Consider the following 55,773-nt stretch of genomic DNA (forward strand, 5'->3'; position numbering starts at 1 on the left):
AAAAACAGCAGACAATGATGCTACTTTCTCAGATGGACTAACCAGCTAAAGCTTGATACTTAACCACAAAAGAAATAGAAGAAAACAAAAGACAGCCAAAGGCTGTTTAATCCTGCCCACCACCCTATATATAGCAAGGATATTTTGTTATTTCTATTTATGAGTTAATTGGGAAAATGAAATGTCATTATAGCTAAAAATAATCTTGATTATTTTCTTTGTGTTCTTTGTTACTTTGTGGTAAAAATTAATCAGCCTTCGGCTGTAGAACATTTTGGTATGATTAAAGTATTTACTTTAATCAAACTCATAATAGTGCTTTTCAAAAGTTTTTCCGCTGTGTTCTCCGTCTTTCAAAACTTTGTAAACCATCCAGATCACAGCTATAGGAGATATACTAAAAATAGCTGCTACCAAAGGATAAGGGAAATTAAAACCTATTGCTACTATGTAAAAAAATAGCAGAAACGTAACAAGACTTAAGGGAAATATTAGTTTATCCATATTATATAAACCGATATTTATATGTAATTGTTTAGCTTCTAGCCTCTTCCATTTTAAAAAGCATTAATCTTCCAATGGTGCTTGCCCGTGTTTTGGCTTCTTTGGCGGTAGCACCTTCAAAAAGCTCATCTACAGTATCAAACCATAATTCCAACCATCGGTCAAAATGCTCTTTTTGCAATGGCTCTTTCTCATTTAGCGCAAAATGCTTATCCATTGGATTGCGCTTATATTCGGTAGTTCCCAATAAAACTGACGACCAGAAATCATACATTATAGGCATATGAGCAGGGACATCCAGTTTGGCAACATCAGTAAAAATGTAACCTATAGTCTCATCTTTTAACACTTTTTCATAAAAGCTATCGACTAATAATTGAATGTCTTCTTTTTGGGTAATGTCTTTTTTGGGCATAAATTTCTTTTTGTGATTAGACGGATAAAATTGATTGATCGTTTTTGATATTTTAATCTTTAATTGAAATGATAAAGAACCAAGTAAAAGGCTAATAAAGCTTAATGTAGTATGTAAAGAATAAAACTTATGAAATTAATTCAAAGAGAAAACATTCAGCTCTTACTAGACTAAAAAATCCGTGCGTCCCCGCATATTCTTGCGGGGCAGGCTATCCTCGCGAAGGCGGGGATCTATTGATTTTAATCTTGATTAAAATACCTATCCAAAGCCCGAGTTATCTCTTATTGATAGAAACTCCAGATTTATCTCTTCTCTGACAATATTATTGAAACTTCGTTTCAATAAGACAAGATCCCTGCCTGCGCAGGGATGACGCACAGAAGAAAGTTTGAATGTAAACAAGCCAAGTAGATGCTTTATTCTAACATTAAATTTAAACAAAATCAAATACTCTGACTAAACTGTGGCTTATCGGATTTTTGCTTCAGCTTTGGATCGAAGAGGCTGCAAATATTTCTTACAAACAACATTCCCTTTTCTGTTACTTTCAAAGCATAATCACTCATTTCCAGTAAACCATCTTCCTGCATTTCAGCTAGCTTATCTTGGGCTTCTTCCCATAATTGCATGGCTAAAGTACTTCTTTTAAAATCAACCGATCCATTGCAGATGATCTGATTTATTAATTTAGCTGAAATCTGCTCCTCTTCTGTTAGATAATGTCCGATTATTAAGGGTAATTCATTATTCAGAACTGCAGTTTGATATTTTTCCACCACTTTTTCATTTTGGACAAATGCGGTTCCAGTAGCGCTAATTGCTGAGCAGCCTAAACCTATCATCAATTGGTTTTGATCGGTGGTATAGCCCATGAAATTTCGGTTCAAATAGCCTTTTTCTTTGGCAATAGTCAACTCATCTTGAAGCAATGCGTAATGATCCATCCCAATATTTTCGTAACCCATTTCATTCAAAATCTGCTTTGCACGAAGATACATGGCTAATTTTTCTTCAGGCTTTGGTAAATTATCATCTCCATAACCTCTTTGTGCCTTACTTTTCCAAGGCACATGCGCATAGCTATAGAGCGCAATTCTTTCAGGTTTAAACTCCCTCACTTTTTCAATATTCTCTTCAATATTTTCTAAAGTCTGAAAAGGCAATCCATAAATCAAATCGTAGTTTACAGATTCATATCCCAATTCTCTAGCCCACTCTGTGGATTTTCTAACATTTTCAATCGGCTGAATACGGTGAATGGCTTTTTGTACTTTAATATTAAAATCCTGCACTCCATAAGACACCCTATCAAACCCCAATTCCGTTAAAATTTTTAATTGCTCGTAAGTAGTATTATTAGGATGTCCCTCAAAACTAAAAGCTTTTTGAGGGTGGATTTCGGAAGTTTCTAAAATGGTGAATAAAAGTTTATGGAGATTCTCAGATGAGAAAAAAGTAGGAGTTCCTCCACCTAGGTGGATATTTCTAATGATAGGCTTTTCACGTAAAGCATTCGCATAAATATTCCATTCTGATAAAACAGATTCTATATATTGTTCTTCTACACCATGATTTTTGGTAATCCTTTTATTGCAACCGCAGTAAGTACATAAGCTTTCGCAAAATGGTAAATGAATATAAAGACTGATGCTTTTATCCTTTTGAGAAAAATAAACATTCCGAACTTCATTTAACCATTCAGCTTGATCAGGATTTTGTAATTTCCAATGTGGAACAGTTGGATAACTAGTATATCTTGGAATAGCTTTATTGTATTTGATACTTAAATCTGTCATAAACCTCAATTTAATTTCGACTCAAATTTATGTTTATAAAAAACTGAATTCACTGACTTAAGTCATGTTGAAAGTTGAGTTTTACCCATACCCAATATTTTAAATAATTGTACTTTTCAAATACTCCAACCATTAGTATGAATAATACAAAACATACAATAAATTGACTATAAGGTTTTTGTATCATTTGTTTCAACATGTAATAATTTATAAAAACATGACTTTTTATATTATTCGATTTTAGCTTACTTAAATTAAAATAAATTAATATGGAACAAGAAGCAATAAAAACTCAGACGTTATTAGATGAAACATATGCCGAAGTCACTTATTTTCCCGATAAGGAAATGGCAAGGGTTAAATGGAAAGGAAATGTAAATGTTGATCAATACAGAAATGCTTTTGAGATAGTTTACAAGCATGCTTTGGATGGAAATTTAGTTAAAAGATTTTATTCTGACACCAGAGAACAAGGAGTGGTAGGACCTGAAAACCGCAAGTGGTTTGAAAAGGAAATGCTCCCAAAAGCAATTGAGGCTGGTATGGAAAGAGCAGGAACGATTTCCGATGCCAATATATTTAAACGGTACTATCTTAATATGATTCTAAAAAGTATCAATAAATTCAATCTACCTTTCAAGCTTTGCGGTTCAGAAGAAGAGGTTGTTGAATTTCTTATGCAGGAGTAATTTTTAATTGTATAGATAAATTAAACAAAACTACTTCCAGATTGCGGATTCTTAATCTCTTCTTTATATTTTTGCAGCAAAAGAAATTAGATTACAATGGGAAGAGCATTTGAATACCGTAGAGCAGCAAAAGAAAAAAGATGGGATAAAATGTCCCGCTTATTTCCTAGATTAGGCAAGACCATCACCATGGCCGCCAAAGAAGGTGGGCCTGACCCTGAAATGAATGCCTCCTTAAGGACTGCCATTCAGAATGCTAAGGCTCAGAATATGCCGAAGGATAATATTGAGGCTGCCATAAAAAGAGCATCTAGTTCTGAGGCTGAAAATTATGTAGAAGTTACATTTGAAGGAAAAGGGCCGCATGGTGTATTGATTTTTATTGAGTGCGCTACTGATAATAATAATCGTACGGTTGCCAATATTAAATCTTATTTTAATAAAGATAAAGTGGGAGCAAACTTAGTACCTAATGGTTCTTTAGAGTTTATGTTTTCAAGAACAGCAGTTTTTGAATTTGAAAAATCAGAAGACATGGATATAGAGGAGCTGGAACTAGAATTGATTGATGCAGGAATGGAAGAAATCGAAGAAAATGATGGTAAACTATATGTTTATGGGGATTACAAAGAATTTGGAAACTTATCCAAAAAGTTGGAAGAACTTAATATAGATGTGAAAAATGCCTCTTTGAAAAGATTCGCTAATGATTCAGTAGAATTTTCAGAAGAGCAATTGGCTGATATAGAAAAACTGATCGATAAAATTGAAGAGGATGATGATGTACAGGCAGTTTACACCAATATCGCCTAAATCAAAATACCTTCAAAAAAAAAGAGCAAATGAATTACTTCATTTGCTCTTTTTTTGAGTAAAATAAATTTATTTCAATGGCATTATTAATCTGTCTAATTTATAAATAATAATGTCCTTAGTTTCTTCCTTCTTCTCTTGTACAACCGCATTCTCTATTTTCAATTCTTTTTTATTAGTTAGAGATACAGATTGTTTATTAATGGTATTTAATTTTTCTTTCCTTTTCAATTCATCAAGATTTAATCGCTCAGGGATTACATGATAGCTTAATAGTTGAACTAACCCCTCTTTGTTCTCTTCATCCATAAAATTCTCCCAAACATCACTTGGCAACATTTTTATAGCTCTATTAGTGGGAATCATTAAAGTCATTTTATCCAATTTAGCGATTGCTTCAGATAGTTCCGCTTGTTCAATGGCTTGATAAAAAATTGAAAACTCTGGATTGTCCTTTATGGTTTTAATAATTCTATCAACTTCTTCAGGATTTATCTTTTTTGAGTTGGACTTTTCAATTGGGATAGCAAAAGATTTTGTTCCAATAATTGAAGCTACTATTATCCCAATAAATAAAATTAAATCTCTTCTTTTCATTTCTCTTTATTTATAATTACCGTCTTTATAATTTTAATTAGAATACTAACACGCAATTATAAATTATGTTTAACTTATTTTGAATAATAATTAAACAAAATAGATTTACTCAAATTCAGATCTTTTTTCAGGGTTGTATTTTACGAAAAGATTGATGTATGCGGAACGGGACAATCGAAAAGTAAGTGGTATCATTAGCAGCGACAGAGAAACGGATAGGGTGATAATCAACCAAAGTTCTGCAAAGCCCAATACATTTAAAGCTACAAATACTGTGATTATTAATGCAACCTGCATGGCATAACTGATATACATTGCGCCATCGAAAAAAGAAGGCTCGGACATATAGCGTAATCCGCAGTTAGAACAATGCTTGGGCATTTTCTGGAAGTTTTTGATGTCATAAGTTTTGGACTCGAACAAATCACCTTCATGACACCTAGGGCATTTATAATTGAATATGCTATATAGTTTATTTCCTTTTTTCATGCTGCTTAATCTCTTTTTAGGTTATTGAATTTAGAGGTGGTTTATTATGCCTGATACTTATATCTTCTCCAGAGAAGAAAAGGTTATATGTTTTTTTTTTTCAAAAACAACATCTATAATTTGACTCTACAAATGACCGATAATCGTAAATGAATGTTTGTAACCTAAGTATCATTTAGGTATTCAGCCATCTCCAAAATTTGCCTAAAAGCGTTTTGGGTTTAGGCTTTTTAATTCTATCAACTTCCTCAACCTCTTTTTTCTTCTTTTTGGGTTTATTCTTCTGCTCTATTTGTTTTGGTTTCAATACTTTCTCCTTATAAAATTGTTCCCGCTTTTTCTTCTTTTCCTTTTCAATCCGCTCACGTTTTCTAGCCTCCTTTTGTTCCTGTCTTTTTCTTATTTGAGCAGGACTTAACTCAGACTTCTTATTTCTTCTGCCTGTTCTCTGATGTCTAGGCTTACCATAGGTCTTTTTTGGTTTTTCTTTAGCTTCTTCTTTTGGCTCAGGTTCAGCTTTAGGTTTAGGCTCAGGTAAATCAATTTTACCAACAACATTTAAGCCCTTCAATTCCATTTTGGGAGCCTTTATAACCAATTCACTATCAGCATCATCTTCCTGTTGTTCTAATAATTCACCAACCGTCTTAAAAGATTTTTTCTTTTCTTCTTTTATTTCAGAAGGCGACTCCTCTTCTACCTCAACTTTTTCAAGCTTTGCTTCATCTTCCTGCTCAGCTTGTTGCTCATCCAACAAATCCTGATTTTCTTTTTCATGAGCCTCATCTCCCTCTTTATCAGGTATTATCTCTTCCGAATTTGATTCAGTTATTGATTCCTGCACAATTTCCTCATTCTCTTCAATTTCAAAATGCTTATAAAGTAATTTTAATGCGTCTTCTCCTAATTTTGTATTGGAATCTTTTTCAATTGTAATACCTCTTATTTCAAGGAAATCAACAATATCTTCTGTGGTGATGGAAAGTTTTCTCGCTACTTGGGCAAGTCTCATGGTTATTAATGGTTATAAACTAGTGATTTGCAAATATATCATAATAAGGAAGATATATGAATATTTTATCACTGGTGTCAAAAAATGGAGGCATAACACCCCCATTTTATAATTTATATATTTAATTATCTATTCTCCTTGACCTAATGAAAAACCTAATGCGCCATCAAAAGTATATAAGTTTTCAGTTTTGATGATGTCATAGCCATTTTCATTAAGCTTATTCATCAAGGCTAATACTTCTTTATATTCAATGGTTTTATAATCCGGCTTCCCTTCAATTACTTCTGCATTTTTAGAAATAAACCTACATCTCCAATGATCTGTGCAAAAAGTAGAATCCATTCCGCCTGGATATACTTTTACGCCTCTATTAGTAACCATTTTGAGCTTTAAGAAATCTTTGGAATTTTGTATTAATGCATCACCGAATTTATTGGCGTCTCTATCTCTCTCATCTATAAAAATATCAACACCAACTAATTTCTTTTCCTTTGGAGCATGCGTTTTTTCTTGGATATTAATCCTGAAATCTTCTCCCTCTTTTACCTCAATTTTCTTGAAATGAGATGGAACTTGTCCTAATCTTTCAATTACGGCATCGGCAAATTCCATAGTGCCTACTTTTTGCTTACTATGGCCTTCTTTGTAGATTTCTCCTGTATGAATGCCATCTTCTAAGGTTGTCAGCCATGCGTTATGGATTAAGGCTGCTTTTTCAACTTCTCCAAAGTATTGTAACATTTGAATAGCTCCGTGCAATAGACCGGATGGGTTGGCAATTTTCTTGCCCGCAATATCAGGTGCAGAACCATGGATTGCTTCAAACATAGCATAGTCTTTACCAATATTGGATGATCCGGCTAATCCAACTGAGCCAGAAATTTCAGCTGTGACATCAGATACGATATCCCCATATAAGTTTAGCGTTACAATCACATCATAATCCTCTGGGCGGTTAGCTATCCTTGCTGTTGCGATATCAATAATTTGGCTTTCAGCTTGAATGTCAGGATATTCTTTCGCTACCTCTTTGAATACACTGTGGAATAAACCATCGGTTACTTTCATGATATTATCTTTCACCAAGCAAGTAACTTTTTTACGGTTATATTTTTTTGCATATTCAAATGCATATCGACAAATTTTTTCCGAGCCGGGTCTCGAAATTAATTTGAGACACTGCGCCACCTCATCAGTTTGCTGATGCTCAATACCAGCATATAAATCTTCCTCATTTTCACGCACTACAACCAAATCCATTACCGGATGTTTGCTTTCCACAATAGGGTGGTAAGAAACCGCAGGACGTACATTAGAAAATAATCCAAGTGATTTCCTAATTGTAACGTTCAAACTTTTATATCCAGAACCTTGAGGAGTTGTGATAGGAGCCTTTAAAATCACTTTCTTTTTATGGATAGCTTCCCAAGCACTTTCCGGAATTCCTGAAGTATTTCCGGACAAATAAGCCTGCTCTCCAATTTCGATATGGTCTGCATCTAGACTTACGTTTGCCGCTTCCAAAATTTTTAAAGTAGCGTCCATTATTTCAGGACCAATTCCATCTCCTTTTGCAACTACTACCGGAAGAGGTTTAGTAGTTTTCTTTAAATAATCTGCATTAACAGAGTCTTTCATGTGTCTTTATTTTATTTTAAAATTGTCACACAGAATAGTCAAAGTTTAATAAGCCTCTCACCAACCATAATTATTTCATTTGATTTAATTCAGTTAGTTCACTTCGATTTATGACTATTTCATGACTGGATTTTTATGTTCTATAAACTATTATTTCCGAATGAAGGGTAATTTCATTAATGAGGATATACACGTTATAATTGTACTAATGTTGATATAACCCCTAAAATCATTGCAAAAATAGTGCAGAAGGCGTTGGAATCAAAGCGCTTGTAAGTTTTAAACAGAAGTGATAGGAATCAGGCTGTTAATTCAGGCTCAGGCTTGTCTTTTGGGAGGCACACGCCAGGCGGTAAATCCAATACCGGATCATCATCATTTTCATTGGAACCTCCTCCGCCACCCCCGTCTTCATCATCGGAATTATTGCCGTTTTTTAATACCCATCTTATGAAGTAGGAAACCAAAAAAGCACAACTTGCCACCAAAATGATGTAGTCGGGATTTTCGATGATATATTGAATGAAAGTTTCCAGCATTTATTCTAATACAAATTTTTAGCTAAAAGCATTCAAAAGTTAATCAATTTATCATCAAAATGTTAAATGATTAGGCGGGAAATTTAAAAAGTACCGTTAAAAGTCTTAGTTATTGTATTACGATGAGGGCGATTTTAAACAGGGAATTATAAGGTCGCACCTAACGGAGCTTAAGTTAAACTTTATTTATTTGAGTTACCAAAATTCGAACCCTACAGGGTCATCTTGGTAGTTTTACCAATTGATTTGCTCTATATAAAAGGCTAAAATACTCAATTAATTGGCATGCTCTTAAAAAGAAAAAGATAATGAACTTAATTCAAATCAATTTATAATAATGCAATTAAAGAAGATTAAAGATTTTTGTATTCTCACTATTTTGATAGATCGTAGATTTAATACGTCCCAGAGGGACGGTCATATGGTAACTTCAATCATTATACTAATACCAAGCTCCGTAGGAGCGACCTTATATTGAATTAGTGTTAACAAATTTCGCAATTCTAATATTACACTTATACATTATAATTCCATCAAAACCCCATCTTCTCATACCAAGCATATACTTTCTTCAGTCCTTCCGGAAATCGAACCTGAGGTTTATAGCCTAAAAGATTTTCAATTTTAGAAATATCAGCTTTGGAGTGTTTCACATCCCCAGGTCTTTCAGGACCATAGTTTGGCTTCAAGTCTTTGCCACTTAAATCCTGCAATAAACCAATCATATCATTCAAACTCATCTGGTCGCCACAGGCTACATTGTAAATTTGGTTTAATGCTTTCTTATTTTCAGTAAAAAGCGCTAAGTCATTGGCATGGATGGCATTTTCCACAAATGTGAAATCCCTACTGGTTTCTCCATCTCCATTTATGGTTGGCTCATTACCATGAATAAATGCTTTGCAGAATATTGGAATCACGGCCGCATAAGGATTATCAGGATTTTGTCTTGGACCGAAAATATTAAAATATCGAAGCCCCACATAATTCAGTCCGTAAGTCTTTTGGAAAACTTCCGCATATAATTCCACCGCATATTTCGTGACTGCATAAGGACTCAAAGGATTGCCAATGTTGTTTTCTTGTTTTGGTAAACTAGGACTGTCTCCATAAGTGCTGGACGAACAAGCCAAAACCACTCTATCAATTTTATTCTGAACCGCTGCATACAAAATGTTTACTGTTCCGTCAATATTGACTTTAGTGCTTTGCATTGGGTTTTCTATGGAGCGCGGAACTGAACCTAAAGCTGCCTGATGGCTAATGAGATCAAAACCTTTGGTGAGTTCCAGCATTTTTTCATAGTCACAAATATCTTCTTCGAAAAACTCGAATTTGGGATGGTCTTCAAATTCTTTTATATTGCTATAGTACCCATTTGAGAGATTGTCAATCAACCTAACCTTCTCTACCCTATCATCATTCAAATACTTTTCTACCAAATTGGAGCCTATGAAACCCGCTCCTCCCGTAATAATGATTTTCTTTTGCGACATTATGAATTCTTATTTGTGGGCAAAGATAGGAACTCTATTCCTTTTAGGAATGAGAAAATTATTTAAACTTCAAAATCCGTAATTAAACTATGAGGTGTACTAAAATTTAAACAGAGTACTCAAGATTACTCCTCCACAAACTCTTGCCAGTGTTTGAAATCATCTTCCTTCATGACCTTGGCCATTTTCACCTGTCCGCCTTTATGCTTATTGGCATCGTTCCATTCAAGAAATTTATCGGCAGATATTAGACTTACTTTCACATCTTTCAAGGCTTTATCTCTGGCTACTTTGTAATTCTTATTACTGTTTTTGAGATGATCATCCAAATGGTTTTTGATATCCTCATTTTTGATATTACTCTTAATTTCCTCTAAACCGAGATACCAATGGTGGATATATTCCCCATTTTCTTTGACTGCAGAAACAGTAAATTCTTTAATGTTCAATGGAAAATTTTCATTCAAGCTTTCAATAGCATCATCCATTTTATTAACTGAAAGTTGAGAGCCTACCACATTGAGAAAGAATTTGGTTCGACCCGTTATTTTTATTTCAGATCTTTTAATATCCGTGAATTTGATAGTATCCCCGATCATATATCTCCATGCACCGCTAACAGTGGATATCAATAAAATGTATTCCTTTTCCTCCTCTACTTGTGCAATATCTAAAGCCTTTATTTCAGGATTGATCTTACCCGATTCCAAAACACTGTCTTCCTTAAAAGGCACAAATTCGAAATAGACGCCATTGTCACACAGCAATTGCATGGCATCCGTATCAGGTCTGGTTTGAGTGGCTAAATACCCTTCAGAGGCTAAATAAGTATCAATGTATTGGACAGGCTTGCTAAATAATTTTTCAAAACTCTTTTTATATGGATCTAAAGCCACTCCTCCTGAAGTGTAAACCGCCAAGTTAGGCCAAATATCATGTATGGAATCTGCTTTGTGATATTCCATCACTCTTTCCAACATTAATTCAATCCAAGAAGGAATACCTGAAATAGAGCCTATATCCCATTTTTTGGCTTCTTTTGCTATAGCCTCCACTCTTTCGTCCCAATCATCAATGCTACTTATTTTTTCCCCCGGCTTATAAAAATTTCGAAACCAATTTGGAATATTGTAAGCACTAATTCCGCTGATTTCCCCTTCCAAATGGCCATTTACATTTTTGAGATTAGTACTGGAGCCTAACATTAAAATTTGCTTGGTGAAAAAGCTTTCTGGCAAATCCTTAAAATTAGAAAGGCTTAAAACTTGTTGAATTCCAGCATTCCTGATGCTTTCCAGCATAACATCAGTTACTGGTATGTATTTGCTGTGCCCTGTTGTACCGGAGCTTACTGCAAAATTATTAACTTTATCTGGCCAGCAGATATCAGCTTTACCTTCCCAAGATTTCTTCCACCAAAATTCCATATCATCATAGTCATGATACGGTACTTCTTTTGAAAAACTGTCTGATATGTTATTTGATTTTAATAACTCTTCAAAACCATAATATTTACCAAAAGCAGTGTCTTTAGATTTTTGGAGTAATTCCTTAAGGGTTTCTTTTTGAGCTTCCACAGGGGAATTGTGCTTTTTAAACTTACTCCCAACTTCTATTGCCGCCTTAATAATATTACTGATGATTTCCATGAAAAAATATTAGGTAAAAAATGTCTTGAAGAATTATTTACTTCTCAATTTAACCGAAATACTTCTCCAAGGTTACGGCTACCCCATCTTCTTTCCCTGGCAGTGTAACTTCATCTGCCACATTTTTCACTTCCTCTTTAGCATTACCAACTGCTACCCCACAACCGACTGCTTTTAGCATCTCGATATCATTATAATTATCACCAAAAGCAATTACATCTTTCATTTCAATATTTAATTCAGCCTGAAGCAATTGATTTAAAGCACTGGCTTTTGAAATTTCCAATGGTGCTATTTCAAGATAGGTGTCTTTAGAGCGATATAAATGCAATGGAGCTTTCATAGATTTCAACTCATTGATTAAAGCATCAATCAGACTTGGTTCACCCATACACATAATTTTATGCGCTCCATTTTCTTCTGATTTCCAACTTCTCATCAAATCCAATCCAGATAGAATTGAAGCTTGCACTTTAGTGTTATGAATTTCTCTTTCCGTCCATTGATCCTTGGATGGCGCGTACCAATCATCTTCCAAATAAAAGCCTGCATGTAAATTTTTGTTGTGGCTCCATCTAGCAATGAATTCACATAATTCGAAAGGGATTTTTACTGAATCCAATATCTTAACCTCTTGCTTTTGGGAGATTATAAAACCTCCATTATAGCATATTAAGGGCTGATTAACGATATCCAAGGTTTCCTGTAAATGCCGCATGGCTGCAGGCATTCTACTAGATGCTAAAATAATGGCCACATCATTTTTAATATTTTTGATAATATCAACAGTTCTTTTCGATAATTCCCTTTCAGGATTCAAAAGAGTTCCGTCTATATCGGTACAGATTGCCTTGAACATATTCGCTTGAGCTTAAAATTTTCAAAATGCAAAACTAATGCTTTTCAGATAGTTCAAAACAATAGAAAAGATTATTTATCATGCCAATGCCCGTGTTCAGATGACCAAACTTTACCGGGAGGAGCTTCTCCGGGAGGCTGAGCCACAGGACCACTTTGAGTGTTCCTGTTATTTTGAACAGGACTTTGCTGCGAATTATAATAAACGGAAAATCCCGCTATGGCTATGATCACAACAAAAATGGCTATGTACATTAAGTTTTTGTTGTTGTTAATGCCTGAAGTCTCTTTGCCCATATGGCAATTCTTATACTTCTTTCCGCTGCCGCAATGGCAAGGGTCGTTTCTTCCTAATTCCTTCTTCATTTGAAATAGTATTTAATTGGAAATTAATTTACGAAAAATTTAGATATGATGCGATATTATTATTTTTATGGCAAACAAAATTCTACCTCCAATTAATTACCTGTATCTCATTTTCCTCCCTGTTTTTCATATTTTCTGGAAGGTGTTCTACTATTTCTTTTTGCAGGGCCTCAATTATCCTTCTTTTCAAGAAATCCCTTTTCATCACTAAGCTTACTTCTCGGAAAGGAGTGGGTTTCTTAAATATTCGAAGCTTTTTTTGGTCTTCCTCTGATAAATCAAAAGTAGCTAATTCTGGCAGTAAAGTTACGCCTCCTTGTTTATCCACCATTCTTTTTAAAGCCTCCAAAGAACCACTTTGATAATTCAGGATATTATCAAAATTTCGATTCTGACAAATATTCAATACTTGTTCACGAAAACAATGTCCTTCATTAAGTAACCACAATTCATTATTTTCTAAATCATTGCCCGATATTGCTTTATCTGCAGGCTCTAAATCAGTTTTATGGGCATAACCCAAAAATTTTTCATAATAAATAGGGATTTCCCTAAATGAATGATCATTCAATGGGCCAACCAAGATCCCTACATCTATTTCCTCAGATTTAATCTTAGCCAATGTATCTTCCGTTAGTAATTCCTGCACTTGAATATGAATAGCGGGATATTTATTCATAAAGCTTTTAGCAAATAATGGCAAAAGATAAGGAGCAATAGTAGGAATCACTCCGATTTTCAAAGTACCGGAAACCTCCAACTTTTGATCCTCAATTATTTCCTCCATCTTTTTGGCTTCGTTAACTACTTTACGAGCTTGTTCTAAAATCAAGGTACCAAGTTCAGTCGGCACAACAGGTTGTCGGCTTCGGTCAAAAATTTTAACCCCTAAGTTATCTTCTAATTTGTTTATTTGCATACTTAAAGTAGGCTGGGTAATAAAGCTTTGCTCAGCCGCTTTCCCAAAATGACGGTAAGTATCCAATGCGATGATATATTCAAGTTGAGAGATTGTTGCCTTCATGTGTAATTTATTTTCTTTTATTAGCCATAACTTGTCCCCTATTAATCAGGATAGCATCTTTTAATAAAAATTCCGGCAGGCAGGCATCTACAACAAATTTAAAATCCGAATCTGAATTCTTAATGTTGATTTCATTGTGCTAAGGAATTTTCATTTAAATTATTTATACCTGCAATTTAAATAATTGCTCTAAAATAATAGCTCTATTATTTAGAATTAATCCAATTATGATTAAATTTGCCTTCGAAATTTAAAAAATACAAACAAAATGAAAAATATATTTATTGCACTTTTAGCCATTAGTACCCTTTGGGCATGTTCTAAAAGCTCAAATAAAGAAGGGGAATCAAAAGAAAGTAAAGAAGTAAATGTTTATACTCACAGACATTACGAAGCTGACCAACAACTTTTTAAAGATTTCGAGAAAAAGACGGGTATCAAGGTAAATGTAGTAAGTGCAAATGCTGACGAATTAATTCAAAAAATGACTTTGGAAGGAGAAAATTCCCCAGCAGATGTGTTGATTACAGTTGATGCCGGAAGACTACACAGAGCAAAAGAAGCCGGATTATTACAGGCGGTTAATTCCGAAACATTAAATAACACTATCCCATCAAACTTAAGAGATGTTGACAACCAGTGGTTTGGACTAACAGTAAGAGGCAGGGTTATTATTTACAATCCTGAGAAAATCCAGCCTGAAAAAATTGCAACCTATGAGTCACTAGCCAATCCAGACATCAATGGAAGGTTGTTGATTCGTTCTTCTTCTAATATTTACAATCAATCATTAATGGCTTCTATCATTGAGCATAATGGAGAAGAAGCAGCTTCAACTTGGGCGAGCTCAATAGTGAAAAATATGGCTAGAGATCCAAAAGGTGGGGACAGAGACCAAATTAAAGCTGTTTACGCAGGAGAAGGTGATGTAGCAGTTTCCAATACATATTATTATGGAAAAATGTTGAATTCTTCTAGCGAAGAAGAAGTAAAAGTAGCCAAAGCAGTGAAGTTATTATTCCCTAACCAAGAGGGACGAGGAACCCACATTAACGTAAGTGGAGCTGGAGTTGCAAAATATGCTCCCAACAAAGAAAATGCCGTAAAATTCATTGAATTCTTGGCATCAGAAGAAGCCCAAAAAGTATTTGCAGGTGTGAATTATGAATATCCTGTAAACGAAAAGGTAGAATGGGCGCCTACTTTAAAAGAATGGGGAGAATTCAAGCAAGATGATTTAAACCTTTCTGTTTTAGGAGAAAATAATGATTTAGCAGTTAAAATATTTGACAGAGCGGGTTGGAAGTAATTGGTGAGTAAGCTAAAGTCCATTATAAAATTTAAAAGGTATGCCAATGGTTGGTCCTTTGCATTAATTGCACTGGTGCTGATTATTGGCTTACCTATTTATACCCTTTTTTTTAAGCTTTTCGATGAAACAACTGATAGTGTTTGGGGGCACCTAGTAAACACTGTTCTAACTGACTATATTCTGAATTCAATAGGCTTGGTGATAGTCGTGAGCATTCTTACACTACTTACAGGAATTTCATCAGCTTGGATAGTTAGCACATGCAATATTCCATTTCGCAGGCAGTTCGAATGGATGTTGATACTCCCTTTGGCCATTCCAACCTACATAGCAGCTTATACTTATGCTGGTATTTTTGATTATACAGGCCCCATCCAGATATTTTTAAGGGATATCGGCTTTTCTGACTTGGTTTATATTGACATTATGAATTTCTGGGGAGTGGCAGTAGTAATGTCATTGGTACTGTCCCCCTATGTTTATGTGGTGGCACGGTCCACTTTTATGAGCCAATCAGCCACTTTGTTGGAAGCCTCAAGGATTTTAGGCAGTTCCGCATGGAGAACATTTTTCAAAATTGCATTACCTATCAGTCGCCCCGCTATTATTGGTGGCTTATCCTTGGTGATGATGGAGGTTTTGAATGATTATGGAGCTGTAAAATATTATGGTATCAGCACCTTTACTACTGGAATATTCCGGGCATGGTTTTCATTTGGAGATCCAAATTCGGCCATCAACTTATCTGGTATTCTCATGGGATTTATATTCATAATGATCATGACCGAAAGATTGCAAAGGGGAAAAGTAAAATTTGATGAAGGTGCCAGAATAGGCCGACAACTCAAAAGATATCAATTGAAAGGTTGGAAAAAGTTTTTCGCCTGGATGGTCTGTTTCATTCCATTGTTTCTAGGATTTATTGCTCCTGTTTTTCAATTAATTCTGTGGTCATTTCAAACCATAAAGAAAATTATTGATTTCGATTTTCTGATTTTGATGGCAAATAGCTTTGGTCTTGCGTTGTTGGCAGCTGTTTTATGTGTGGGATTTTCAGTTATCATTTTATTTGCGGTTAAAGTCAATAAGAACAAATTTTTTAGTTTGCTGGCAAAGTTTGCAGCATTAGGCTACTCCATTCCCGGTGCAGTTATTGCCATCGGCATTATGATTCCATTGCTAGGGTTGGATAAATTCTTGATTTCTACTTGGCAAGATAGTTTCAATATGAAAATCGGATTGATATTCAGTGGAACTATTTTTGCCCTAACTTTTGCTTATATAGTCCGATTTTTAACTGTTTCTTTAAACCCAATTGAGGCAGCTTTTAAGAAGACCGGAGATAGCATAGATGAAGCTTCTTACTCTTTAGGTGCAGGCTCTATTAAAACATTAATGAAGGTGAATTTGCCCTTAATTAAAAGCGCACTAATTTCAGGAGGAATTTTAGTGTTTGTAGATATTTTGAAAGAACTTCCACTTACTTTAATTTTACGACCGTTTAATTTTCATACATTGGCGACCAAAGCCTATGAATTGGCAAGCGATGAATTGATTGCAGAATCGGCAACACCTTCGCTCATTATTATCGTTATTGGCACCATACCGATTATTATTTTAAATAGGCTCATGAAAAACACTAAAGCTGATGGAAGTACTATCAATTAAAAATTTACATAAAAGATTTGGTAAGAAGCTTCAGTATGCGGTCAATAATGCAAACCTAAGCGTGAACAAAGGTGAACTTTTAGCTTTAGTTGGAGAAAGTGGAAGCGGAAAAACCACTTTATTAAGATTAATTGCCGGCTTCGAAGAGGCAGATGCTGGACAGATACTAATTAATGGTGATAAGGTAGTGGATGATAATTTTAGCATGAAACCTGAGAAAAGAAAAATCGGAATGGTTTTTCAGGATTATGCTCTATTTCCCCATTTAACAGTAGCCGAAAACATAAAATTTGGCCTATCTAAAAGCCAGTTCCCCAATTTGAATGAAAGGGTAAGAGAAGTGACTGATATGGTGGGCTTAAGTAGCTATGCCAAACGTTATCCACATCATTTATCAGGCGGACAACAGCAAAGGGTTGCCTTAGCCAGAGCATTAGCACCCAATCCAGGTTTGATTTTATTGGATGAACCTTTTAGTAATTTGGATGCTGTATTAAAAGATCAAGTTCGTGAAGAAGTTAGGAGCATAATCAAAAAAGCAGGGGCAACCGCTTTGTTCGTAACCCACGATATGCGGGATGCACTTTCCTCTGCCGATAGAATAGCTATATTAAAAGACGGTAAAATCCAGCAGGTGGGTACTCCTAGGGAATTATATGAAACACCCAAAAACCTATATGTAGCCAGTTTCTTTGGAAAAATTAATGCAATGAATGCTACTGCCGAAAATGGTACTTATAAACTAAAAGCTGGTGAAATTAACGGTGCTAAAACCGATAAAACAGGTCAAGTTTTAATTGCTATCAGACCTGAAAACATTGAAATCTTAACAGAGCCACAAGAAAACGCTTTCCCGGCAAAAGTTGAACTTGCACAGTATTTTGGAGATCATCAGCAAGTTCATGCGGATATAGGAGCCGAAACCCATGTAGTAATCCATGCTCATGAAAAAATTCTATTTGATAAAGGGGATAACATTTATTTAAGGTTCAACCCTAATAAAATCCACGTTTTGGATACCTGCTGGTATCCGGGATTGGTAAGTTAATCATGAAATAACATCTCTTTCATTACTCCTGTTTTAAAATCTAATGCAAGCCATTATTATTTTGGCTGAATATTTGTGATATTTATAGGGTATTAAACATAAGCACATATGAAATTTATATTCTGTTTATTCATTTCAATTACACTTTTATCATCATGTGACTTCTTAAATGATGCGATAGAAGAGCAAGAAAACACCATCAACATTGCAGAAGGATTAAAAGAAGCCTTGAGAGTGGGCACTGATACTGCCACTTCCAAATTAGCAGTAGTTGATGGCTATTTAAGGGACGAAGCAGTAAAAATCTTTCTACCTGATGAATTAGAAGCACAAATTAATGCCTTAAAAGCAGTAGAAATTGATGTCTTTGGACTAGGTACTATAACTGGGGATCAAATTTACAATACAGGTATTCCTTTCTTGGGCATCAACAGTTTGGCAGAAAAAGAGGAAGAATTGATAGTAGGAATTAATCGTGCTGCTGAAGAAGCCGCTAAAGAGGCAGGTCCAGTATTTTTTGATGCCATTCGTGGCATTACCATTACAGATGCAGAAAATATTTTATATGGATCAGACACTGCGGCAACTGCTTATTTAATTGACAATACTTACCAATCACTATTTGACACATTTGAGCCAAAAGTAAATACTGCTGTTAATTCTGTAACCATCGGAGAAAGAACAGTGGAAGAGCTATATAGTAATTTTGTTAGCGAGTATAATGAAATTTTAAACACCTCTATTCCCATAAGTTTATTAGAATCTCAAACCCTAGGTTCCATTTCTGGAATCAACACCATAGATGAAGCAGATATTTCAGCTTATGCCACTGAAAGAGGTTTGGATGGCTTGTTCTTAAAAGTACAAGATGAAGAAGCCAATATTAGAAACAATGTGAACGCAAGGGTGACCACTATTTTGGAAGAGGTTTTTGGACTCTTAGATTAATATAATAATGCATGCAAGTGATTAGATCACAGGCATGCATTTTTATTAGGCAGTTGCAAATTGATTGCAGCCAAAATTTGCACCCGTTATAAATTCAATGTTTTTAGCGTTTTTATCTATTGCTTTTCCTTCGTTTAAAACTGGAATGATGAAATCAGGATCCATTTTTGATTCCAAATGGCTTAATTTATTGCATTCTCCGTAATTATCTCTCTGCGCAACAACTGGTGCCTGAGGCTCCCAATGATTACAATTTGAACAAGTATTTTCCATGATTTTATGTTTTGTTTCAACTACTAAATGAATTTCAAGACACAATTGTTCATTCAAATATCTTAATTACGATAGTTTATAATTAAACTAAATAAAACTATAACAGCAACTAAGGCATACAACATAAACTATCAATATTGAAAATATTCTATTCCTCAAGTCATTTTTCTTAATCTGGTTGCCACATTTAAAAAGATAAATCCAACCAAAGCAACTGCAGCGCCCGTAAAAAATACTTTCTCAAAATTTACGACCGAATTTTCATACACCCAACCTGAAATAAAAGCTCCCATTCCAATTCCTATTTCCAGAAATATATAGAGTGTGGCCAACGCCTTTCCTCGTTTATGGTCTTCCGCCAAGTCAATGGCCCAAGCAAAAACTGTAGGGGAGTTCATCCCTACCCCTATTCCAAATATAATTCCTGCACCGATTAAGGATAACAAAGAATTAGAAAAAGCAATTAAAATCATGGCAACAGAAAGTACAAAAGAAGAAACTTTAAGTACCTTAACCCTGCCAATTTTATCCGAGATCTTCCCTGCAAATATTCTAACGCCTAGGGAAGCTAAAACAAATACCGCAAAGAATAAACCTTTATTGCTGATACCCAAATGAGTACTATAATCCGGCATAATAGTAAGGACCAAACCAAAAGAAAAAACTGAAAGCGCCATAAATACAGCCGGAACCAAAACTCTTTTTTCTATAATTTCAGAACGATTGAGCTTAAGTAAATTAAAATTGAATTTGACCCGATCTGCAAGCGTTTCGTTCATCCCTGACAATATTATAACACTCAATATTGCAGTAATAGCAGAAGCATAAAAGACATAGTCAATCGGAAAAGCACTGCCGATATAGCCTCCTATCGCATTACCAGAGGCAGTTCCCACACTAATAGCCACCCCAATTATTCCCATGGCCTCTCCTCTCCTATTGATGGGTACAATATCTGCTACATAGGCCGCATTGCCAGTGGGCGTAAAACCTGTTGAAAATCCATGTAACAAGCGAAGTGCAAAAAAGGCGAAGATTCCTGTTACAAAAGGATAAGTTAATCCTGCAACAAAACAAACTGTTGCGCCAAAAATCATAACGGGCAACCGACCAATTTTATCAGCAAGTTTACCACTAAAAGGCCTGGACAGCCCCGCTGTTATGGTAAATAAAGAAATGATCAGCCCTTTATATTCTCCTCCTCCTAAAGAGGTAAGAAAATCAGGCAGCATGGGAATGATCATATTAAAACTGGCAAAAAATAAAAAAGCACTAAAACCTAGTGCTATAAAAGGGCCATTGATCAGTCGTGCATGCTTCATGATGCGAATTAAAGGAAAATGAGATAATTATTCATCTTAAATCCAGACAATTAATATCCAAATAAATGTTGCAAAGGTTTATTCTATCTCAGCTGATGCTAACTTCCCCGCTAATACTAGTTTCTTCCTATTTAAGAATATGAAATATCAAGTATTCCTTTCCTCTACAATAATCTATTGCGTTTTTATATTTCCAATCGTGAGGCTCCCTTACAATACTAACTTACACAGCAGATTATGTATATACTCCCGATATTATATTCTGCAACTTATTAGATATACACAATCCGATCAACTTTATTATGAAAGATGAGTCCCATGTCTTTTAGCTAAAAATAGTGAAATTTATATTATTCCTTCCAGAAAGGTATTTTAAAATACACTTCACCATTCCGCCTCACGAATAGAGTATGCTCTCCTTTATCTAGATCATGGATGGAAATAATATTCACTAACCCTAAAAAGTTTGATTCCGGCAAATTTGAAAATCTCCAGTTTTTAGACTCAACTTTTCCTGAATCGATCTCTAATTGAAAATAAGAAGATAAAATTCCTAACCTATCAGTTTTATTTAGTTTTTTTTGTTTATTTAATCTTTGTGCAAGTTCACTGTCAATCCTATTTCTATATTTAATAGTCAGTTCCAAATAATCCTCAGAAATATTGTAAGATTGAATGGCCCCAATCCTAATTCTTTCGTTTTCGGGGATTTGATCTAAATAAAGATGGTAGTTGAAGTGGGGTAATGTATTATCATAAAAACTATGGTTGTGAGAAAATGGAACATTAAAATTCAAAGCTTTAAATATATTCCGATAGCTTACTAAAAAAGATATTAAAAAAAAGAAAATAGCATAAACAACTATCTTCCATCGGCTAAAATTACTTATCAAGGTGTAATAATAAGTTCTATACAATGGGGATAAAGACAGCAATGAAAGTACCTTATATAATGGATAATAAATTTTGCTTATTATTTCATTTTTCTTCAAAATTCCGAAAGAAAAAAAATCAATCAGCAATATGAAAAATGGGATCAGTATTATAAAAAGAAACCCTTTGGCTAAACCAAGATAACCTATCAGCAAAGCCAATAAAGTAAATAAGAAAACAAGTCCTACTGTCACTATCAGTAACCAAAAAGACAGGGAGAAAATAAATCCAGCTGCTTTTCCCAAATATTCTATTTGGTGATCAATAGTTGAGATTTTTTTAATTTTCCTCGTGAAGAAATCTGAAAAATTAAGTCGCTCAAAATTTATTGAATTTGGAAAAGAGTATTTCGCTGAAATCCATGCAATCCAAAACCCTTTTAATATTAAATGAGTTGTAAAACCCACCGTTAATGTTGAGATAGAAAATGCCAAAAGTGCAAGAGCAATGTGTGTCCCCAAAAAGTGATATGGAGTGATTATTTCATTGAGTAAGAGAAAATGATCTGGAGCTTGAAATAAGGTATAGACTAGACCTCCAGATATAAGCATTTCTGGCTCCCAATTAAATCTTTGTATTTTATTGATCTTGCCTTTTTTCTCCATCTTTTAAATAACTAAATCCACCTTTGGTACACTTAACGAACCTGTACCAGCAACAAAGGGCACTACATATGTTATATTTATTAATTTAATAAAAAAATATTAAACTGTAAAATGACCTGAATGTAAAATATTATTTTATCAAAATCATTATTCACCAATCCTACCGAAATATTTCCCATTTCTTTCTATCTGAATACCGCCTTAAAATAGCCGTAATACCTTTTATACTTAATGCCTTACAACAAATTCAGGAAACAATCACTGCCGTACTTGGCGCGACTTTGGATCTTTTAATTTTCAATTATGTCGGTTAAAAAATAACCCAGCTTTTGCGAATATCAATTAAGACAAATTAGCCTTAAATAATATTTTTTTTGAATTATAAATTCATCGGAGGTAGGTTCATCTCAAATAAGAAACGATATTTTTTAAATCCCGGTCAGTAAGCCACCGACCGGGAGAAAGGATTAATTTTAAAAAAAAGTATTTTCTATATTGTTTTTGATTGATTCAACAGCAGCTTAATATCTTCAGCAATATTTCCAGATGGCCTTGCCGCATTGGCATTGACTATCTTTCCTTCTTGGTCTATCAGAATAAAGCGAGGAATACCATTAATAGCATAATTTTGCATGATAGAAGCTTCCCAAGCTCCCTCAGCATAAAGATGAATTCCTCCCAATTCCTTTTCCTTAACCATTTTCTTCCAAGGCTCTGGCGATGAATCAATGCTTATAGCAAGGAATGCTACACTATCATCTTCAAATTGTTGCTGTAATTCTTCCATATAAGGATGCTCAGAGATGCATGGACCGCACCAAGTTGCCCAAACATCAATATAAACCACCTTACCTTTGAAATCTTCCATAGTCATACTGTCACCCTCAAGACTTACATACTTGAAATCGGGAGCTGGATTGCCTTCCGCTAAAGATGCCAATACCTTAAGCTTATCCTCGACTACAGCTATTTTTTGTTTTGAAGGATCTAATGACTTCCATTCAGCCAATATGGACTCCCTATCTTCCTCATTCAACCTATTAAGATGAGTATTTATAGCCTCAAAAAGAAGCTTCTCTTTTATCAGATCATTGGGAATGGAATTGACCTCCTCTACTGATGCCATTACATATTCACTTGCATCCTGTGGGCCTTTATCCTTAAATTTTTCGCCCACTTTTTTAGTGATTTCACTTTGTAAATAAGGAACAAAATAATTGTATTCTAGATTGGAGGAATCATAAAGCTTAATACTATCCTGATAAGCATAAAACTCTTCACTTGGCTCAAATTGTTCCTTCATCACATAAGATCGATAATTAGGGTAGGATAAAAGATTATAATAAAATTCCCATTCATTATTTTTGAGGTACCAATTCATAAATTCCTGATCTTCAACTGATGAGTTATGTAGAATTTCTTCTTTTAAAGCAAAATTGTTTTGAAGTTTCATTACAAAACTATCCTCAGGAAAGCTGGCCAATTCCATAATCGATGGTAAGCTATCCTCCAATAAAACAATAGAGGCTAAAAAATTATTGATGGGTGCCCCAATACCCTTATATTGTAATGTTTCATCAAATTCTTCTGTATCGATGGTAAGGCTTAATTGATCACCCGGTCTTAAGTAGAGAGTAGAAATCTCCTCACCATGGGCAAAAACCAAAGTATTGGCTTTATCAAGTGGCAAATCCGCTTCAAACATACCCTCTTTGTTCATGTTAACAGTAACGGTCGTATCTTGAAGTCTAAATGAAACTACTTCCTCTTTTGGGTTTAAAACCTTTCCGCTGACTGAAGTTTGTAAATTTTCTTCATTAGGATTGCAAGAAGCCAATAGGAAAATAACTGTAATTGATAAAAGGTTAAATGTTTTCATTCTAAAGTAATTTATTAAGGTTCTAATAATTAAAACCCAATATAAATCAGATGATTTAGAATTTAAAGAATTAGTTGAAAAAAATATATGCTTTAGCCCGTACTTCAAATAGATAGTAGGTAGATTTAGCTATACTATTTTCCTGAATAAACTGCCTCTTTATCTCCCAACACAAATGAAATGCTAAGAAATGACATTGTCATAATAAATAAAAAGGAATGGAAATTTTTAACATGGTAGGGGATTGTATAGCTTTAATTGAATTAAGTACTTTAATAAATAGAAATTACACTAAGTAAAATTCAATATTTACAAGTCTGTAAACATACTTTTTTGAAGGTTATTTATTGTAGGTTTATAAAAGTCTATCTATAGAGTAAAACCCATTCTTAAAACAAAAGGAGAATTATAAGGAGATCGGGAAACATCATAAAGTAAATTATATAAAGCCATAACAGTGACACCAGCTCTGTTTCCAATAGGTTGAAAGTAACCACCTCCGATAAAAAAAGCCGGTACCCAAGCCCTTCCGAGTTCAAACCCATTTGGGGTATTAAAGATTACATCTAAATTAATATTTTCATATTCAGTATAACCGAATAACTGCTGTGAAAAATTGTACCTGCCAAATAATTTGCCACCATAAATATTGGTTTCATAATCCGCAATTCTATTTCCACCTCTCACTCTAAAATACTGATAAATAATACCCCCACCTGCTGAAAGCTTATTATTAATCATGTATCCAACAATAGGGGAAGCCTCAACATGAGTAAAAGTGCCCAATTGAAGGCCGAAATTCCCTCCAAAATATAATCTGTCTGTAAAACCGGAGCTCTCGTCCACATATTTTTGTGCGGAAGAATTATGAAAGGCTGTAGCTCCCAAGAATAGGGCTACAATGAATATTATAAATTGCTTTTTCAAAGGTTATTCTTTTTCAACGATAACGAATAAGTCTTCTGATTCTTTTTTCATAAGGTACCTTTCTCGAGCAAATTTTTCCAATAATTCATCATCGCTCAATAATCCTTCCCTATCCATTTCCACTTCCTTGATTTTTTCTTGGTAATATTCTTTTTCCTTCAGTAAATCATTGTATTTAGAAGAAAGTCTCCATTGCGAAATCAAGTCGTTTCCGTCAATAAACAACATCCAAATCAGGAATGTAGCACCTGCTATGAAGTAAAAGTTTTTAAATATTTTCGGAATCCTATCCATGATATCCATTAAGTATTGATACTTTAAAAGTAATATAAAAAAATCAAATCGCCTAAAATTAAAAAAGGCTACCGGTGATGACACCAATAGCCTTTTTATGAAATTATATATGCTTAGAAGTTAATTCCAGGGAAATACGCCATTTCACCTAATTCTTCTTCAATTCTTAATAATTGATTGTATTTCGCCATTCTGTCTGAACGAGAAGCAGAACCTGTCTTAATTTGACCAGACCCCATAGCTACAGCCAAATCAGCAATAAAAGTATCTTCTGTCTCTCCTGAACGGTGAGAAATGATATTTTTATAAGAGGCTTTGTCTGCCATTCTGATAGCATTGATCGTTTCAGTTAAAGTACCGATTTGATTTACTTTAATTAAGATTGAGTTACCGATTTTTTCATCTATTCCTCTTTGCAATCTTTTGGTATTGGTAACGAATAAATCATCACCAACCAACTGAACCGTTCTGCCAATTTCCCTGGTAAGTTTTTCCCAACCTTCCCAGTCATCTTCTTGCATTCCATCTTCAATAGAAAGGATAGGGTATTTATCAGTCCATCTCTTCCAATAGGCTACCATCTCATCAGAGGTCAATTCTTCTCCAGTACTTTCAAATACATATTTCTTCTTGCCCTCATCATAAAATTCAGAAGCCGCTGCATCCAATGCAATGAAGATATCTTCACCTGGTTTAAAACCTGCTTTTTCAATGGCAGTCAATACTACTTCTATTGCTTGATCATTAGATTCGATATTAGGTGCAAAACCACCTTCATCCCCTACATTAGTGGATAAACCTTTGCTTTTTAATACTTCTTTCAAGTGATGGAAAACGGTAGTTCCCATTCTTAAAGCCTCAGAAAAAGATTCTGCGTTTACCGGCATTACCATAAATTCCTGAAAATCAATTTTATTATCGGCATGACTTCCACCATTTAGAATGTTCATCATGGGAACCGGCAAGGTGTTGGCATTTACACCTCCAATGTATCTATAAAGAGATTGCCCAGAAAGTTGAGCTGCAGCCTTAGCACATGCCATAGATACTCCTAAAATAGCGTTAGCTCCAAGTTTTGCTTTATTGTCAGTTCCGTCTAACTCGATCATGATCTTATCGATAAGATTTTGCTCAAATACGGAAAAACCAATTAGCTCTTCTGCAATTGCACCGTTAACGTTATCAACAGCTTTCAAAACCCCTTTTCCCATGAAAATGGATTTGTCCTTATCTCTTAATTCTACTGCCTCGTGAATACCGGTACTTGCTCCAGAAGGAACTGCGGCTCTGCCAAACCCTCCATTAGTGGTATAAACTTCTACCTCTACAGTAGGATTTCCTCTTGAATCCAATATTTGTCTTGCGTGAATGTTCTCTATTATACTCATAGTTTTATTAGTTGATTAGTGAAATAAATTGGTCGAATAAGTATCTGGAATCATGAGGCCCAGGTGATGATTCTGGATGATATTGTACTGAAAATACCTTTTTATCTTTCATCCTTAAACCTTCAACCGTATTGTCATTTAAATTAATGTGTGTGGAAACTACCAAATCAGAATTCTCCACATCTTCAGTAACTATACTAAAGCCATGATTCTGAGAAGTGATTTCACTTCTTCCTGATTCTTTATTGAAAACAGGTTGGTTTAATCCCCTATGTCCATTGTGCATTTTAAAGGTTTTAATCCCATTTGCCAAGGCGATTAACTGATGTCCAAGACAAATTCCAAATAATGGTTTACCGCTTTCTATTATTTGTTTGCTATTATTAATGGCATCTGTCATGACTCCGGGATCTCCAGGCCCATTTGACAAGAAATATGCTTGAGGATTCCATTCTTCAGTATCTTTGAAAGTGGTGCTAGAAGGAAATACTTTACATCTAAAACCTCTATCAATTAACTGCTTTAAGATACTGCTTTTAATACCATAATCCATCACAGCTAATTTTGTACCACCATCTTGTCCCATTTCATATGGCTCTTTCGTGCTTACAAAAGAAGAAAGCTCAAGACCTTCCATTGATGGCACTTTGTCTAATTCTTTCTTCAATTCTTCTAAATCGGTGATTTCTGAAGAAATAATGGCATTCATAGCCCCTTTATTCCGGATATGTCTTACGATTTTACGTGTATCGACATCACATATACCCGGGATTTCATGTCTTATGAGGTAATTATTTAGATTATCGACTGCTTGACCTCTGCTGTAATCATCAGAAAAAGCATTGATTACCACACCGAATATTTTAGGACTATCAGATTCAGACTCATTAGGATGAACACCATAATTACCAATGTGAGCATTAGTATTTACCATAATCTGTCCATAATAAGAGGGGTCTGTATAAACTTCTTGGTAACCAGTCATCCCAGTGTTAAAACAGATTTCTCCACCCTTTGTGCCTGAAAAACCTACTGATTTGCCATGGAAGACCGTACCGTCTTCTAAAAGTAAAATTGCTTTATTTTTGTTTTTATACTTCATCAGATATCATTCTGAAATTGAAAATGAATAGGAGCTATAATTTAATCGAGACAAAAATAAATAAAAAAAAAGGGATTGAATAAATATCCAATCCCTTTTATTAAATCTATTGCTAGAAAGATTATTCATCTCCCTTTTTCTCGTCTTTTTTATCATCAGACTTAGTTTCTTTCTTATCTGCTTTTGGCGCATCTTCCTTTTTGGCTTCAGCCTTTGGAGATTCTTCCTTTTTAGTTTCTGCTTTAGGAGTTTCCTCTTTTTTAGCCTCAGCTTTTGGAGCATCATCTGTTTTCGCCTCTTTCTTAGGTGCTTTTTCTTTAGTTTCTTTTGATTCATCAGAAGAACTATCAGCTTTTGCAGAAGCTGATTTAGAACCACCACCTCTACGGCTTCTTCTAGTAGTTTTCTTTTTCTCCTTAGTTTCACCACCAAGCAACAACTCATTGTAATCCACCAATTCAATTAATGCCATTTCAGCATCATCCCCCAGTCTAGAACCTAATTTAATGATTCTAGTATAACCTCCTGGTCTATTAGCGATTTTAGTAGCTACTTCGTCAAAAAGCTCTTTTAATACTTCTTTATTTTTCAAAGATGAGAAAACTACCCTTCTATTATGAGTTGTATCTTCTTTTGATTTTGTCAATAAAGGCTCAACATACTTCCTTAATGCCTTCGCCTTAGCAACAGTAGTAGTAATCCTTTTAGAAAGGATTAAAGACCCAGCCATGTTAGATAACATCGCATTTCTATGGGAAGCAGTTCTACTTAAATGATTAAATTTCTTACCGTGTCTCATTGTCCTTATTCTTCGTCAAGTTTGTATTTGGATAAATCCATTCCAAAGGTTAACCCTTTATCAGCTACCAATTGCTCTAATTCAGCTAAAGATTTCTTACCAAAGTTTCTAAACTTCATCATATCGGAAATCTCAAGTGCTACCAAATCGCCTAATGTTTTAACATCAGCAGCTTTCAAGCAATTATATGCTCTTACGGAAAGATCTAAATCATTAAGAGCCGTTTTGAGTAATTTACGCATATGCAACATTTCCTCATCTACAGCTTCCGGTTCATCAGATCCGCCAGCATCCAATACCATATTTTGGTCAGAAAACAACATGAAGTGTTTGATCAAAATATTGGCAGCTCCTTTTAAAGCCACCTCAGGATGAATACTTCCATCAGTCTCAATATCCAAAACTAATTGTTCATAATCAGTTTTTTGTTCAACCCTTGTATTTTCAACGCTATATTTAACGTTTTTGATAGGGGTGAAAATTGAATCGATAGCAATATAATCCGTAGCCTGATCCATTACTTTGTTGTCCTCGGAAGAAACATATCCTCTACCTTTTTCGATAGTCAATTCTATCTCAAAGTTTACCGATTCGTCCATATGACAAATCAATAATTCCGGATTCAAGATTTCATAAGCAGTAGTGAATTTATTGATATCACCTGCCTTGAATTCTTTAATATTTTTTAGAGAAATATTGATTTTGTTATCGGCAACTTCTGCAATCTTTTTAAACCTAACCATTTTTAGGTTTAATATGATTTCAGAAACATCTTCCACTACACCTTCAACTGCAGAGAATTCATGCAATACACCAGGAATCTTAATTCCTGTTATAGCATAACCTTCTAATGAAGATAACAAAATTCTTCTTAAGGCATTACCAACGGTAACACCATATCCTTTTTCTAATGGTTTGAATGTAAAAAGCCCGTGAAAATCATCTGCTTTTTCCATTGCAACCTTTTCAGGCATTTGGAATGCTAAAATGGACATATTATAAAATTTCTTTAAATTAACTTATTATTTTGAGTACAACTCGACAATTAGTTGCTCATTAATATTCTCTGGAATATCTTCTCTTTGTGGGGTATTAACAAATTTCCCTGACATTGAAGACTTATCAAATTCCAACCAAGAATATTTTGATACTGTATTAGAAGAAAGACTATCAGTAACCGCTTCAAGAGATTTAGATTTCTCTCTAACACCAATCACATCTCCTTCTTTCACTTGGTATGATGGAATATTTAAAATCTCACCATTCACCAATACATGTTTATGACCTACCAACTGTCTTGCTGCTCTTCTAGTGGGAGCAATTCCCAATCTAAAAACAACATTATCCAATCTGCTTTCCAATAATTGAAGTAAAACCTCACCGGTGATACCTTTCTTTCTTGAAGCTTTATCGAATAAATTAGCAAACTGCTTTTCTAATACACCATAGGTATATTTAGCTTTTTGTTTTTCCATAAGCTGTACAGCATATTCAGATTGCTTTCTACGCCTTCCTCTGCCATGTTGGCCAGGAGGATAAGCTTTTTTGGATAATGCTTTACTTGCACCAAAAATAGGTTCGTTAAACCTTCTTGCAATTTTGGATTTTGGTCCTTTATATCTTGCCATTTTCTTTAATTACTTAAACGATGAATTAAACCCTACGTCTTTTAGGTGGACGACATCCATTGTGAGGCAGTGGAGTAACATCCTTAATCATCGTTACTTCAATACCTGTATTTTGTATAGTCCTGATTGCAGAATCTCTACCTGCTCCAGGTCCTTTTACGTAAACCTCTACTTTTCTAAGGCCTAAATCATAGGCAGTTTGTGCAGCGTTTTGTGCTGCAACTTGGCCAGCATATGGAGTGTTCTTTTTAGAACCTTTAAACCCCATTTTTCCGGCAGATGCCCAGGAAATTACTTGACCTGTAGAGTTTGTCAATGAAATAATGATGTTATTGAATGAGGCTCTGATATGAGCCTGACCAATAGCTTCAACATTAACAACTCTTTTTTTAGCTTTATCTTTTCTCTTTTGAGCCATGATCTAATGATTACTTAGTAGCTTTCTTTTTATTTGCAATAGTCTTCCTCTTTCCTTTACGGGTACGAGAGTTATTTTTAGTTCTCTGTCCTCTTAATGGAAGCCCTTTTCTATGACGTAAACCTCTGTAACATCCAATGTCCAATAATCTCTTAATGCTCATTTGAACCTCAGATTTTAAAACACCTTCCGTCTTGAAATTTTCACTAATGACAGTCCTAACACTGTTAGCTTCATCATCAGTCCATTCACTTACCTTTTTATCAGCATCTACGCCAGCCATTTCTAATATCTTAGCCGCTGAACTTTTACCAAGACCAAAAATATAGGTCAATGATATAACTCCCCTTTTATTATCAGGAATATCTACTCCGGAAACTCTTGCCATAATTACCCTTGTCTTTGTTTGAAACGTGGATTCTTTTTGTTGATCACATAAAGCTTACCGTTTCTACGGACAACTTTACAATCAACACTTCTCTTTTTGATTGAAGCTTTAACTTTCATAATCTTTTTATTTGTATCTGTATACTATTCTACCTTTAGTTAGATCATAAGGAGACATCTCCAATTTTACTTTATCCCCAGGAAGAATTTTGATGTAATTCATTCTCATCTTACCGGAAATATGAGCTATTACCTCATGACCATTACTTAATTCAACTCTAAACATAGCGTTTGATAACGCTTCTGTTATTGTTCCATCTTGCTCTATTGAACTTTGTTTTGCCATAATTTTTAAATTAAGCTACCGCTGTTCTTTGTGATGAACTTCCTTTAACCTTACCTGATTTCATCATACCTTCATAATGACGCATCAATAAGTAACTCTCAATTTGTTGAAGTGTATCTAAAATTACTCCCACCATAATGATTAATGATGTACCTCCAAAGAATTGAGAGAATTGAGTACCAACACCAGCTCTTGCGACAAAAGCAGGTAATATTGCTATTAATGCTAAATATATTGAGCCTGGTAAGGTAATTTTTGTTAAAATATTATCTATGAAATCAGATGTTTCTTTTCCTGGTTTGATACCGGGAACAAAGCCACCGTTTCTTTTCATATCATCAGCAATTTGACTAGGATTAATAGTAATCGCTGTATATAAGAATGTAAATACTATAATTAATAATGCAAATGTCAAATTGTACTGCCAGCTTTGAAAGTCCGAAAATACATTTCCAATATAGGCTGCAGTATCACTATCATCTGCCCATAGATTGGCCAATAAAGCTGGTAAGAACATTAATGATTGTGCAAAAATGATTGGCATTACACCAGATGCATTAACTTTCAGTGGAATATATTGACGTTGTCCCCCATATACTCTACCGCCTACAACTTGTTTGGCATATTGAACTGGTATTCTTCTTGTAGCTTGCACCAACATTACTGTCACCATTACTACAAAGAAAAGAGCCACAATTTCAAGAATAAAGAACAATAATCCACTCATTCCTAAAGAAATAGCTTCAGCTACAATTGAACCAGGGAAACGTGAAATAATTCCAATCATGATTAACATTGAAATACCATTTCCGATTCCTTTATCAGTAATCTTCTCACCTAACCACATACAAAAGATTGTACCAGCGGTTAAAACAATTACAGAAGTGAAAGTAAAGAATGTTTGACTCATCATGATTGCCTCACTTGGAATAGTTCCGGCAACATAACTAACACCTTGAACGAAAGTGATAGCAATTGTCAACACTCTAGTAATTTGCGTAATTTTCTTCCTACCAGATTCCCCTTCTTTTTGCATTTTCTGGAAGTATGGTACAGCAACTGTTAGTAGCTGAATAACAATACTAGCAGAAATATATGGCATAATACCTAACGCAAAGATGGATGCATTAGAAAATGCCCCACCTAAAATAGTATCAAGAAGGCCGAATATACCTTGTGCATCTCCAGATAATTTGGAAGGATCCACCCCTGGCAATACCACAAAAGAGCCTAAACGGAAAATAATTAAAAACCCAATGGTATTTAAAATTCTATCTCTAAGCTCCTCTATGGAGAAAATATTCTTTATGGTAGAAAAAAAACGATTCATATTATATTTTTGATGCAGTTCCTCCAGCTTTTTCGATTGCCTCTAATGCAGTTTTTGAAAATGCATTAGCAGTAACATTCAATTTAGCTTTTAAGGTTCCGTTTCCTAAAATTTTAACCAAGTCATTTTTAGCAACAAGTCCTTTGCTTTTCAATAAATCTAAATCAATAGTATCAACACTATATTTTTCTTGAAGAATCTGTAGATCGCTCAAGTTGATAGCTTTATAGCTTACCCTGTTGAAATTATTGAAACCAAATTTAGGAACTCTTCTTTGCAATGGCATTTGACCTCCCTCAAAACCTTGTTTTGAAGAATAACCACTTCTAGATTTAGCGCCTTTATGACCTCTACCTGCAGTACCGGCAGCACCAGAACCCTGACCTCTACCAATACGCTTTCTATTTTTAATAGAACCTTCTGCTGGTTTTAATGTATGTAATTTCATCTTATCCTTCAGTTACATTAACTAAGTGAGCTACTTTTCTCAACATTCCCTCTATTTGAGGAGTTGAATCTTTAGTCACAGTTTTATTAATTCTTCCTAAACCCAAAGCTTCAATCGTTAGCTTTTGATTTTTAGGTCTTCCTATTACACTTCTGGTTTGTGTTACCTTAATTTTCTTCGCCATTGTAATTACCCGTTAAATACGTTAGAAAGTGCAATTCCTCTATCTTTGGCTACAGTAAACGGATCTCTCAATTTAAGTAGTGCATCGAATGTAGCTTTCACTACGTTGTGCGGATTAGAAGAACCTTTAGATTTAGCCAAAACATTGTGTACACCAGCACTTTCGAAAACAGCACGCATTGCACCACCTGCAATTACTCCAGTACCTGGAGATGCCGGCTTAATTAATACAAATCCTCCGCTGTATTTTCCAATTTGCTCATGTGGAACAGTACCCTTAAGAATTGGCACTTTAACCAAGTTCTTCTTAGCATCATCAATTCCTTTAGTAATTGCGTCAGTTACTTCATTCGCTTTACCTAAACCATAACCAACAACACCGTTACCATCTCCAACAACTACGATTGCAGAGAAACTGAATCTTCTACCACCTTTCACAACCTTAGCAACCCTTTTAATGGCTACTACCTTCTCTTTCAATTCGATTTCGCTTGCTCTTACAGATTTTATATTACTCTGAGACATATTTTTAGAATTTTAAGCCACCTTTACGAGCACCGTCAGCCAATGCTTTTACTCTACCATGAAATCTGTAACCACCTCTATCAAACACAATTGTTTTGATACCAGCATCTTTCGCTCTTTGAGCAAGAGTTTCACCTACTTTAGAAGCCGTATCCAGATCAGCATTACTTTTAGCACCTAATTCAATTGAATTTGCAGCAACCAAAGTATGACCTTTTAAATCATCGATTACTTGTGCATAAATGGCACGGTTACTTTTAAATACCGACAAACGAGGTGTTTCAGTAGTTCCAGAAATCTTTCTACGAATTCCTAATTTAATTCGAGCTCGTCTATTTTGTTTACTAATAGCCATTTTAAATATTATTTAGCGGCAGTTTTACCTGCTTTACGTCTAACTTGTTCACCAACAAATCTAATTCCTTTACCTTTATAAGGCTCAACAGTACGTAGGGATTTGATTTTAGCAGCTACTTGTCCAATTAATTGTTTGTCAAAACTCTCTAGAGTAACGACTGGATTTTGACCTTTTACAGTTTCAGCTGTAGCTTTAACCTCATCAGGCAATCCTAAAAATATACTGTGTGAGTAACCTACGTTCAGCTCTAATATATTACCTTGTACTGTGGCTTTATAACCAACACCCACAAGCTCTAATTGCTTTTTAAAGCCCTCAGAAACACCAGTAACCATATTATTCAATAAAGCTCTGTACAAACCGTGCATTGCTTTATGTCTTTTTGATTCTGTAGCTCTCTCAAGTGCTATTACCCCATCAGTATTCTTAACAGAAATAGCAGGATCTACTTGCTGTGTTAAGGTACCCTTAGATCCCTTCACAGTCACTAAATTATCTTTAGCGATCTCGAGCGTTACATCTTGAGGTAGATTTATAAGACTTTTACCTATTCGTGACATTTCTATTCTTTAATATACGTAGCACAATACTTCACCACCAACTTTAAGCGATCTTGCTTCCTTGTCAGTAATAACTCCTTTAGACGTTGACATAATCGCCACACCTAAGCCATTTAAAACCCTCGGTAGATTTTCAGAATCAGAGTATTTTCTTAACCCTGGTTTTGAAACTCTCTCTAATTTGGTTATAGCTGGAGTCTTAGTTTCAGGATCATATTTCAAGGCTATTTTAATATTACCTTGTCCGTTATTTTCCTCAAATTTATAATTCAGGATATAACCTTTTTCATGAAGCACCTGGGTCATACTTTTTTTCAAGTTTGATGCCGGTACCTCTACGATTCGGTGATTTGCCTTTATAGCATTACGAACCCTTGTCAGAAAATCAGCTATTGGATCAGTTACCATTTCTTAATTAATTATAATTTCTATTTGCTCTGCCGAAACAGGCGTGCAAAGTTAAGAAATTAATTTGTTTATAAAAATAAAATTTTAAAAATCACCAACTTGCTTTGGTAACTCCCGGTATCTTTCCTTGTGAAGCCATTTCACGGAAAGTTACTCTCGAAATACCAAATTTACGCATATATCCTTTAGGACGGCCCGTAAGTTTACATCTGTTGTGTAATCTTACTGGAGATGCATTTTTCGGTAATTTATCTAGAGCCTCATAGTCGCCATTGGCTTTTAGTTCAGCTCTTTTGGCTGCATACTTAGCAACCAGTCTTTCTCTTTTCTTTTCTCTGGCAATTACTGCTTTTCTAGCCATAATTATTGATTGTTTTTACTGGCAAATGGAGTTCCGAAAGCTTTCAATAATTCATAGCTCTCTTCATCCGTTTTTGCAGTGGTTACAAATGTTATATCCATACCAGAAATAGTAGAAACTTTGTCAATACTGATTTCTGGAAAAATAATTTGTTCTTTAACTCCAAGAGTATAATTACCTCTTCCGTCAAAACCTTTATCCTTTACACCTTGAAAATCACGTACACGAGGTAATGAAACAGATAATAATCTATCTAAAAACTCATACATTTTTTCGCCTCTAAGTGTAACTTTAGCTCCAATTGGCATCCCTTCTCTTAATTTAAAATTAGAGATTGAATTTTTAGCGTAAGTTGGTACTGCTTTTTGACCAGTTATCATGGTCAACTCTTCAACACCAGTATCTACTAATTTCTTATCTGCAGTAGCTGCCCCAATTCCTTTATTGATTACTATTTTAGTAAGCTTAGGAACTTCCATAGCAGAGCTATATTGAAACTTTCCTTTCAAAGCGGGAATTATTTCACCCAGATATAATTCTTTTAATCTTGGATTAGCCATTTTTGATTACCTCCCCCGTTTTTTTTGAATATCTTTGTAATTTACCGTTCTCGTCTAGCTTTCGCCCAGTTCTAGTTGCATCGCCAGTGGCTGGATCAACCAACATCAAATTACTGATGTGAATAGGAGCTTCGATTTTATCAATACCACCCTGAGGGCTGTTAGCAGAAGGTTTTTTATGTTTAGTAACAATATTTGCACCTTCAACGATAGCTCTATCTTTTTCACCCAACATCTCCAACACTTTACCAGTTTTGCCTTTAGCATTACCGGCAATTACTTTTACAGTGTCGCCTTTGCGGATATGTAATTTCTTCTGTTTGTTTTTTCTCCTCTCCATAATATTATAATACTTCAGGTGCTAAAGAAACAATTTTCATGAATTGCTTTTCACGCAATTCTCTTGCAACAGGGCCAAAGATACGAGTACCTCTAGGCTCATCATTGGGATTCAATAATACCGCAGCATTATCTTCAAAGCGAATATAAGAACCATCTTTTCTTCTTACTTCTTTTCTAGTGCGAACAATAACAGCTCTAGAAACGGTACCTTTTTTCAAGTTACTTGAAGAAAGAGCAGATTTTACAGTTACAATCACTTTATCACCAATGGAAGCATACCTTTTCTTAGTACCACCCAATACACGGATACACAATACCTCCTTGGCACCACTATTATCCGCTACACTTAATCTTGATTCTTGTTGTATCATGGTTATTTAGCTCTTTCTACGATTTCTACTAATCTCCACTTTTTATTCTTACTCAATGGGCGTGTTTCTTGTATTCTGACGGTATCGCCAATTGTACAATCATTAGCCTCATCATGAGCCATGAATTTGGTGTTTTTCTTTACGAATTTACCATACATAGGGTGTTTTACCTTTCTTTCTACAGAAACGGTAATGGACTTATCCATTTTGTTACTAACAACTAACCCTACTCTTTCCTTTCTAAGGTTTCTTTCCATCTTAGCAATCATTTAGCAAGTACTTTACTACTTAGTTCAGTCTGCAAACGAGCAATATTCTTACGAGTATCTCTTATTTGCATAGGATTCTCTATAGGAGAAATAGCGTGTGCAAACTTCAACTTATGAAGCTTTTGTCCTTCAACTTTAATATTCTCATTGAGCTCGTCAATGGATAATTTTTTTATATCAGCGTTTTTCATATTACAATAGGGTTTTCTGCATAGTCCCTTCTTACTGAAAATTTGGTTTTAACCGGCAATTTTTGTGCAGCCAATCTTAAAGCTTCTTTAGCTAAATCCATTGGTACACCACCAGCTTCAAACATAATGGTTCCAGGCTTTACAGTAGCCACCCAATATTCAGGAGCACCTTTACCCTTACCCATACGAACCTCTGCAGGTTTTTTAGTAATAGGTTTGTCAGGGAAAATCCTAATCCAAACCTGACCTTGTCTTTTCATTGCCCTAGTCATGGCAATCCTTGCGGCCTCTATTTGTCTACTGGTAATCCAACCCGGCTCCAGTGACTTCAAAGCAAAACTACCGAAAGCAATTCTATGCCCTCTCTGAGCAATACCTTTTACTCTTCCCTTTTGCTTTTTCCTAAATTTTGTTCTCTTTGGCTGTAACATTTCTTAAATATTTTTTAACCAAGAAAGCGATTATTTACGCTTTCTTTTAGGACGTTCACTTCTTCTATTATTAGCCGGGCCACCACCTTTTCCAGGAGTACCTGCCCCAACATTGAGCGACAAGTCTCTCTTGCCGAAAACCTCGCCTTTGAAAACCCATACTTTTACTCCAATAGTACCGTATATTGTATGTGCATGAGTTGTTTCATAGTCGATATCCGCCCTTAAAGTATGCAAAGGAATTCTTCCTTCTTTATACATTTCGGTACGTGCCATTTCAGCACCGCCTAAACGACCTGAAACTTTAACTTTAATACCTTGAGCCCCTACTCTCATGGCAGAAGCAATTGCTTGCTTCATTGCTCTTCTGTAGGAAATTCTAGCTTTTAATTGCTGACCAATAGATTCACCAATTAATTTAGCATCTAATTCAGGTCTTTTGATTTCAAAAATGTTGATTTGAACATCTTTACCTGTTAATTTTTTAAGCTCCTCTTTTAATTTATCTACTTCACTACCACCTTTTCCGATTACAACACCTGGTCTAGCAGTATGAACTGTTAAAGTGATTCTTTTTAAAGTTCTTTCGATAACAATCTTAGAGATTCCGCCTTTAGGAATACGAGCTAATATATATTCTCTTATTTTTTGATCTTCGATTAGTTTGTCAGAAAAGGACAAGCCTTTTCCTCCGTACCAGTTGGATTCCCAACCACGAACAATTCCTAAACGAAAACCTATTGGATTAACTTTCTGTCCCATTGTTATTTATTTTCAGCGTTATCAGTTTCAGCCAATACCGCTTTATCCGCAGCACTGTCAACAATCAAAGTTACATGGTTTGATCTCTTTCTAATTCTATGAGCTCTACCTTGAGGGGCAGGTCTTAGTCTTTTCAAAACCCTACCACCATCAACTTGAACAGATTTCACATATAAATCAGCATCTTCAAGATCAAGTTCAGGATTTGCTTGTTGCCAGTTGGCAATTGCAGAAAGCAATAATTTCTCAACTCTGGCAGCACCATGCTTAGATTCAAACTTTAAAATGTTCAAAGCACGATTCACTTTTTCTCCTCTGATAAGATCCACTACCATCCTCATTTTTCTAGGGGAAGTAGGTACGTTATTTAATTTAGCTATTGCTTCCATTATCTCTTACCTTTATCTTTTTTGTTTATATGACCCCTGAAGTTTCTGGTAGGTGAAAATTCACCTAACTTATGTCCTACCATGTTTTCAGTTACATAAACCGGAATAAATTTATTTCCATTATGTACTGCGAAAGTATGACCAACAAAATCAGGAGAAATCATAGATCTTCTTGACCAAGTTTTGATAACCGATTTCTTACCGGAGTCATTCATGTTATCAACTTTCTTCTCTAGACGAAAGTCGATATAAGGTCCTTTTTTTAATGATCTAGCCATCTATTATTTCTTTTTACCGATAATTAATTTATTGGAATATTTCTTAGGCGTTCTGGTTTTTAAACCTTTAGCCAATAAACCTTTTCTTGATCTTGGGTGACCTCCTGAAGCTCTACCTTCACCTCCACCCATTGGGTGATCAACTGGGTTCATAACAACCGCTCTCGTTCTAGGTCTTCTACCTAACCAACGTTTACGGCCAGCTTTACCTAATTTCACAATCATGTGATCAGCATTTGAAACCGTACCAACCGTTGCCATGCAAGTAGCTAGTACTAATCTCATCTCACCAGAAGGCAATTTCAAAGTTGCATATTTTCCATCTCTAGCTAACAATTGTGCATAAGATCCAGCACTTCTTGACATTGCGCCACCAGCACCAGGCTTAATTTCAATATTATGAATAATTGTACCCAATGGAATATCAGATAATGGAAGTGCATTTCCCACATCAGGGGCAATACCTTTACCTGAAATAATGCTATCTCCTACCTTCAATCCGTTAGGAGCCAAGATATATCTCTTTTCCCCATCAGCATAATGCAATAAAGCAATGAATGCTGTTCTTCCCGGATCATACTCTAAAGTAGCTACTTTAGCAGGAATATTAAATTTGTTCCTTTTAAAGTCAACAATTCTCAAGCTTTGCTTATGACCGCCACCTAAGTAGCGCATTGTCATGCGACCTGAGTTGTTTCTTCCGCCCGATTTTTTACTTGGAGCTAACAATGACTTTTCAGGAGCCACCTTGCTAAGCTCGGTATAAACCGGTGCTAACCTATATCTTTGTCCAGCTGTAACTGGTCTTAATTTTTTAACTGCCATTTTTCAGATCATTAAATTTCGCTGTAGAAATCGATTACCTCTCCTTCTGCTACAGTTACAATTGCTTTTTTGAAACTAGGTTTTCTACCAGTAAGAATCCTAGACTTAGTGTAACGAGATTTTTGCTTACCCAAATACTTCATGGTATTGATACTCTCTACATTTACACCATAAGTTTTTTCAACCTCAGCTTTAATTTGAATTTTGTTTGCATTGATATCTACAACAAATCCATATTTACCTTTTTCGTTGAGGTCTGAGACTTTTTCCGTTACTAATGGTTTAACTAAAACGCTCATATCTTTTACTTAAATAAGTTTTCAATTTTCTCTAAAGAACCTTCAACGAAAAGTAACTGATCAGCATGAAGTACATCATACGTATTTAATGAATCAACTGTAGTTACTTGCGTATTCTTAATATTTCTACCCGATAAGACGATATTTTTATCTACCTCCGGAAGAACTAAAAGTGTCTTTTTATTATCCAAAGACAACTTGTTCAGCATTTCTGTATAGTTTTTAGTTTTTACTTCATTGAAAGTAAATCCTTCTAAAACAGAAATCATCTGATCCTTTGCTTTATAAGTTAAAGCTGATTTTCTAGCAACTGCTTTTAACTTTTTATTTAATTTAAAGCTATAGTCTTTTGGTCTTGGACCGAAAACTCTACCACCACCTTTAAAGATTGGTGATTTAATACTACCAGCACGTGCGGTTCCAGTACCTTTTTGCTTTTTGATTTTTCTAGTTGACCCAGAAATTTCCGCTCTCTCTTTAGATTTATGCGTTCCTTGTCTCGCATTAGCCATTTTCTGTTTCACATCTAAATAAATAGCGTGATCATTTGGCTCTATATCAAAGATGGCATCCGATAAAGAAATCTTTCTTCCGGTGTCTTCGCCTGTATGTTTTAAAATTGAAAGCTCCATCTTTATTTCTCTATTATTACAAATGAATTTTTAGCACCTGGTATTGACCCACTTACTAAAAGTAAGTTCTTCTCAGGGATAATTTTCAACACTCTTAAATTGGTGTTTTTAACTCTATCCCCACCTGTTCTACCAGCCATACGCATACCCGGAAATACTCTAGCCGGATAAGAAGCACCACCGATTGAACCTGGTGCTCTTTGTCTATTATGTTGACCATGAGTTGCTTGACCAACTCCACCGAAACCATGACGTTTTACAACACCTTGGAATCCTTTACCTTTTGAAGTACCTGCAACATCTACAAAATCACCTTCCTCAAAAACATCACTGATGGTCACTGTCTGACCTAAACTAAAATTGTCCACGAAAGTATCGTAACCTTCGTATTCACGAAATTCAGCTAATTTTTTCTTAGGCGTTGTCTGAGCATTTTTAAAATGCCCCTGCAATGCTTTTGGTGTATTCTTCTCCTTGCGCTCGTCATAGCCCAATTGAATAGCAGAATAACCATCGGTCTCCTCTTTTTTTACTTGTGTAACCACACAAGGACCAGCTTCTATCACCGTGCATGCGACATTCCGTCCATCGACACCGTAGATACTAGTCATTCCGATTTTTTTTCCTATTATTCCAGACATTATTAAGTTTGATTAACAACCTTTAAACGGGTTTTACCGTAGCTTTTCCCGAAAGGACTGCAAAGTTAGTAAAATATTATAAGCTACAAAACTTACAACACTAAAAAATACTAAATTCTAAAAAAGAAAAACCAATGATTCACAGACCATTGGTTTTTCTCATTTTATATATTGTACAATTAAACCTTAATCTCAACATCAACTCCACTAGGAAGCTCAAGTTTCATCAAAGCGTCAACTGTCTTAGCGCTATTTGAATAAATATCAACTAATCTTTTGAACGTACACAATTGGTACTGCTCACGAGATTTTTTATTCACGTGCGGAGAACGCAATACTGTAAATATCTCTTTTTCAGTAGGCAACGGAATTGGACCGCTAACTATTGCGCCTGTTGTTTTTACAGCTCTCACAATTTTTTCAGAAGACTTATCTACTAAATTGTGATCGTATGATTTTAACTTTATTCTAATTTTCTGATTCATGATTCCTAATTATTTAACAGTCTCCCCTTTAGATTTTGCAATTACTTCATCCGCAATGTTACGAGGAACTGGGTCATAGTGTGAAAAAGTTAAAGAAGCAGTTGCCCTACCAGAACTAATAGTTCTAAGGTCTGTAACATATCCGAACAATTCAGACAACGGAACATCAGCTCTGATTACTTGAGCTGCACCTTTAGGATCCATTCCCTTCATTAAACCTCTTCTTTTATTCAAATCACCTGTAACAGGACCAGTATATTCTTCTGGGGTAAGTACTTCCACCTTCATAATTGGTTCTAACAATTGAGGACCTGCCTTTTTAGCAGCTTCTTTAAAACCAATTCTTGCAGCTAATTCAAAAGATAATGCATCTGAATCGACATCGTGGAAACTACCATGGTATAATTCAACCTTCATTGCTTCAACAGGATATCCTGCTAATGGACCATTTGCCATGGACTCTGTAAAACCTTTCTGAATTGCTGGAATGAATTCTTTTGGAATAACACCACCAGTAATCTTGTTGTCAAATTGTAAACCAGGTTGAATATCACCTTTCTCATCTGGCTCAGCTGGAGATAACTTAAATACGATATCCGCAAATTTACCTTTACCACCAGATTGCTTTTTATAAACCTCTTTATGGTCAACAAGAGTTGTAATAGCTTCTTTATATGCAACTTGAGGAGCTCCTTGATTCACATCTACCTTAAATTCTCGTCTTAAACGATCCATGATAATGTCCAAGTGAAGCTCACCCATACCTCTTAGTATGGTTTGACCGGTTTCTTCATCAGTATTAACTTGAAGAGTTGGATCTTCCTCTACCAATTTAGCAATGGCCATACCCATTTTATCAACATCCGCCTGAGTTTTCGGTTCAATTGCATAACCAATAACTGGTTCAGGGAATGTCATTGATTCAAGAACAATCTTATGCTTCTCGTTACAAAGGGTATCTCCCGTTTTTATATCTTTAAATCCAACAACTGCAGCAATATCACCAGCATGAAGTGTATCAATTTGGTTTTGCTTATTAGCATGCATCTGGAAGATTCTAGAAATTCTTTCCTTTTTATTAGTTCTTGTATTAAATACGTAAGAACCAGAATCCAAAGTACCTGAATAAGATCTTACAAAACACAAACGACCTACAAATGGGTCAGTAGCAATTTTAAATGCTAATGCTGCAAAAGGATCATCAGAAGTAGGTTTTCTACTTGTTGGTTCGTCAGTATCAGGATTTGTACCAACTATTTTATCTCTATCTAATGGAGAAGGTAAAAGCTCCATTACATAGTTTAATAAAGTTTGAACTCCTTTATTTTTAAAGGCAGAACCACACATCATTGGAACAAAAGCCAAATCTAAAGTAGCAGCTCTTAAAGCAGCAATTACTTCATCTTTACTAATAGATTCAGGATCCTCAAAGTATTTCTCCATTAAGGATTCGTCATACTCTGCAACTGACTCCAATAAGTGCTCACGGTATTCGTCAACCTCATCTTGCATGTCAGCAGGTATTTCTACCTCTTCCCATGTCATTCCGTTATCTTCTTCATTCCAAACGAAGGCTTTCATTTCCACTAAATCAACCACACCTTTGAAGTTACCTTCAGCACCTATAGGTAATTGTAATGGAACTGATTTAGTACCTAACATTTCTTTTACTTGACGACAAACATTTAAAAAGTCAGCGCCATCACGGTCCATTTTATTAACAAACCCGATTCTTGAAACGTTATAGTTATCTGCTAGTCTCCAGTTAGTTTCTGATTGAGGTTCAACACCATCAACAGCACTAAATAGGAATACTAAACCATCCAATACCCTTAACGATCTATTTACCTCAACAGTAAAATCAACGTGACCCGGAGTATCAATAATATTAATATGGTATTCTTCGTCTTTGTAAGGCCAGAACACAGTTGTAGCAGCAGAAGTAATAGTAATACCTCTTTCTTGCTCTTGTTCCATCCAGTCCATAGTGGCCGCACCATCATGAACCTCTCCTAATTTGTGACTTACACCAGTATAGTATAAAATCCTTTCTGTAGTAGTAGTTTTTCCGGCATCGATATGCGCTGCGATACCTATATTACGTGTTAGTCTGAGATCTCTTGCCATTATAATTAGCTTTTAAAATCTAAAATGAGAAAATGCTTTATTTGCTTCAGCCATTCTGTGGGTGTCATCTTTCTTTTTGATAGCAGCCCCTTCACCTTTGGAAGCAGCGATGATTTCACCGGCTAAACGTTCGGTCATGGTTTTTTCACCTCTTTTTCTTGCGAAAGTGATCATCCATTTGATCCCCAAAGAAATCTTTCTTTCAGGACGTACCTCAAGAGGTACTTGGAATGTTGCACCACCAACCCTTCTACTTTTCACTTCAACAGCAGGAGAGATATTAGACAAAGCTTTTTTCCAAACTTCCAATCCGTTCTCTTTAGTTTTTTCTTCTACCATACTTAATGCATCATAGAAAATGCTGTAAGCAATACTTTTCTTTCCGTCCACCATAAGGTAGTTCACAAATTTTGTTACCAAAGTGTCCCCAAACTTAGGATCTGGAAGAATATATCGTTTTTTAGGTTTTGCTTTCCTCATCTTATTTTATTTCTTAGGTCTTTTAGCTCCGTATTTTGATCTTCTTTGGGTACGTCCGTTTACACCGGCAGTATCCAATGCACCCCTAATGATGTGATATCTCACACCGGGCAAATCTTTAACTCTCCCACCCCTAATCAACACTATAGAGTGTTCTTGAAGGTTATGACCTTCACCAGGGATGTACGCGTTTACTTCTTTTTGATTGGTTAACCTAACCCTAGCCACTTTTCTCATTGCTGAGTTCGGCTTTTTAGGAGTGGTGGTATAAACACGAGTACATACACCCCTTCTTTGTGGGCAAGAATCCAAAGCAGGAGATTTTGACTTTGAAGTCAATTTCTTTCTACCCTTTTTAACTAATTGTTGTATAGTAGGCATTTATTATAACTTTATCTTCTATTACTACTTGAGATTTTTAGGACTGCAAAGGTAGAAAATCAGATGCATTATCCAAACACATCTGATTAATTATTTTTACAATCCTCTAATTTATAAGGAATAAGCTTAAGCTTCCCCGACATTTGACCCAAAATTCATTGGGAATTTTGGTGATTCTTCTGACTGTTTGATAGGTCCGAAATTCTTTTCGTACTTATTAATATTGTCCTTCAATGCATTGAGCAACCTTTTAGCATGTTCTGGAGTCACTACAACTCTAGACTTCACTTTTGCTTTGGGCACTCCCGGCATTAATCGAATAAAATCAATCACGAATTCACTATTCGAGTGAGCTACCATTGCCAAATTAGCATAAACTCCTTCAGCTACATCTTCAGGGAGCTCAATGTTAATTTGATTCTGTTGTTTCTTATTTCCTTTCTGTTCCTCCATTTTATATGTTGGATTTATTTGTATGTAAAAGACTGAATTATGCTTCAGTCTTTTCTTCTGTTACTTTACTTTCATTCATACTATCAAGCTCTTCTTGAGAACCTACGATCATATCACTCCAGTCTTGCAATCCTGTACCTGCAGGAATCAGATGTCCTACAATTACATTTTCTTTAAGACCAAGCAAGTGATCAGCCTTACCTCTAATAGAAGCTTCACTTAAAACTTTGGTAGTTTCCTGGAACGAGGCCGCTGAAATAAAGCTTTCAGTACCTAATGATGCTTGAGTGATCCCTTGCAAGTTTGGTTTAGAAACTGCAGGTTCTGCATCCCTAGTTTTAACCAATTTCAAGTCTTTTCTTTTCAAGGTAGAGTTTTCATCCCTTAATTTTCGAGCTGAAATGATTTGACCAGGTTTCAAGTTAGGTGAGTCACCAGCATCAGTAACCACTTTCATATCCAAGATCCTATCATTTTCTTCTCTGAAAACGAAGCGGTCAACCACCTGATTTGGTAAGAAAGTAGTATCACCAGATTCCAACACCTGAACTTTTTGCATCATTTGTCTTACGATTACCTCAATGTGTTTATCATTGATCTTCACACCCTGTAATCGGTAAACCTCCTGAATCTCATTTACAATATATTCTTGAACCGCTGTTGGCCCTTTAATAGACAAAATATCAGAAGGAGTAGTAGCACCATCCGAAAGAGCATATCCAGCCTTCACAAAGTCATTATCTTGAACCAAGATATGCTTAGAAAGAGATACTAAATACCTTTTCTTCACACCGTCTTTTGATTCGATGAATATTTCTCTATTACCTCTTTTGATACCTCCAAAAGTTACTACACCGTCAATTTCGGAAACTACAGCAGGGTTTGAAGGGTTTCTTGCTTCAAAAAGCTCGGTCACCCTAGGAAGACCCCCTGTAATATCTTTAGACTTACTAGTTGATCTTGGTATTTTCGCCAAGATTTGTCCCGGTTTGATTTTAGCACCTTCATCAACTGATAAGTGAGCTCCCACCGGAATATTATATGTTTTAGAATCTTGACCTTTTGTGTTTACAATAACAGCAGGGTTTTTAGTCTTATCTTTTGTATCGATAATTACTTTTTCCCTGTGCCCCGTTTGTTCATCTGATTCCTCTTTGTAAGTCACACCTTCTTCGATGCTTTCGAATTCAGTTACACCTTCAAATTCGGAAAGGATTACAGCATTATATGGATCCCAGAAACATAATTCCTGATCTTTTTCAACTTTCTCTCCTTCTTTAACTTTAAGAGTAGCACTGTAAGGAACGTGATTACTCATCAATACTTTTTTGCTTTTCGGATCGATGATTTTGATTTCACCAGATCTTCCCATCACAACTGTTCTTGACTCACCTTCATCATCTGTAGATTGAATAGCTCTTAAGTCTTCAAATTCAACAACACCTGCGGTTTTAGCTTTTATTGTAGCTTCAACTGCAATGTTCGATGCAGTACCCCCAACGTGGAAAGTCCTTAAAGTTAACTGAGTACCTGGCTCACCAATAGATTGAGCAGCAATTACACCTACTGAATCACCTTTCTGAGCGATTTTAGAAGTTGTTAAGTTTCTTCCATAACACTTGCTACAAACTCCTTGTTGCGTTTCACAAGTTAATACAGACCTAATTTCAACCTCTTCAATTAATGCTTCGTCAATTTTATCACAAATATCATCTGTAATGGTTTCACCCGATCCTACTATTAATTCCTCAGTTTGTGGATGATAAACATCATGCACACTAACTCGGCCCAAAATTCTTTCTGCCAATGATTCTACAATTTCATCATTGTCTTTCAAGGCAGATACTGTAAGTCCTCTAAGCGTACCACAATCTACTTCATTTACTACGACATCCTGAGCAACATCAACAAGTCTTCTTGTTAAGTAACCAGCATCTGCAGTTTTCAATGCCGTATCTGCAAGTCCTTTTCTAGCACCGTGAGTTGAAATAAAGTATTCAATTACATCTAGTCCTTCACGGAAGTTAGATAGGATTGGGTTTTCAATGATACCACCAACAGAACCGGCAAGGTTTTTCTGTGGCTTAGCCATCAAACCTCTCATACCACCCAACTGACGGATTTGCTCTCTTGAACCACGAGCACCAGAGTGCATCATCATATAGATAGAGTTAAATCCTTGATTGTCCTCCTCTAATTGTTGCATTAAAGTGTTGGTCAACTGAGAGTTGATTCTAGTCCAGATATCAATTACCTGATTATAACGTTCGTTATCAGTGATAAGACCCATTAGGTAATTATTCCAAACTGCATCTACTTCTTCCTTAGCTTGTTCCACTAAAGTATCTTTTACTTCAGGAACCATAATATCTCCTAATCCCATTGAAAGACCACCTTTGTAGGCGCTTTGGAATCCTAATTCTTTGATATCATCTAAGAATTTGGCTGTTTTAGCAGATCCAGCTAATTTATATACATGGGCAATAATACCCTGTAAGTTTTTCTTGGTCAATAATTGATCAATATAGCCTACTTCCGCAGGAACACTTTCATTGAAAATTACACGACCTGCAACTGTTTCAATTATTTTAGTTTCAAGCTCACCATCAGCATTTCGAACTTTAGTTCTTAACTTGATATTAGCATGTTGAGAAACTTTCTTTTCATTAATAGCAATAATTACTTCCTCTGAACTGTAGAAAGATTTACCCTCTCCCAATACCGGCTCTTCCTTAGTAGATTTTCTACCCTTTGAAACATAATAAAGACCCAATACCATATCCTGAGAAGGAACAGTAATTGGAGCTCCGTTAGCCGGGTTCAAAATGTTGTGAGAAGAAAGCATTAACGTTGAAGCTTCCAATATTGCCTCATGTCCTAAAGGAACGTGAACAGCCATTTGGTCACCATCAAAATCGGCATTAAATGCAGTACATGCTAATGGGTGCAATTGAATTGCTTTACCTTCAATTAATTTTGGTTGAAAAGCTTGAATACCTAACCTGTGAAGTGTTGGAGCCCTGTTCAATAATACAGGATGTCCTTTCATCACATTCTCCAAGATATCCCAAACAACGGGGTCTTTTCTGTCAACAATCTTCTTAGCTGATTTAACAGTTTTAACAATTCCCCTTTCAATTAATTTTCTAATGATAAAAGGTTTGAAAAGCTCGGCTGCCATATTTTTTGGCAAACCACATTCGTGCATTTTCAATTCAGGTCCTACTACAATTACAGAACGACCAGAATAATCAACCCTTTTACCTAATAAGTTTTGACGGAATCTACCTTGCTTACCTTTCAACATATCAGAAAGGGATTTCAAAGCTCTGTTTCCATCAGATCTTACAGCATTAACTTTTCTTGAGTTATCAAAAAGTGAATCAACGGCTTCCTGTAACATCCTCTTCTCATTTCTAAGGATAACTTCAGGCGCTTTGATATCGATCAACCTTTTTAATCGGTTGTTTCTGATAATTACTCTTCTATATAAATCATTCAAATCAGATGTGGCAAATCTACCCCCATCCAAAGGAACCAAAGGTCTCAATTCAGGTGGAATAACCGGTACCATTCTGATCACCATCCATTCAGGACGGTTTTCAATTCTTGTTCTCGCATCACGGAAAGCTTCAACTACTCTCAATCTTTTTAAAGCTTCTGCTTTTCTTTGTTGAGAAGTGTCTGTTGCAGCTTGATGTCTCAATTCATAAGAAAGCTCGTCTAATTGAATTCTATTTAATAACATATCCAAAGCTTCAGCACCCATTTTGGCGATGAATTTATTTGGATCGTCATCGTCTAACTTCTGATTTTCTGCAGGAAGTTTATCAAGAATATCTAAATACTCATCTTCTGTTAAGAAATCCATATGAGCGATACCATCTTCCTCTTTCACACCAGGCTGGATTACCACAAATCGTTCATAATAAATAATCTGATCAAGCTTTTTGGTTGGCAAGCCTAATAGATATCCGATTTTATTAGGTAAAGATTTAAAATACCAAATGTGAGCAACAGGCACAACCAACTCGATGTGTCCCATTCTTTCTCTACGAACCTTTTTCTCCGTTACTTCAACACCACATCTATCGCAAATGATGCCTTTATACCTGATTCTTTTATATTTTCCACAATGACATTCCCAGTCTTTAACAGGACCAAATATTCTTTCGCAGAACAAGCCACCCATTTCTGGTTTGTAAGTTCTGTAATTAATTGTTTCTGGCTGTGTGACTTCACCATGAGAGCTTTCCAAAATAGATTCTGGAGAAGCCAAGCTAATGGTGATTTTAGAAAAGTCAGTGTTGATTTTTTTGTTTTTTTTGAACGCCATAATAAATGTATCTAAATGGGGCCGGTTAAAGCCCCGATAAAACAATTGAAATTAGTCTAAAGTGATTTCTAATGCTAAACCTCTTAATTCATGAACCAATACATTGAAAGATTCAGGAATGTTAGGTTTACCCATATTTTCACCTTTAACAATAGCTTCATAGGCTTTAGCTCTTCCAATCACATCATCAGATTTGATTGTAAGAATCTCTTGAAGAACATGAGAAGCACCGAATGCTTCTAATGCCCAAACCTCCATCTCACCGAAACGCTGACCACCAAATTGAGCTTTACCACCCAATGGTTGTTGTGTAATTAATGAGTATGGTCCGATAGAACGAGCGTGCATCTTATCGTCAATTAAGTGACCTAATTTCAGCATATAGATAACTCCAACGGTAACTTTTTGATCAAACCTATCACCAGTTAAGCCATCATATAAATGAGTTCTACCAAATTCAGGAAGACCTGCTTCAGCTAATTCTGCAGAAACCTCATCGGAAGAAGCACCATCAAAAATAGGTGTAGCATATTTTCTTCCTAACTTAAGTCCTGCCCAACCTAAAACGGTTTCATAAATCTGACCAATGTTCATCCTTGACGGCACACCCAATGGATTCAATACAATATCAACTGGAGTTCCATCTTCCAAGAATGGCATATCCTCATCACGAACAATTTTGGCTACAACACCTTTATTTCCGTGACGACCCGCCATTTTATCCCCAACTTTCAGTTTACGTTTCTTAGCAACATAAACTTTAGCCAGTTGAACGATTCCTGCTGGCAATTCATCTCCCACTTCAATAGTGAACCTTTCTCTCTTGAATTTACCTGCAATTTCGTTACGTCTCTTGTTATAATTTCTAACTAATTCAACGATAAGCTTGTTAGTATTTTCATCGTTGGTCCAGTTGTCAAGAATTAAATCAGAAATCAAATTCACCTCTTCAGGTACATTGTAGTTACTTTCATCTCTGTAAATATTCTTTTCAGGGAATAAGTTCTTTTCAATGTTAGTTTTAGTGAATTTAACACCTTTGCTCATAATCTCATCACCAAACTTATGTTTGATTCCTTGACAAGTTTTACCTTCAAGCAAAGTTGCTAATTTCTCAATTTTAAGATTTCTTAATTTCAATAATTGACGGCTATATTCTTTAGCCAATACAACTACTTCTTTCTTTGCATCAGCTCTTCCGTCTTTATCTTTTTTATGTCTTGCAAAAAGCTTAGTATCAATCACCACACCTCGTAAAGATGGTGAAGCTTTCATAGAAGCATCTTTAACATCACCCGCTTTATCTCCAAAGATTGCTCTTAATAGCTTTTCCTCTGGAGTTGGATCAGTTTCACCTTTTGGTGTGATTTTACCAATTAAAATATCACCTTCTTTGATTTCAGTACCAGTTCTAATGATACCGTTTTCATCAAGGTTTTTAACTGCTTCTTCACTAACATTAGGAATTTCAGAAGTTAATTCTTCCTCTCCTCTTTTAGTATCTCGAACTTCCAATTCAAATTCTTCGATATGAATTGAAGTAAATATATCTTCTCTTACTACTCTTTCAGAAATTACAATTGCATCCTCAAAGTTGTAACCTTGCCATGGCATAAAGGCCACTTTCATGTTACGCCCAATCGCTAACTCTCCTTTTTCTGTAGCATAACCATCACAAAGAATTTGGCCTTTAGTTACCCTATCTCCTTTGTAAACAATTGATCTAAGATTGATAGTGGTATTTTGATTAGTTCTTCTGAATTTGATTAGATCATATACTCTTTCATCGTCTTCAAAGGAAACCAATTTCTCCTCCTCGTTCATATCATACTTGATGACGATTTTGGTAGCATCAACGAAAGTAACAACTCCGTCTTTTTCTGCCACTATCATAGATCTTGAGTCACTAGCTACCCTACCTTCAAGGCCAGTACCCACAATTGGGGCTTCAGGTCTTAACAAAGGAACTGCTTGACGTTGCATGTTTGACCCCATCAATGCCCTGTTAGCATCATCATGTTCCAAGAAAGGAATCATAGAAGCTGCCACAGAAACAATTTGGTTTGGAGCAATATCCATATAAGAAAGCTCTTTTGGCTCAAGAACAGGGAAATCACCTTCAAATCTAGCTTTAACCCTATCGTTAAGATATTTACCAGAATCATCAATTGGTGCATTTGCCTGAGCAATATTATGGTCATCTTCCTCCTCAGCAGTAAGGTAAAGTACATTACCACTCATATCCACTTTACCATTTTCAACTTTTCTGTATGGTGTTTCAATGAAGCCCATACTGTTTACTTTGGCATGAACACAAAGAGAGGAAATCAAACCGATATTTGGCCCCTCAGGGGTTTCTATAGTACATAACCTACCATAGTGAGTATAGTGAACATCACGAACCTCAAAACCTGCACGTTCTCTTGAAAGACCTCCAGGTCCTAAAGCAGACATTCTTCTTTTATGCGTTACCTCAGATAATGGATTGGTTTGATCCATGAATTGAGAAAGCTGATTGGTTCCAAAGAATGAATTGATAACTGAAGACAATGTTCTAGCGTTGATCAAATCAACAGGCTTAAAGTCTTCATTATCTCTAACGTTCATTCTTTCACGAATTGTTCTAGCCATTCTAGCTAAACCAACACCAAATTGAGCATATAACTGCTCCCCTACTGTTCTAACTCTTCTATTGCTTAAGTGGTCAATATCATCAACAATTGCTTTAGAGTTAATCAAACCGATAAGGTATTTAACAATATGGATAATATCCACTTTAGTCAAGACCTTAGTTTCAGCATCGATATCTAAACCTAATTTTTTGTTGATTCTGTATCTTCCAACTTCACCTAAATCATATCTTTTCTCTGAGAAGAAAAGATTTTGAATAATTTCTCTTGCTGTTGCCTCATCAGGAGCCTCAGTATTACGCAATTGGCGATAAATTTGCTCAACGGCTTCTTTCTCTGAGTTAGAGTTATCCTTCTGAAGTGTATTATATACAATGCTGTAATCAGTGATATTCACATCAGTTCTGTGAAGAATGATGGATTTCACCCCAGCATCTATTATTAATTCTATATCTTCTTCTTCTATAACAGAATCTCTTTCTAAAAGTACTTCGTTTCTATCGATAGATACTACCTCACCAGTATCCTCATCCACGAAATCTTCAGTCCAAGTTTTTAATACCCTAGCGGCTAATTTACGCCCAATAACCTTTTTAAGCGCGGCTTTAGTCCCATCTACTTCTTCTGAAAGATTAAATAAATCTAAGATATCCTTATCCGAACCATAACCAATGGCACGTAAAAGGGTTGTTACAGGAAATTTTTTCTTTCTGTCAATGTAAGCATACATGACATTGTTAACATCGGTCGCAAATTCTATCCAAGAACCTTTAAAAGGAATAATTCTCGCGGAATATAATTTGGTTCCATTTGTGTGTTTACTTTGGGCAAAGAAAACACCAGGAGATCTGTGCAACTGAGAAACAATTACACGTTCAGCACCATTAATAATGAATGAGCCCTTTTCGGTCATATATGGGATATTACCCAAAAACACCTCTTGCTCAATGGTTTCAAAGTCTTCATTATCCTCATCGTTGCAAATCAAACGAAGTTTTGCTTTCAAAGGGACAGAATAAGTCAAACCCCTATCAATACATCCATCAATATCATATTTTGGAGGATCTACAAGATAATCAACAAATTCCAGGACAAAGTTTTCTCTGGAATCCGAGATAGGGAAATTTTCTTGAAATACTTTAAAAATTCCTTCTTCAGCTCTTTTTTCAGCGGGAGTTTCCAATTGGAAAAAATCCTGGAAAGATTGGAGTTGAACATCAAGGAAATCAGGATAATCAATTACTGTTTTAATAGACGAGAAATTGATTCTTTCAGATTGATTTATATTAGCCAAGGCTCTGAATATTTAAAGTTATTGTAAATCTATAATGTGCAAATAGTGCACTATCCTGTTTCATAAATTAGTACAAACAGGAAAAGACCTGACCACGAAAATGTATTAACATCATCGGGGACCAGGCCTAATTTCTTGGGCAGAAATCAGTTAACCCTTTCAGGATCAACTTATTACTTCAATTCAACTTCTGCTCCAGCTTCTTCAAGTTGCTTTTTAAGCGCCTCTGCTTCGTCTTTAGCTACTCCTTCTTTTACTGCTTTAGGAGCACCGTCAACTAATTCTTTTGCTTCTTTCAAGCCTAAACCTGTTAATTCTTTAACAGCTTTAACAACTTGTAATTTAGCAGCACCTGCAGAAGTTAATACTACATCAAAAGATGTTTTTTCTTCTGCTGCATCTCCACCGCCAGCACCACCAGCTGCCATTACAGGCGCTGCTGCCGCAGCAGGTTCGATACCGTGTGTTTCTTTTAGGTAATCAGCAAGTTCATTAACTTCTTTTACTGTTAATTCTACTAATTGATCTCCAATTGCTTTGATATCAGCCATGATTGTGTTATTTAAATTTTAATGATTTTGTTCTAGTAATTTGTTAATTATTGTGCTCTTTCTTCTAGCGCTTTTACTAATCCTGATACAGTATGTCCACCACTTTGAAGTGCAGAAATAACATTTTTGGCAGGTGATTGTAGTAATCCTACAATATCGCCAATCATTTCTTTCTTAGACTTCAATTCACTTAATGGTGTTAAGTGCTCTGCACCTACGTAAATATCAGTATCTATAGCAGCCGCTTTGAATAAAGGCTTTTCAGTACTATTTTTCTTATGGAATTCCTTAATAACCTTGGCAGGTGCATTACCTACTTCAGGAGAAAACAAAATTCCTGAGAAACCTTTTAATGACTCAAATATTGCAGAGTAATCCCCTTCCTGTTTCTCCAATGCTTTTTGTATTAAAGAGTTTTTCACTACTTTATACTCAAGCCCTTTTTCGTAACAAAGTTGACGAAATGTATTGGTTTGTGAAACAGTCATTCCTGAACCATCAGCCAGATAAAAATGAGGGTATTCCGCAAATTTATCTGTTAGTTCCTCTATAAGTTGTCCTTTTTCTTTTCTATTCATATTAAATTCCAGCTATAGAGTTCTTATCAATTGAGATTCCCTTGCTCATCGTAGATGACATGGTCATGCTCATGAAATACGTACCTTTAGAAGAAGCCGGTTTCAGCTTCGCTAAAGTTTGAATCAATTCATTCGCATTCTCAGTAATTTTCTCTTTCGAGAAGGAAGCTTTACCAATACTAGCATGAATAATCCCGAACTTGTCCACTTTAAAATCAATTTTACCTGATTTTACTTCTTGAACCGCCTTTCCAACATCAAGCGTAACAGTTCCTGATTTTGGATTCGGCATCAGACCTCTTGGTCCTAGTACCTTACCTAACCTACCTACTTTAGCCATAACAGTAGGCATGGTTACTATAATGTCAATATCTGTCCAACCACCTTCAATTTTCTTGATATAGTCATCTAAACCTACATAATCAGCGCCAGCATCTTTAGCTTCCTGTTCTTTATCAGGAGTAACTAAAGCTAATACCTTAACATCTTTACCAGTTCCATGGGGAAGCGCCACAACGCCTCTAACCATTTGATCGGCCTTACGAGGATCAACTCCTAATCTAATATCAAGGTCAACTGAAGCATCAAACTTGGTTGTTGTAATTTCTTTAACAAGAGCTGAAGCCTCACTTAAAGCATAAGCTTTTGTAGAGTCAACTTTCTCTGCTGCAATTTTTTGATTTTTAGTAAGCTTTGCCATTTTACCTATTTTTTAAGATTTCCAAGGAGCAGTTCCTGTAACTTTAATTCCCATACTTCTTGCAGTACCTGCAACTTGACGCATGGCTGATTCAATTTTAAATGCATTTAAATCAGTCATCTTGGTTTCAGCGATTTCTTTCACCTGATCCCAAGTTACAGAACCAACCTTAACTCGGTTTGGCTCAGCAGAACCTTTTTTCTTTTTAGAAGCATCTAATAAAAGTACCGGAGCTGGAGGAGTTTTAATTACAAAATCAAAAGACTTGTCTTTATAAATTGTAATTACTACTGGCAATACTTGCCCAGCTTTCTCTTGAGTTCTTCCATTAAATTGCTTACAGAACTCCATTATGTTAAGTCCTTTACTACCTAATGCAGGACCAACGGGAGGTGACGGGTTTGCTGCCCCTCCTTTAATCTGTAAT

General features: G+C 35.5%; 66 protein-coding genes (1 of these 66 only partly in view). 6 read left to right on the forward strand and 60 right to left on the reverse strand.

Features of this window, described 5'->3' with window-relative positions; all coding sequences use genetic code 11:
- Window positions 1-297 precede the first annotated feature (297 nt).
- The 3 genes from ACFE0M_RS02060 to hemN all read right to left on the reverse strand — a co-directional run bounded on the left by ACFE0M_RS02060 (window position 298) and on the right by hemN (window position 2,718).
- Window positions 298-504 carry a hypothetical protein gene (locus ACFE0M_RS02060; RefSeq protein WP_434544086.1) on the reverse strand — a complete coding sequence of 69 codons (207 nt, stop codon included), beginning with the start codon at window positions 502-504 and terminating at the stop codon, window positions 298-300.
- Window positions 505-535: 31 nt separating this feature from the next.
- A complete protein-coding gene (locus tag ACFE0M_RS02065) occupies window positions 536-919 on the reverse strand; it encodes a group III truncated hemoglobin (RefSeq protein WP_434544087.1) in 384 nt (127 codons plus the stop codon).
- A 446-nt stretch (window positions 920-1,365) separates the two neighbouring features.
- Complete coding sequence (hemN, locus tag ACFE0M_RS02070; RefSeq protein WP_434544088.1) at window positions 1,366-2,718, reverse strand: oxygen-independent coproporphyrinogen III oxidase; 1,353 nt, start codon at window positions 2,716-2,718, stop codon at window positions 1,366-1,368.
- Between the two features lie 269 nt (window positions 2,719-2,987).
- On the opposite strand from hemN, the gene ACFE0M_RS02075 reads away from it, so the two are divergent.
- Together ACFE0M_RS02075 and ACFE0M_RS02080 are read left to right on the forward strand one after the other, a co-directional pair.
- Complete coding sequence (locus ACFE0M_RS02075) at window positions 2,988-3,407, forward strand: hypothetical protein (RefSeq protein ID WP_434544089.1); 420 nt, start codon at window positions 2,988-2,990, stop codon at window positions 3,405-3,407.
- A 96-nt stretch (window positions 3,408-3,503) separates the two neighbouring features.
- The gene (locus tag ACFE0M_RS02080) at window positions 3,504-4,220 is read left to right on the forward strand and encodes a YebC/PmpR family DNA-binding transcriptional regulator (protein ID WP_434544090.1); all 717 of its coding nucleotides are present in this window, start codon (window positions 3,504-3,506) and stop codon (window positions 4,218-4,220) included.
- A 69-nt stretch (window positions 4,221-4,289) separates the two neighbouring features.
- Here ACFE0M_RS02080 and ACFE0M_RS02085 read toward each other — a convergent pair whose 3' ends face one another.
- The 10 genes from ACFE0M_RS02085 to ACFE0M_RS02130 all read right to left on the reverse strand — a co-directional run bounded on the left by ACFE0M_RS02085 (window position 4,290) and on the right by ACFE0M_RS02130 (window position 13,891).
- Window positions 4,290-4,817, reverse strand: a complete 528-nt coding sequence (locus ACFE0M_RS02085) for a fasciclin domain-containing protein (protein WP_434544091.1) — start codon at window positions 4,815-4,817, stop codon at window positions 4,290-4,292.
- 105 nt (window positions 4,818-4,922) lie between these two features.
- Window positions 4,923-5,306, reverse strand: a complete 384-nt coding sequence (locus ACFE0M_RS02090; protein ID WP_434544092.1) for a DUF983 domain-containing protein — start codon at window positions 5,304-5,306, stop codon at window positions 4,923-4,925.
- Between the two features lie 175 nt (window positions 5,307-5,481).
- On the reverse strand, window positions 5,482-6,318 hold the full coding sequence (locus ACFE0M_RS02095) for a hypothetical protein (RefSeq protein ID WP_434544093.1): 837 nt from the start codon (window positions 6,316-6,318) through the stop codon (window positions 5,482-5,484).
- Between the two features lie 129 nt (window positions 6,319-6,447).
- Window positions 6,448-7,959 (reverse strand): NADP-dependent isocitrate dehydrogenase, encoded by a 1,512-nt coding sequence (locus ACFE0M_RS02100; protein ID WP_434544094.1) that lies wholly within the window; start codon window positions 7,957-7,959, stop codon window positions 6,448-6,450.
- A 299-nt stretch (window positions 7,960-8,258) separates the two neighbouring features.
- A complete protein-coding gene (locus ACFE0M_RS02105) occupies window positions 8,259-8,498 on the reverse strand; it encodes a hypothetical protein (RefSeq protein WP_434544095.1) in 240 nt (79 codons plus the stop codon).
- A 533-nt stretch (window positions 8,499-9,031) separates the two neighbouring features.
- Complete coding sequence (locus ACFE0M_RS02110; protein ID WP_434544096.1) at window positions 9,032-9,994, reverse strand: SDR family oxidoreductase; 963 nt, start codon at window positions 9,992-9,994, stop codon at window positions 9,032-9,034.
- A gap of 125 nt (window positions 9,995-10,119) precedes the next feature.
- The gene (locus ACFE0M_RS02115; protein ID WP_434544097.1) at window positions 10,120-11,643 is read right to left on the reverse strand and encodes a GH3 family domain-containing protein; all 1,524 of its coding nucleotides are present in this window, start codon (window positions 11,641-11,643) and stop codon (window positions 10,120-10,122) included.
- 49 nt (window positions 11,644-11,692) lie between these two features.
- Window positions 11,693-12,502, reverse strand: a complete 810-nt coding sequence (locus ACFE0M_RS02120; RefSeq protein WP_434544098.1) for a Cof-type HAD-IIB family hydrolase — start codon at window positions 12,500-12,502, stop codon at window positions 11,693-11,695.
- A gap of 71 nt (window positions 12,503-12,573) precedes the next feature.
- Window positions 12,574-12,867 carry an SEC-C metal-binding domain-containing protein gene (locus ACFE0M_RS02125; protein WP_434544099.1) on the reverse strand — a complete coding sequence of 98 codons (294 nt, stop codon included), beginning with the start codon at window positions 12,865-12,867 and terminating at the stop codon, window positions 12,574-12,576.
- Between the two features lie 82 nt (window positions 12,868-12,949).
- Window positions 12,950-13,891 carry a LysR substrate-binding domain-containing protein gene (locus ACFE0M_RS02130; protein ID WP_434544100.1) on the reverse strand — a complete coding sequence of 314 codons (942 nt, stop codon included), beginning with the start codon at window positions 13,889-13,891 and terminating at the stop codon, window positions 12,950-12,952.
- A 268-nt stretch (window positions 13,892-14,159) separates the two neighbouring features.
- Between ACFE0M_RS02130 and ACFE0M_RS02135 the strand changes: the two genes are divergently transcribed.
- The 4 genes from ACFE0M_RS02135 to ACFE0M_RS02150 all read left to right on the forward strand — a co-directional run bounded on the left by ACFE0M_RS02135 (window position 14,160) and on the right by ACFE0M_RS02150 (window position 18,867).
- The gene (locus tag ACFE0M_RS02135; RefSeq protein WP_434544101.1) at window positions 14,160-15,200 is read left to right on the forward strand and encodes a Fe(3+) ABC transporter substrate-binding protein; all 1,041 of its coding nucleotides are present in this window, start codon (window positions 14,160-14,162) and stop codon (window positions 15,198-15,200) included.
- A 3-nt stretch (window positions 15,201-15,203) separates the two neighbouring features.
- Window positions 15,204-16,871, forward strand: a complete 1,668-nt coding sequence (locus ACFE0M_RS02140) for an ABC transporter permease (RefSeq protein ID WP_434544102.1) — start codon at window positions 15,204-15,206, stop codon at window positions 16,869-16,871.
- The gene (locus ACFE0M_RS02145; RefSeq protein ID WP_434544103.1) at window positions 16,852-17,919 is read left to right on the forward strand and encodes an ABC transporter ATP-binding protein; all 1,068 of its coding nucleotides are present in this window, start codon (window positions 16,852-16,854) and stop codon (window positions 17,917-17,919) included. The genes ACFE0M_RS02140 and ACFE0M_RS02145 overlap by 20 nt, the downstream gene beginning before the upstream one ends.
- Window positions 17,920-18,027: 108 nt before the next feature.
- On the forward strand, window positions 18,028-18,867 hold the full coding sequence (locus tag ACFE0M_RS02150) for a DUF4197 domain-containing protein (RefSeq protein WP_434544104.1): 840 nt from the start codon (window positions 18,028-18,030) through the stop codon (window positions 18,865-18,867).
- Window positions 18,868-18,912: 45 nt separating this feature from the next.
- On the opposite strand, the gene ACFE0M_RS02155 is transcribed toward ACFE0M_RS02150, so the two are convergent.
- The 47 genes from ACFE0M_RS02155 to rplK all read right to left on the reverse strand — a co-directional run.
- Window positions 18,913-19,140 carry a hypothetical protein gene (locus ACFE0M_RS02155; RefSeq protein ID WP_434544105.1) on the reverse strand — a complete coding sequence of 76 codons (228 nt, stop codon included), beginning with the start codon at window positions 19,138-19,140 and terminating at the stop codon, window positions 18,913-18,915.
- Window positions 19,141-19,295: 155 nt separating this feature from the next.
- Window positions 19,296-20,462: an MFS transporter gene (locus ACFE0M_RS02160; protein ID WP_434544106.1), complete on the reverse strand. Its 1,167-nt coding sequence runs from the start codon at window positions 20,460-20,462 to the stop codon at window positions 19,296-19,298.
- Window positions 20,463-20,812: 350 nt separating this feature from the next.
- Complete coding sequence (locus ACFE0M_RS02165) at window positions 20,813-22,000, reverse strand: hypothetical protein (protein ID WP_434544107.1); 1,188 nt, start codon at window positions 21,998-22,000, stop codon at window positions 20,813-20,815.
- A gap of 490 nt (window positions 22,001-22,490) precedes the next feature.
- Window positions 22,491-23,879, reverse strand: coding sequence for a TlpA family protein disulfide reductase (locus ACFE0M_RS02170; protein WP_434544108.1), 1,389 nt, complete (start codon window positions 23,877-23,879; stop codon window positions 22,491-22,493).
- Window positions 23,880-24,248: 369 nt separating this feature from the next.
- Entirely contained in the window at window positions 24,249-24,806 is a 558-nt protein-coding gene (locus ACFE0M_RS02175; RefSeq protein ID WP_434544109.1) for a hypothetical protein, read from the reverse strand.
- A gap of 3 nt (window positions 24,807-24,809) precedes the next feature.
- Entirely contained in the window at window positions 24,810-25,100 is a 291-nt protein-coding gene (locus tag ACFE0M_RS02180; RefSeq protein ID WP_434544110.1) for an FtsB family cell division protein, read from the reverse strand.
- Window positions 25,101-25,213: 113 nt separating this feature from the next.
- Entirely contained in the window at window positions 25,214-26,488 is a 1,275-nt protein-coding gene (gene eno / locus ACFE0M_RS02185) for a phosphopyruvate hydratase (RefSeq protein WP_434544111.1), read from the reverse strand.
- A gap of 7 nt (window positions 26,489-26,495) precedes the next feature.
- On the reverse strand, window positions 26,496-27,590 hold the full coding sequence (gene carA, locus ACFE0M_RS02190) for a glutamine-hydrolyzing carbamoyl-phosphate synthase small subunit (protein WP_434544112.1): 1,095 nt from the start codon (window positions 27,588-27,590) through the stop codon (window positions 26,496-26,498).
- A 121-nt stretch (window positions 27,591-27,711) separates the two neighbouring features.
- Window positions 27,712-28,389 (reverse strand): 50S ribosomal protein L17, encoded by a 678-nt coding sequence (rplQ, locus tag ACFE0M_RS02195; protein ID WP_434544113.1) that lies wholly within the window; start codon window positions 28,387-28,389, stop codon window positions 27,712-27,714.
- A gap of 5 nt (window positions 28,390-28,394) precedes the next feature.
- The gene (locus ACFE0M_RS02200; protein ID WP_434544114.1) at window positions 28,395-29,384 is read right to left on the reverse strand and encodes a DNA-directed RNA polymerase subunit alpha; all 990 of its coding nucleotides are present in this window, start codon (window positions 29,382-29,384) and stop codon (window positions 28,395-28,397) included.
- Between the two features lie 27 nt (window positions 29,385-29,411).
- Window positions 29,412-30,017: a 30S ribosomal protein S4 gene (rpsD, locus tag ACFE0M_RS02205; RefSeq protein ID WP_434544115.1), complete on the reverse strand. Its 606-nt coding sequence runs from the start codon at window positions 30,015-30,017 to the stop codon at window positions 29,412-29,414.
- A gap of 25 nt (window positions 30,018-30,042) precedes the next feature.
- Window positions 30,043-30,435: a 30S ribosomal protein S11 gene (gene rpsK / locus ACFE0M_RS02210; RefSeq protein ID WP_303272031.1), complete on the reverse strand. Its 393-nt coding sequence runs from the start codon at window positions 30,433-30,435 to the stop codon at window positions 30,043-30,045.
- A gap of 10 nt (window positions 30,436-30,445) precedes the next feature.
- Window positions 30,446-30,823, reverse strand: a complete 378-nt coding sequence (rpsM, locus tag ACFE0M_RS02215) for a 30S ribosomal protein S13 (protein ID WP_434544116.1) — start codon at window positions 30,821-30,823, stop codon at window positions 30,446-30,448.
- Window positions 30,824-30,825: 2 nt separating this feature from the next.
- The gene (gene ykgO / locus ACFE0M_RS02220; RefSeq protein WP_013455173.1) at window positions 30,826-30,942 is read right to left on the reverse strand and encodes a type B 50S ribosomal protein L36; all 117 of its coding nucleotides are present in this window, start codon (window positions 30,940-30,942) and stop codon (window positions 30,826-30,828) included.
- A 7-nt stretch (window positions 30,943-30,949) separates the two neighbouring features.
- The gene (gene infA, locus ACFE0M_RS02225) at window positions 30,950-31,168 is read right to left on the reverse strand and encodes a translation initiation factor IF-1 (protein WP_013455172.1); all 219 of its coding nucleotides are present in this window, start codon (window positions 31,166-31,168) and stop codon (window positions 30,950-30,952) included.
- Between the two features lie 10 nt (window positions 31,169-31,178).
- On the reverse strand, window positions 31,179-32,498 hold the full coding sequence (gene secY, locus ACFE0M_RS02230; RefSeq protein ID WP_013455171.1) for a preprotein translocase subunit SecY: 1,320 nt from the start codon (window positions 32,496-32,498) through the stop codon (window positions 31,179-31,181).
- A gap of 1 nt (window position 32,499) precedes the next feature.
- Window positions 32,500-32,946 (reverse strand): 50S ribosomal protein L15, encoded by a 447-nt coding sequence (gene rplO / locus ACFE0M_RS02235; protein WP_303272028.1) that lies wholly within the window; start codon window positions 32,944-32,946, stop codon window positions 32,500-32,502.
- A gap of 1 nt (window position 32,947) precedes the next feature.
- On the reverse strand, window positions 32,948-33,130 hold the full coding sequence (gene rpmD / locus ACFE0M_RS02240) for a 50S ribosomal protein L30 (RefSeq protein WP_375580657.1): 183 nt from the start codon (window positions 33,128-33,130) through the stop codon (window positions 32,948-32,950).
- 5 nt (window positions 33,131-33,135) lie between these two features.
- Window positions 33,136-33,654: a 30S ribosomal protein S5 gene (rpsE, locus tag ACFE0M_RS02245; RefSeq protein ID WP_325122520.1), complete on the reverse strand. Its 519-nt coding sequence runs from the start codon at window positions 33,652-33,654 to the stop codon at window positions 33,136-33,138.
- A 4-nt stretch (window positions 33,655-33,658) separates the two neighbouring features.
- Window positions 33,659-34,009, reverse strand: a complete 351-nt coding sequence (rplR, locus tag ACFE0M_RS02250; RefSeq protein WP_434544117.1) for a 50S ribosomal protein L18 — start codon at window positions 34,007-34,009, stop codon at window positions 33,659-33,661.
- Between the two features lie 8 nt (window positions 34,010-34,017).
- Entirely contained in the window at window positions 34,018-34,572 is a 555-nt protein-coding gene (gene rplF / locus ACFE0M_RS02255) for a 50S ribosomal protein L6 (protein WP_434544118.1), read from the reverse strand.
- A gap of 9 nt (window positions 34,573-34,581) precedes the next feature.
- Complete coding sequence (rpsH, locus tag ACFE0M_RS02260) at window positions 34,582-34,980, reverse strand: 30S ribosomal protein S8 (protein WP_434544119.1); 399 nt, start codon at window positions 34,978-34,980, stop codon at window positions 34,582-34,584.
- A 91-nt stretch (window positions 34,981-35,071) separates the two neighbouring features.
- Window positions 35,072-35,341: a 30S ribosomal protein S14 gene (gene rpsN, locus ACFE0M_RS02265; protein ID WP_013455164.1), complete on the reverse strand. Its 270-nt coding sequence runs from the start codon at window positions 35,339-35,341 to the stop codon at window positions 35,072-35,074.
- Between the two features lie 2 nt (window positions 35,342-35,343).
- A complete protein-coding gene (rplE, locus tag ACFE0M_RS02270; protein WP_434544120.1) occupies window positions 35,344-35,901 on the reverse strand; it encodes a 50S ribosomal protein L5 in 558 nt (185 codons plus the stop codon).
- Window positions 35,894-36,241, reverse strand: coding sequence for a 50S ribosomal protein L24 (rplX, locus tag ACFE0M_RS02275; protein ID WP_434544121.1), 348 nt, complete (start codon window positions 36,239-36,241; stop codon window positions 35,894-35,896). The genes rplE and rplX overlap by 8 nt, the downstream gene beginning before the upstream one ends.
- Before the next feature lie 4 nt (window positions 36,242-36,245).
- Window positions 36,246-36,614: a 50S ribosomal protein L14 gene (rplN, locus tag ACFE0M_RS02280; RefSeq protein WP_434544122.1), complete on the reverse strand. Its 369-nt coding sequence runs from the start codon at window positions 36,612-36,614 to the stop codon at window positions 36,246-36,248.
- Window positions 36,615-36,616: 2 nt separating this feature from the next.
- A complete protein-coding gene (rpsQ, locus tag ACFE0M_RS02285; RefSeq protein ID WP_375580650.1) occupies window positions 36,617-36,871 on the reverse strand; it encodes a 30S ribosomal protein S17 in 255 nt (84 codons plus the stop codon).
- Between the two features lie 8 nt (window positions 36,872-36,879).
- Complete coding sequence (gene rpmC / locus ACFE0M_RS02290; protein ID WP_434544123.1) at window positions 36,880-37,074, reverse strand: 50S ribosomal protein L29; 195 nt, start codon at window positions 37,072-37,074, stop codon at window positions 36,880-36,882.
- Window positions 37,071-37,505, reverse strand: coding sequence for a 50S ribosomal protein L16 (rplP, locus tag ACFE0M_RS02295; RefSeq protein ID WP_303272016.1), 435 nt, complete (start codon window positions 37,503-37,505; stop codon window positions 37,071-37,073). Before rplP ends, rpmC begins: the two co-directional genes overlap by 4 nt.
- A 30-nt stretch (window positions 37,506-37,535) precedes the next feature.
- Window positions 37,536-38,267 carry a 30S ribosomal protein S3 gene (gene rpsC, locus ACFE0M_RS02300; protein WP_303272014.1) on the reverse strand — a complete coding sequence of 244 codons (732 nt, stop codon included), beginning with the start codon at window positions 38,265-38,267 and terminating at the stop codon, window positions 37,536-37,538.
- A gap of 2 nt (window positions 38,268-38,269) precedes the next feature.
- Complete coding sequence (gene rplV / locus ACFE0M_RS02305) at window positions 38,270-38,656, reverse strand: 50S ribosomal protein L22 (RefSeq protein WP_434544124.1); 387 nt, start codon at window positions 38,654-38,656, stop codon at window positions 38,270-38,272.
- Window positions 38,656-38,934, reverse strand: coding sequence for a 30S ribosomal protein S19 (gene rpsS / locus ACFE0M_RS02310; protein ID WP_303272012.1), 279 nt, complete (start codon window positions 38,932-38,934; stop codon window positions 38,656-38,658). The genes rplV and rpsS overlap by 1 nt, the downstream gene beginning before the upstream one ends.
- A gap of 3 nt (window positions 38,935-38,937) precedes the next feature.
- Window positions 38,938-39,759 (reverse strand): 50S ribosomal protein L2, encoded by an 822-nt coding sequence (gene rplB, locus ACFE0M_RS02315; protein ID WP_434544125.1) that lies wholly within the window; start codon window positions 39,757-39,759, stop codon window positions 38,938-38,940.
- A gap of 11 nt (window positions 39,760-39,770) precedes the next feature.
- Window positions 39,771-40,058, reverse strand: a complete 288-nt coding sequence (gene rplW / locus ACFE0M_RS02320) for a 50S ribosomal protein L23 (protein ID WP_434544126.1) — start codon at window positions 40,056-40,058, stop codon at window positions 39,771-39,773.
- Window positions 40,059-40,063: 5 nt separating this feature from the next.
- On the reverse strand, window positions 40,064-40,690 hold the full coding sequence (gene rplD / locus ACFE0M_RS02325; RefSeq protein WP_434544127.1) for a 50S ribosomal protein L4: 627 nt from the start codon (window positions 40,688-40,690) through the stop codon (window positions 40,064-40,066).
- A 2-nt stretch (window positions 40,691-40,692) separates the two neighbouring features.
- Entirely contained in the window at window positions 40,693-41,331 is a 639-nt protein-coding gene (gene rplC / locus ACFE0M_RS02330; RefSeq protein ID WP_434544128.1) for a 50S ribosomal protein L3, read from the reverse strand.
- 179 nt (window positions 41,332-41,510) lie between these two features.
- Window positions 41,511-41,816 carry a 30S ribosomal protein S10 gene (gene rpsJ, locus ACFE0M_RS02335; RefSeq protein WP_434544129.1) on the reverse strand — a complete coding sequence of 102 codons (306 nt, stop codon included), beginning with the start codon at window positions 41,814-41,816 and terminating at the stop codon, window positions 41,511-41,513.
- 9 nt (window positions 41,817-41,825) lie between these two features.
- Entirely contained in the window at window positions 41,826-43,943 is a 2,118-nt protein-coding gene (gene fusA / locus ACFE0M_RS02340) for an elongation factor G (protein WP_434544130.1), read from the reverse strand.
- A 12-nt stretch (window positions 43,944-43,955) separates the two neighbouring features.
- Complete coding sequence (rpsG, locus tag ACFE0M_RS02345) at window positions 43,956-44,423, reverse strand: 30S ribosomal protein S7 (protein ID WP_434544131.1); 468 nt, start codon at window positions 44,421-44,423, stop codon at window positions 43,956-43,958.
- Between the two features lie 6 nt (window positions 44,424-44,429).
- Entirely contained in the window at window positions 44,430-44,804 is a 375-nt protein-coding gene (gene rpsL, locus ACFE0M_RS02350) for a 30S ribosomal protein S12 (RefSeq protein WP_013455147.1), read from the reverse strand.
- Between the two features lie 126 nt (window positions 44,805-44,930).
- Window positions 44,931-45,257 carry a DUF3467 domain-containing protein gene (locus tag ACFE0M_RS02355; RefSeq protein WP_303272003.1) on the reverse strand — a complete coding sequence of 109 codons (327 nt, stop codon included), beginning with the start codon at window positions 45,255-45,257 and terminating at the stop codon, window positions 44,931-44,933.
- 37 nt (window positions 45,258-45,294) lie between these two features.
- On the reverse strand, window positions 45,295-49,593 hold the full coding sequence (gene rpoC, locus ACFE0M_RS02360; RefSeq protein WP_434544132.1) for a DNA-directed RNA polymerase subunit beta': 4,299 nt from the start codon (window positions 49,591-49,593) through the stop codon (window positions 45,295-45,297).
- Window positions 49,594-49,644: 51 nt separating this feature from the next.
- Window positions 49,645-53,517, reverse strand: a complete 3,873-nt coding sequence (gene rpoB, locus ACFE0M_RS02365) for a DNA-directed RNA polymerase subunit beta (RefSeq protein WP_434544133.1) — start codon at window positions 53,515-53,517, stop codon at window positions 49,645-49,647.
- A 173-nt stretch (window positions 53,518-53,690) separates the two neighbouring features.
- The gene (rplL, locus tag ACFE0M_RS02370; RefSeq protein WP_013455143.1) at window positions 53,691-54,068 is read right to left on the reverse strand and encodes a 50S ribosomal protein L7/L12; all 378 of its coding nucleotides are present in this window, start codon (window positions 54,066-54,068) and stop codon (window positions 53,691-53,693) included.
- A gap of 47 nt (window positions 54,069-54,115) precedes the next feature.
- Window positions 54,116-54,646 carry a 50S ribosomal protein L10 gene (gene rplJ / locus ACFE0M_RS02375; protein WP_434544134.1) on the reverse strand — a complete coding sequence of 177 codons (531 nt, stop codon included), beginning with the start codon at window positions 54,644-54,646 and terminating at the stop codon, window positions 54,116-54,118.
- A gap of 1 nt (window position 54,647) precedes the next feature.
- Complete coding sequence (rplA, locus tag ACFE0M_RS02380) at window positions 54,648-55,346, reverse strand: 50S ribosomal protein L1 (RefSeq protein ID WP_434544135.1); 699 nt, start codon at window positions 55,344-55,346, stop codon at window positions 54,648-54,650.
- Window positions 55,347-55,358: 12 nt separating this feature from the next.
- Window positions 55,359-55,773, reverse strand: the 3' portion of a protein-coding gene (rplK, locus tag ACFE0M_RS02385) for a 50S ribosomal protein L11 (RefSeq protein ID WP_434544136.1). The gene runs 29 nt beyond the window's last position; the window shows 415 of its 444 coding nt (coding positions 30-444); its start codon lies off the right edge, out of view; the stop codon is at window positions 55,359-55,361.

It is taken from the genome of Marivirga sp. (assembly GCF_051117495.1).
Classification (GTDB): Bacteria; Bacteroidota; Bacteroidia; order Cytophagales; family Cyclobacteriaceae; genus Marivirga.

What these genes read in the sequence shown, in the direction of transcription:
- ACFE0M_RS02105 (WP_434544095.1), bottom strand. Translation starts at nt 8,498, where the DNA reads ATGCTGGAAACTTTCATTCAATATATCATCGAAAATCCCGACTACATC.
- ACFE0M_RS02090 (WP_434544092.1), bottom strand. Translation starts at nt 5,306, where the DNA reads ATGAAAAAAGGAAATAAACTATATAGCATATTCAATTATAAATGCCCT.
- rpsG (WP_434544131.1), bottom strand. Translation starts at nt 44,423, where the DNA reads ATGAGGAAAGCAAAACCTAAAAAACGATATATTCTTCCAGATCCTAAG.
- rpsS (WP_303272012.1), bottom strand. Translation starts at nt 38,934, where the DNA reads ATGGCTAGATCATTAAAAAAAGGACCTTATATCGACTTTCGTCTAGAG.
- rpsM (WP_434544116.1), bottom strand. Translation starts at nt 30,823, where the DNA reads ATGGCAAGAGTTTCCGGAGTAGATATTCCTGATAATAAAAGGGGAGTT.
- ACFE0M_RS02060 (WP_434544086.1), bottom strand. Translation starts at nt 504, where the DNA reads ATGGATAAACTAATATTTCCCTTAAGTCTTGTTACGTTTCTGCTATTT.
- rplB (WP_434544125.1), bottom strand. Translation starts at nt 39,759, where the DNA reads ATGGCAGTTAAAAAATTAAGACCAGTTACAGCTGGACAAAGATATAGG.
- rpsK (WP_303272031.1), bottom strand. Translation starts at nt 30,435, where the DNA reads ATGGCTCAAAAGAGAAAAGATAAAGCTAAAAAAAGAGTTGTTAATGTT.
- rplQ (WP_434544113.1), bottom strand. Translation starts at nt 28,389, where the DNA reads ATGAGACACGGTAAGAAATTTAATCATTTAAGTAGAACTGCTTCCCAT.
- ACFE0M_RS02110 (WP_434544096.1), bottom strand. Translation starts at nt 9,994, where the DNA reads ATGTCGCAAAAGAAAATCATTATTACGGGAGGAGCGGGTTTCATAGGC.
- infA (WP_013455172.1), bottom strand. Translation starts at nt 31,168, where the DNA reads ATGGCAAAACAAAGTTCAATAGAGCAAGATGGAACAATAACAGAAGCG.
- fusA (WP_434544130.1), bottom strand. Translation starts at nt 43,943, where the DNA reads ATGGCAAGAGATCTCAGACTAACACGTAATATAGGTATCGCAGCGCAT.
- rplO (WP_303272028.1), bottom strand. Translation starts at nt 32,946, where the DNA reads ATGAAATTACATACATTAAAACCAGCAGAAGGTTCTATTAAAAATAGA.
- rplE (WP_434544120.1), bottom strand. Translation starts at nt 35,901, where the DNA reads ATGGCTAATCCAAGATTAAAAGAATTATATCTGGGTGAAATAATTCCC.
- rplR (WP_434544117.1), bottom strand. Translation starts at nt 34,009, where the DNA reads ATGGCTATTAGTAAACAAAATAGACGAGCTCGAATTAAATTAGGAATT.
- rplJ (WP_434544134.1), bottom strand. Translation starts at nt 54,646, where the DNA reads ATGAATAGAAAAGAAAAAGGACAACTTATAGAGGAACTAACAGATAAA.
- rpsL (WP_013455147.1), bottom strand. Translation starts at nt 44,804, where the DNA reads ATGCCTACTATACAACAATTAGTTAAAAAGGGTAGAAAGAAATTGACT.
- rpsH (WP_434544119.1), bottom strand. Translation starts at nt 34,980, where the DNA reads ATGGTAACTGATCCAATAGCTGATTTTCTGACAAGGGTTCGTAATGCT.
- rplW (WP_434544126.1), bottom strand. Translation starts at nt 40,058, where the DNA reads ATGAGCGTTTTAGTTAAACCATTAGTAACGGAAAAAGTCTCAGACCTC.
- ACFE0M_RS02100 (WP_434544094.1), bottom strand. Translation starts at nt 7,959, where the DNA reads ATGAAAGACTCTGTTAATGCAGATTATTTAAAGAAAACTACTAAACCT.
- ACFE0M_RS02125 (WP_434544099.1), bottom strand. Translation starts at nt 12,867, where the DNA reads ATGAAGAAGGAATTAGGAAGAAACGACCCTTGCCATTGCGGCAGCGGA.
- ACFE0M_RS02180 (WP_434544110.1), bottom strand. Translation starts at nt 25,100, where the DNA reads ATGGATAGGATTCCGAAAATATTTAAAAACTTTTACTTCATAGCAGGT.
- ACFE0M_RS02135 (WP_434544101.1), top strand. Translation starts at nt 14,160, where the DNA reads ATGAAAAATATATTTATTGCACTTTTAGCCATTAGTACCCTTTGGGCA.
- ACFE0M_RS02160 (WP_434544106.1), bottom strand. Translation starts at nt 20,462, where the DNA reads ATGAAGCATGCACGACTGATCAATGGCCCTTTTATAGCACTAGGTTTT.
- ACFE0M_RS02155 (WP_434544105.1), bottom strand. Translation starts at nt 19,140, where the DNA reads ATGGAAAATACTTGTTCAAATTGTAATCATTGGGAGCCTCAGGCACCA.
- ACFE0M_RS02130 (WP_434544100.1), bottom strand. Translation starts at nt 13,891, where the DNA reads ATGAAGGCAACAATCTCTCAACTTGAATATATCATCGCATTGGATACT.
- rpsQ (WP_375580650.1), bottom strand. Translation starts at nt 36,871, where the DNA reads ATGGAAAGAAACCTTAGAAAGGAAAGAGTAGGGTTAGTTGTTAGTAAC.
- secY (WP_013455171.1), bottom strand. Translation starts at nt 32,498, where the DNA reads ATGAATCGTTTTTTTTCTACCATAAAGAATATTTTCTCCATAGAGGAG.
- rplP (WP_303272016.1), bottom strand. Translation starts at nt 37,505, where the DNA reads ATGTTACAGCCAAAGAGAACAAAATTTAGGAAAAAGCAAAAGGGAAGA.
- rplA (WP_434544135.1), bottom strand. Translation starts at nt 55,346, where the DNA reads ATGGCAAAGCTTACTAAAAATCAAAAAATTGCAGCAGAGAAAGTTGAC.
- rplX (WP_434544121.1), bottom strand. Translation starts at nt 36,241, where the DNA reads ATGGAGAGGAGAAAAAACAAACAGAAGAAATTACATATCCGCAAAGGC.
- ACFE0M_RS02085 (WP_434544091.1), bottom strand. Translation starts at nt 4,817, where the DNA reads ATGAAAAGAAGAGATTTAATTTTATTTATTGGGATAATAGTAGCTTCA.
- ACFE0M_RS02095 (WP_434544093.1), bottom strand. Translation starts at nt 6,318, where the DNA reads ATGAGACTTGCCCAAGTAGCGAGAAAACTTTCCATCACCACAGAAGAT.
- carA (WP_434544112.1), bottom strand. Translation starts at nt 27,590, where the DNA reads ATGAAGTATAAAAACAAAAATAAAGCAATTTTACTTTTAGAAGACGGT.
- ACFE0M_RS02355 (WP_303272003.1), bottom strand. Translation starts at nt 45,257, where the DNA reads ATGGAGGAACAGAAAGGAAATAAGAAACAACAGAATCAAATTAACATT.
- rpsJ (WP_434544129.1), bottom strand. Translation starts at nt 41,816, where the DNA reads ATGAATCAGAAAATTAGAATAAAGTTAAAATCATACGATCACAATTTA.
- ACFE0M_RS02075 (WP_434544089.1), top strand. Translation starts at nt 2,988, where the DNA reads ATGGAACAAGAAGCAATAAAAACTCAGACGTTATTAGATGAAACATAT.
- ACFE0M_RS02080 (WP_434544090.1), top strand. Translation starts at nt 3,504, where the DNA reads ATGGGAAGAGCATTTGAATACCGTAGAGCAGCAAAAGAAAAAAGATGG.
- rpoC (WP_434544132.1), bottom strand. Translation starts at nt 49,593, where the DNA reads ATGGCGTTCAAAAAAAACAAAAAAATCAACACTGACTTTTCTAAAATC.
- ACFE0M_RS02120 (WP_434544098.1), bottom strand. Translation starts at nt 12,502, where the DNA reads ATGTTCAAGGCAATCTGTACCGATATAGACGGAACTCTTTTGAATCCT.
- ACFE0M_RS02115 (WP_434544097.1), bottom strand. Translation starts at nt 11,643, where the DNA reads ATGGAAATCATCAGTAATATTATTAAGGCGGCAATAGAAGTTGGGAGT.
- rplF (WP_434544118.1), bottom strand. Translation starts at nt 34,572, where the DNA reads ATGTCACGAATAGGTAAAAGTCTTATAAATCTACCTCAAGATGTAACG.
- ACFE0M_RS02170 (WP_434544108.1), bottom strand. Translation starts at nt 23,879, where the DNA reads ATGAAAACATTTAACCTTTTATCAATTACAGTTATTTTCCTATTGGCT.
- rplD (WP_434544127.1), bottom strand. Translation starts at nt 40,690, where the DNA reads ATGGAGCTTTCAATTTTAAAACATACAGGCGAAGACACCGGAAGAAAG.
- rplC (WP_434544128.1), bottom strand. Translation starts at nt 41,331, where the DNA reads ATGTCTGGAATAATAGGAAAAAAAATCGGAATGACTAGTATCTACGGT.
- rpsN (WP_013455164.1), bottom strand. Translation starts at nt 35,341, where the DNA reads ATGGCTAGAAAAGCAGTAATTGCCAGAGAAAAGAAAAGAGAAAGACTG.
- hemN (WP_434544088.1), bottom strand. Translation starts at nt 2,718, where the DNA reads ATGACAGATTTAAGTATCAAATACAATAAAGCTATTCCAAGATATACT.
- ykgO (WP_013455173.1), bottom strand. Translation starts at nt 30,942, where the DNA reads ATGAAAGTTAAAGCTTCAATCAAAAAGAGAAGTGTTGATTGTAAAGTT.
- rpmD (WP_375580657.1), bottom strand. Translation starts at nt 33,130, where the DNA reads ATGGCGAAGAAAATTAAGGTAACACAAACCAGAAGTGTAATAGGAAGA.
- rplL (WP_013455143.1), bottom strand. Translation starts at nt 54,068, where the DNA reads ATGGCTGATATCAAAGCAATTGGAGATCAATTAGTAGAATTAACAGTA.
- rpsE (WP_325122520.1), bottom strand. Translation starts at nt 33,654, where the DNA reads ATGTCTCAGAGTAATATAAAATCTGTAAGAGCAAGCGAAATCGAATTG.
- ACFE0M_RS02145 (WP_434544103.1), top strand. Translation starts at nt 16,852, where the DNA reads ATGGAAGTACTATCAATTAAAAATTTACATAAAAGATTTGGTAAGAAG.
- rplN (WP_434544122.1), bottom strand. Translation starts at nt 36,614, where the DNA reads ATGATACAACAAGAATCAAGATTAAGTGTAGCGGATAATAGTGGTGCC.
- ACFE0M_RS02150 (WP_434544104.1), top strand. Translation starts at nt 18,028, where the DNA reads ATGAAATTTATATTCTGTTTATTCATTTCAATTACACTTTTATCATCA.
- rpsC (WP_303272014.1), bottom strand. Translation starts at nt 38,267, where the DNA reads ATGGGACAGAAAGTTAATCCAATAGGTTTTCGTTTAGGAATTGTTCGT.
- ACFE0M_RS02065 (WP_434544087.1), bottom strand. Translation starts at nt 919, where the DNA reads ATGCCCAAAAAAGACATTACCCAAAAAGAAGACATTCAATTATTAGTC.
- rpsD (WP_434544115.1), bottom strand. Translation starts at nt 30,017, where the DNA reads ATGGCAAGATATAAAGGACCAAAATCCAAAATTGCAAGAAGGTTTAAC.
- eno (WP_434544111.1), bottom strand. Translation starts at nt 26,488, where the DNA reads ATGAGTATAATAGAGAACATTCACGCAAGACAAATATTGGATTCAAGA.
- rpmC (WP_434544123.1), bottom strand. Translation starts at nt 37,074, where the DNA reads ATGAAAAACGCTGATATAAAAAAATTATCCATTGACGAGCTCAATGAG.
- ACFE0M_RS02200 (WP_434544114.1), bottom strand. Translation starts at nt 29,384, where the DNA reads ATGTCCATTTTAGCATTCCAAATGCCTGAAAAGGTTGCAATGGAAAAA.
- rplV (WP_434544124.1), bottom strand. Translation starts at nt 38,656, where the DNA reads ATGGAAGCAATAGCTAAATTAAATAACGTACCTACTTCCCCTAGAAAA.
- ACFE0M_RS02165 (WP_434544107.1), bottom strand. Translation starts at nt 22,000, where the DNA reads ATGGAGAAAAAAGGCAAGATCAATAAAATACAAAGATTTAATTGGGAG.